A 57,671-nucleotide genomic window follows, 5' to 3' on the forward strand; every position below is an offset into this window, starting at 1 on the left:
TTGTACGATTCTATTAAGGCCATCGCACAAACCTATGCCAACGTGAACCGGTATGTGGCCCAAGGCTCTGCCAAGGGCAGCGCCTCCTCCGATATTTATCTGGGAGCGTTTAACGTTCCGCAGGGATCAGTGAAAGTAACGGCAGGCGGCCAGGTCCTCCGCGAGAACGTAGACTATATCATAGATTATAACCAGGGATCGGTAAGGGTTATCAACCAGGCGATCATTAATTCAGGCGTAGGCGTGAATGTGGAATTTGAAAACAACGCATCTTTCGGATTACAGCAGCGGAGTTTCATGGGACTGCGGTTAGACTATGCCTTAAATAAAAAACTTTCTTTGGGAGCTACCTATGAAAAGTTAAGCGAACGCCCCTTCTTTACAAAAGTAAACTACGGTGAGGATCCTATCAATAACAGTATGTACGGCATCGACTTTAACTACCGGTCAGAAGCGCCCGGACTTACCAGGTTATTGAATAAGCTGCCTTTTTATAATACTACAGCCATGAGTGCCATCAATGCTTATGGCGAAGCGGCAGTATTGAAACCCGGACATGCCGCACAAATAGGTACAGGACAGGAAGGCGCTGTTTATATCGATGATTTTGAAGGATCAACAAGTAATATCGATATCCGTTTCCCCACCACCTCATGGGTAATGGCATCCACTCCATCAGGCAATGGATTGTTTCCTGAAGCATCGCTGAACGATTCAGTTGATTACGGCAAAAACAGGGCTAAACTTGCCTGGTATAATATTGAACCTATTTTACAGGATCGTACCAACATCAATAACCCTTTACGGTCAAATCCTACTGCCCTGAGCGACCCGCGTGTGCGTGCGGTTTATACAAACGAATTGTTCCCGCAGCGTACTACCAATATCACCGACGTACAAACCACTACGTTCGACCTGGCTTACTATCCAACGGAAAAAGGCCCTTATAACTTTAGCGCTAATCCCGCCGATGTAAACTCGGAAGGTAAATTACTGAACCCGCGTAACCGCTGGGGTGGTATCATGCGTAGTGTTGATCAAACCGACTTTGAAACCAGTAACATTGGTTTCGTTGAGTTCTGGGTACAGGATCCGTTCATAACCAACCCTTCCAGTACCGGTGGTAAAATGTTCCTTAACCTCGGTGATATCAGCGAAGACGTATTGAAGGACGGACGCCGCTTTTATGAAAACGGCCTTAGCACACCATCCCAGTCTGCAGTAGTAGATAGCACTACCACCTGGGGTAAAACGCCTATCAACCCCATACAGGTAACACAGGCGTTTAGTAATGACCCTAACGACAGAACTTTCCAGGACGTAGGTTTCGATGGTCTTGACGATGAAGGCGAGCGGCGCAAACGTTCTAAGTATATTAATGATCTTGCTGTAAACTTTACCACTGCATCCACCATCTATCGCAATGCATTGATCGATCCCTCAAGCGACAACTATAAATGGTATCGCGATGAAACTTATGATGCCTCAGGAACAGGCATCCTTGGCAGGTATAAGCAATTCAACAATCCACAGGGCAACTCTCCCGTAGCGAATAATAATTCACAGTTTTCACCGGCGGCTACCCTGTATCCCGATAACGAAGATCTGAACAGGGATAATACACTGAATGAAAATGAAGACTATTATGAATACGAAATAGATGTCAAACCTGGAATGGACGTTGGCGTAACCAAGTATATCACCGACAAACGTGTTATCACTCCCAAATTGGCCGATGGTACTACACGCGCCGAAAACTGGTATCTGTTCCGCGTGCCTGTAAGTGATTATACCCGTAAAATTGGTAGCATACCCGACTTTAAATCCATCCGTTTCTTAAGGATGTACCTTACCGGCTTCGAAGACTCCGTAGTATTACGTTTCGCCAAACTGGACCTCGTGCGTAACCAGTGGCGTATTTTTGCTTACGATCTCGATACCACCGGTTCTTATCGCCCCGTGCCTAATAGCACTACTACGGTCTTTGATGTACTTGCTGTGAACCTCGAAGAAAACAGCAGCCGTCAGCCCGTGCCTTATCGTATTCCCCCGGGCATTGAGCGCGTGCAGATGCTCAGTAACAACGGTGTTAACCTGTTACAGAACGAGCAGTCCATGAGTTTAAAGGTGCGTAATCTGGTTAACGGCGATTCCCGTTCTGTATTTAAGACCATGAACCTCGATATGCGCCAGTACGGCCGTATGTCAATGTTCATCCATGCAGAATCGGTCATAGGACAAACCCCGGTGATCAATAAAGAACTGAATGCCGTTATCCGTATCGGGCAGGACTTCCTGAACAACTATTATGAAATAAGGGTCCCGCTGCAGATAACGCCACCATCGGTAGCTGCAACCGCCGAAGATGTATGGCCCACTGCCAATAACCTCGACTTTAGCCTGCAGGAACTCGTGAAACTCAAACTCCGCCGTAACAACAGCGGTGCTATGGTGAATGCAATCTACCGCGAACAGATAGGCGATAAAACCTTCTCTGTATTAGGGAATCCTAACCTTGCAGAGGTGAACGCATTCCTGGTGGGCGTTGAAAATGCCAATGATAATAATACAGCGCCATTGAGTGCCGAAGTATGGTTCGATGAACTGCGCTTATCACAGATAGATGAAAAAGGCGGCTGGGCTGCATTGGGAAGAATAGATGTTCAACTGGCCGATCTCGGTACCATGTCTGTTTCTGCAAATACTTATTCTACAGGCTGGGGAAGCATTGAACAGAAAACAAATGAACGTGCCCGCGAAAGCATGATGCAGTTTGATGCAGCTATACAGATCGATGCAGGTAAACTCTTGCCGCAAAAAGCAGGTATTACCATTCCGGTATATGCCAGCATTAACAGAACTGTGTTTACACCTGAATACGATCCTTATAACCTGGATGTAAAACTCAAGGATGTTCTAAATGCAGCCGATCCCAGTAAACGTGATTCCATAAAAAGTGTAGCACTCGACCAAACAATTATCAAAACGTTGAACTTTACAAACGTAAGATTTGGCGCCACAGGCAAGAAACCGAGATTATGGAGTATCAGCAATTTCGACTTTAGTTATTCCTATACTTTAACCGAGCATTCGAATCCGCTGATAACAAAGAACAATGTCGTTAAACACAGGGGCGGCTTCGGATATACCTATAACGACAACCCTCACTTTATCGAACCGTTTAAACGGCTGATAAAAACAAAAAGCCGCTGGCTGGCTTTACTTACCGATTTCAATTTCAATTTAACACCATCACTGCTCGGCTTCCGTGCCGACGTAAACAGGCAGTTCGGCATGTATATTCCCCGTATTGTAAATACTTACGATAACAAGGTAGAACGTGTCGACACTACTTATGATAAGTATTTTACCTTCGACAGGTATTATAATTTCCGTTGGGATCTGTCACGTTCTCTCAACCTCGATTTCAATGCGGTGAACAATGCCTATATCGATGAACCGTTTGGAAGGCTCGATACCAAAGCAAAACGGGATACCGTTCGGAAGAATTTCATGAAGGGAGGCCGTAATACCTTGTACCAGCAAAAAGGTATCGTGAGTTATGCTTTCCCTTTAAATAAGTTTCCGCTGACAGACTGGATCAACGCACGTTACAGTTATTCTACCAACTATAACTGGATAGGAGCAAGCCTGCTGGCGAGAAACCTGGGTAATATTATTGAGAACGGCCAGCAGAATAACCTGAACGCAGAGTTCGATCTAACCCGTTTATATAGTAAGTCCAAATGGATCAGTTCGCTCGATATGCCGCGTAGTGCGGCGCCGCCGCCTGCTCCTGCACAACAGCCCGGAGCACGTACAGCCATACCAGACCCTATGGCTAATCTGCCCTCACGTGAAGAAGCGATCAAAGGACTCAAAGGACATAAAAAAAGACTGGCATTACGGAAATGGCGTCGTCAGCGCAGGGAAGCCAGGCGCGCCCAGAAACTGCTGAATGCGAATAGTATGGTTGAACCGCCGGGAGCGATCGTAAAAACCGGCGGCAAACTGGTGACGATGGTGAAAACGGTTTCGGTGAACTACTCCGCAAACTTCAGTACGCGTGTGCCCGGTTATATGGATAGCACAAAGGCATTGGGACAAAACTGGAACAGCATGCAGCCCGGCCTGGACTTTGTATTTGGCAAACAGCCGGGAATAGATTGGCTCGAACGTAAAGCACGCCAGGGCTTGATCTCTCGCGATTCTACCTTTAACCTCATGTTCCGCCAGACCTTTGAACAGCAGATGGGCGTAACAGCAAGGGTAGAACCCTTCAGGGAATTCATCGTAGATCTGAATATCGATAAATCATTTACGAAAGAATATACCGAGTTGTTTAAAGACACTACAGGCACAGGAAATAACTTCGGACACCTGAGCCCCTATGCAGGTGGCGGTTTCAGTGTTTCCTATATTAGCTTCAAAACCTTATTCGGCAGCTATAACCCAACACAGATCTCCGAAACCTTTAAAGAGTTTCAATCAAACAGGCTTGTTATATCAGAACGCCTGGCACGCTCAAACCCTTACCAGAACGGGCAGAAGACTGCTGATGGTTACTATGTAGGGTATGGCCGCTATGCACAGGATGTTATTATTCCTGCGTTTATAGCAGCTTATACCGGTAAAGATCCCAACAGTGTTTCTTTGCTGAAACAGTCCAACTCCAATATCAAGTCCAACCCGTTCAGTGGCATTAAACCATTGCCTAACTGGCGTGTAACTTATACAGGGTTATCGCGTATGATAGGACTTACCGATATCTTCTCAAATATCTCCGTAAGTCATGGCTACACCGGCAAACTGAGTATGAACAGTTACACCAGTGCCTTACTGTACAGCGATCCTTTGCGATATGGTGCGCCCGGTTTTATAGACACGGTGTCCGGTAACTTTGTTCCGTACTTCCTGGTACCCAACCTTACCATCCAGGAAAGCTTTGCGCCGTTGATCGGTTTCGATGTTACTACCATCACACAGCTCAACCTGAAGTTTGAATTCCTGAAAAGCCGTCAGTTGAGTATGAGTCTTATCGACTACCAGCTGAGCGAAGTAAGAAGCACCCAATGGAACTTTGGATTCAGCTGGCGTAAACGTGGCCTCAACCTGCCATTTAAGCTGCCGGGTATGAAAGAGAAACGTCTTGAAAATGATCTGAATATCACCTTCGATCTGTCGATGCGCGATGATACGCAAAGTAACAGTACCCTCGACCAGAATGCTGCCTACAGCACCGGCGGTCAGAAGGTGATCAAGATACAACCGTCCATCGATTACATCCTGAACAACAGGATCAATGTAAAACTCTATTTCGATCAGCAACGGGTGATCCCTTATATCTCCACATCTGCACCAACTACGAACACGCGGGGCGGTCTGCAGATAAGGATCTCACTGGCGCCGTAAAACAATTGATAGTATAAACAAATAAGGGCCGCGATTCGCGGCCCTTATTTGTTTTATTGATATCCTGTTATTCTTTATGCAATGTCAATGAATTTGCCTGTGCGGTAGGGGTAACCACAAGATCATTGATACAAACATGCGGTGGGAGGGTGGCGCAGTAATAGGTAATAGCTGCAATATCCTGTGCAACAAGTTGCTGATAGCCGGTATACACATTATCTGCCTGTTCCTGGTTACCTTTAAAACGTACTACGGAGAATTCAGTATCTGCTGCTCCCGGATGAATAGCAGTGACCTTAATACGGTGAGGAAGCAGGTCTATACGCTGGGCTTTGCTAATGGCGTCTACAGCGTGTTTGGTGGCGCAGTAAACATTACCATTGGGATATACTTCCTTGCCGGCAATAGAACCGATATTAATGATATGACCCGCTTTGCGTTCTATCATATAAGGAACGATAGCCTTCGATACATATAGCAACCCCTTTACATTGGTATCGATCATAATGTCCCAGTCGTCGAGAGAGGCATTGTCGAAACTGTCCCTTCCCAGGGCAAGGCCGGCGTTATTTACCAATACATCTATCTGTTGCCATTCTTCGGGTAACGCCTGCAGTTGCTCAATAACATCTTCACGGTTCTGAACATCGAAACAAAGCGCCAGAACCTTAACATCATACGTTCGGGTTAAGGTTTCTGTAAGTTCCTGCAACCTTTCTTTCCTGCGGCCTGTGATGATGCAGTTCCATCCGTTAGAGGCAAATGTGGTAGCTATAGCTTTTCCAAATCCTGATGTAGCGCCGGTTACGAGTATTGTTTTCATTTCTGTGATGTTGCAAACTATCTGATGAGAACGATGGTTCCTTTCTTTTCTACCAGTTCGTCTTTATAATTTACTGCCTGTGTTACAAATACGTAGGTACCGCTGCCTTGTTTACTGCCTTCGTAGGTACCGTCCCATCCTCGTCCTATTTCACTGGTATTGAATAATAATTGTCCCCACCTGTTATAGATACGGAAGAAATCCAGTCTTTTCATGCCTACCAGTATAGGTCTGAGTATATCGTTTTTGCCATCGGCATTAGGTGTAAACGCCGTAGGAACAAAGATATCGGGTTGTGTGGAAAATACGACCACTTTAATGTCGTCGTCGCCATAACACCCTTCCGGCGTAAATGCACGTACGGTATATACCAGCGAATCGATGCCTTCACCCAAACTTACTACCGGGTTGGCAAGCGTCCTGTTATTGATACCTATGTCGGGGGTCCACCTGTAAGTAGTGCCGCCCGTAGCATTTAACTGAAGAGGTTGTCCCGATACTATGGCTGTATCATTACCGGCAAAAGCTTTTACCTGCGGAATCACGGTAACAAGGATAGAATCGCTAACCGGTTTTGGACAGCCCAATGTATCGGTAACAGAAATAACATAGGTAGTAGTGCGTTGCGGACCGGCCAGCGGATGAAGTGTATTGGTATACAACATCGATGCTGCCGGCGACCATGTATGTTTGGCTGCAACGGTGGCGGCATGCAGCTGTACTGTTTGTGCAAAACAGAGAGTAGTATCCTGTGAAGCAACAACGGTCGGATAAGGAACTACTTTTACCCTTATAGCACCATTGGCCGTGCAATTACCAAGACGGGCCAGTACATTATAGGTAATATCGTTTAACGGTGCAGCCGTCGGGTATTTGATATTGGCATTGTTTAAACCTGCTGCCGGCGACCATACAAAATTCAAACCATGGCTCTCCGGACGCAGGTTGATACTATCGGTCCGGCAGATGGTTGTATCAGGCCTTAATTGAACGGAAATGGCCTGCAGCACGTTCACCTTAACAGAATCTGAATTAATACAACCATTGTCATTCACATTCACCACATAAGTAGTAGTGTCTTTCGGGAACACATAAGGCGTTGCTGAGCTGGCATTGCGTATATAAGGACCCGGTGTCCAGGCAAAAGTAGCATTGGCGCTGCTGGTAGCTTTAAGATACAAGGTATCGATACTGCAGATCAGTGTATCCCGGAATGGTAAACTTATCAGTGGTTTATCCAGCACCGAATAAGTTTTGGTAACAGTATCGATACACCCCTTGCTATTGGTTGCTATCAGGCTTATGCTGATGTTGGATAACGGCGAACCATACTTGTACTGCGGATTCTTAAGTCTTGAAGTATCGGCAAGTGTTGCAGGATCACCAAAATTCCATCGCCAGCTGTCTACAACGCCATAGGAGGTTGTAGTAGCATCCCCGAACGTGTAAGGATTCTGGAAGCAGCTGCCGTTGATATTGAAATCGGCTGCAAAGCCGGGAAATACGCGAACTCTGGTGGTGGTGGAATCAGTACAACCTCCTGTTGCAGTCACCTTCAGCTTTACCGTAAATACTCCTGTGTCTTTATAAGTATAGGTTGGCGTGGGCGCATGAGAAGTATCCAGTGGATTACCTGTGCCAAAATCCCACAGATAGGAGGCTATATTGCTGTTGGTAGACTGATTAAAGAAGGTGTTGGTATAACTGTCGCAGGAAATGTACTCAGGGTCCAGTACCGCCGCCGCGAGACTACAGTTGGCAACGGTGATATGGATCTCTTTCCGGGTGGCGCCAATTTTTACGCCGTTCCTGTACTCTTCTACTTCTACTGCCACAACATAATCGCCCGTTTGAGAAGGGGCCTTGCCCGAAATAATACCGGTAGTAGGGTTAATACCTACGGCTGCCCCCAGCGGCGAAAGGCCCGAAAAGCCGCCATTATACGGAACGCTGCCATAAGGCGGACCTGATGGGGGATTGGGCTTTGCCTGGTTATTACCCTGGCCGCCGCCAATGATCCCTTCGGTAAAACGATATACCAGTGAGTCGCCGTCAATATCTGTGGCGCTGAAATCAAATGTAAAAGGGGAATTATAACAAATAACCGCCGTATCGCGCTGTGCGAAAACTGGGCTGTTGTTGTTGTAATAACCTTGTCCGTTCACAGTACCGGGAATGGTGTTCGTATAGCTAACCCCAACAGCGCTGGAATTGCTGACGTTTACAATGCCTGCTATACGGCAACAGCGTTGTACGGTGAGCGTATACCCGTTTGTATTATTGGGAAGGGTAACGGTGGTAGTAAATTTGTCGATACGGTAACAGATGGTTGGTACCGGGTTGATACAAGGACTGAAACTAAGCTTGGTATCAATGCTGGTAGCGGTTCTGGTTACGGTTAGTGTTTGAAGCAGGCTGTTATTATCAAGATTATAAATGCCGAGAAAAACCTCCTGGTCTATCTGTTGTTGGGTAGAGTTGCAATCGAGGTATTGATTGATTGTGATGCTATAGTTGGAGGTGTTACTGGCAGCTCCCGGACCCAGGTACTCATATGAGATCCAGCCTCCTTTAAGGTGGTTTGCCATTAAAGGAGTTGCTGCAAAGGATAATACGAGTACCAGGATTAATATTTTCATCACTCACGACGGTTCAAGGCTTCCAGAAAATGTAGCAAATGACTGTTCACTGCCGCTGTTGCTTCCCACATTCCCATATGCCCCACATTTTCCAGTATATGAATATACGAACAATTTGGCAGGCTCACCTGCTGCAGTACATCATTTAATGGAGCGGCAACATCATCGGTTCCTATGATAAACAAAACAGGTGTTTTGCTGCCTGAAAGAACTGCTGTTCTGTCTGGACGCTCCATCATTGCTTTATAATACTGCTGTAATGGTAAATCGGCAAATGCCGCGCTTTGTTCTATCAGCTCGTTTACCTGCTCCGGGTGGCTGCTTTTGAATGCAGCAGCGAAAAGATTGGGAATGGTAGTACGAAGGAAAGAAGGACCGCCATATTGCTCTATCATTTCAATGCCCCGCTGACGGTTTTGTTTCTTTTCAGGAGAGTCGGCGAAGGCCGAAGAATGAACCAGCCCAAAGCCGGTGAGTTTATCGGGAAACAATGCTGCAAAAGCCAGGGTAATATAACCTCCCATGCTGTGGCCGAACAGCACGGCTTTTTCAAGTTGTTCGTGTTGTAACAACGCATCGATAACACGGGCAAATTCTTCAATGCCGGGAGTACCCGGTAAAGCCTGTGAATTGCCGGAGCCGGGGAAATCTGGAGTAATGACAAGATAATCGGGTTCCAGGTAAGCTATCTGCCTGTTCCAGATGGTGCTGTCTTCACCAAAACCATGTAAAAAAATAACCGGGGTACCCTTTCCTGTTTTCCGATAAGAGATAAGGGTGTCATTATAGTTAAAGGAATATAACATACTTATTCATCCGCCGCCAGCTGAAAACACCGGTAGGCCATTAGTAATACAATGGGGACCAGTGCAATGTTCAGGTGCTGGGGCAAAAATAGCCAGCCCAGCAAAAGCGCTATCTGCAGGAAACCGGCAAAGCGGAAATACTTACGTACCCGTGGCGATCTTTTCCAGATGAAAAATGCGGCGATGAAATGGGTAGGAAGCGCCCACAACAGATTATAGTTGCTGCTGCATACTACATGATCGGTTCCAAACCACATGAATAACAACAGGAAACCAGCTACACCGGTAGTATATAGCAGCAGCGAATCAATCAGGCGGGTGATAAATCTGGCTGTTCTGTTTTTTAACTGCGACAGCAATAGTATAACGAAGCTGAATAGGCTGAAAACAAGTAAGGGGATCCATTTATTCTGCGGGCTTACCGGCGGCACGGCTTGTACAAGCGGCAGGGTTTCGCTTACGATAGGTTTATTGCCCGGAAGCACGGATGTATTTAATCCTTTTTCAAGATAATCCGGCAGGAACATACTTTGCTGAACAGTTACCGTATCATCGAGTTTGCTGCCCAGCAAAATATCTATTCCCAGTTTGCTCCAGGGCTGCCCTCCTTTGTCGAGATAGGTATGCAGCATATTACGGAAGCTGGTGCGTGGCGGCGTAAGTGAGGTGGTAATGGTTAAGCCGCTGTTCTGCTGCTCAACCATGTCGCGCACCCTGCTGGTACAGTTATCAAAAAGGAAATCGTACTTGTAATATTTGTTATCGTCCTGCAGGTTTACCTGCAGCGCTTTGTACATACGGTTTTTAGCTTCGCAACTGATGTCCAGCACCTGCTCCGAAACACTTCGCTGCTCGTATTGGTAAAATCGTATAAACTCAGAATAACGCTCTGCCGACAAAAAGTAATTGAGCTTACCGCGAACGAATTTGGCATAGAAATCAGGATCGCTGAAATCAAAAGTACCATAGTTGAAAACTACATCGCTGAAGGTCGCGCTGTCTATCACCCGCATGGCGGTATGGCCAAAGGTTGAATACAATTCTTCGCCCGGAGCGCAGGTAAGAACGCTGATCCTCAGGTGACAGCTGTCGCTGCTTTGTGAGCGCGACCAGAAGCTGGTGCAGAGTAACAGCAACAGCAGCCATAGGCGATTGTATCTTCTTCTTTGCATATTATAATACTTCTACCTGGTTACGCAGGAGGTCTTCAAATACATCTCTTTTACGAATAAGATGAGGCGCGCCATTCTTAACAAGCACTTCTGCCGGTTTAAAACGTGAGTTGAACTGGCTGCTCATTTCAAATCCATAGGCGCCGGCATTATAAAATACCAGCAGATCACCTTCTCTTACTTCGTTTAGTTTCCTGTTCCAGGCAAAAGTGTCGGTTTCGCAGATATTACCCACTACCGCATATTCTTTCAGCGGTCCGCTAGGATTACTGATATTTTCAATGCGGTGATAGGCATCGTAGAACATGGGACGGATCAAATGGTTAAAGCCGCTGTCTACACTAACAAAACTGGCAGCGGAAGTCTCTTTTATCACATTTACCTGGGTAACGAAATAACCACACTCGCTCACCATAAATTTACCCGGTTCAAACCATACCTGTAATGGTTTGCCTCCGGGATTAGGGTGATTATCGAACGCTGCCTTCACCTTTTCAGCCAGTAGATCAATGTCTGTTCCAACATCCCCTTCTTTGTAGGGTACTTTAAAACCACCGCCCAGATCTATGAACTCCAGTTCTTTAAAATGGGGAATGATGCTGAACAACACTTCTATACCCTTCACAAAAACATCTACATCTTTGATCTCACTGCCTGTATGTATATGAAGATCGCTTATGTGAAGATTATGCTGTTCCACTACCTGAAGAATTTGATCTATCTGGTCTATGGGAATGCCAAACTTGCTTTTTTCGTGGCCTGTAGAGATCTTGAGGTTGCCACCCGCCATAATATTAGGACGGAGACGAATACCTACAGGATAGCTATGACCGAATTTCTTACCAAACTTTTCAAGATTGGAAAGGCTGTCGATATTAATATTAACGCCCAGCGCTTTTGCTTCTTCAATTTCACTGAACGCAATACCGTTTGATGTATAGAGTACCCTTTCAGGTAAGAAACCTGCATACAGGGCCAGTTTTACTTCGTTGATGGAGCTGCAGTCAACATTGGCGCCCAGCTGTTTTACATGCTTAAGGATGTTGATGTTGGTCAATGCCTTACAGGCGTAAAAGAAAACAGTATTGCTGTTCCGGAAAGCGGAGCTTAGCTTACGGTACTGGTTTTCAATTGTTTCGGCGTGATATACATAAACCGGCGTGCCGTATTGCGTGGCAATGGCCGTAAGTTGTTCTTTGCTTAATGCTTCTGACATGTTCTGTTGTTATTGAGGCCGTTCTTCTTCATCCTGCAGATCATCGGGATCCTGGTCCTCCGGCGTATCATTGCCGGCATCAGCAGCAGGAGAGTGGTCCTCTTCTTGATTGGGGAGGGAATCGTCGTTATCGGTCGGGGTTTCTTCTTCCGGAAGCTCATCGCTGTCGGCTTCTTCTTCGCCGGCATTGGTGTGTCCCGCAGCTTCCTCGCCGTCTGTGGTTTCGTCGTTGGGGGCGCCTGCAGCGTCTTCAATGCCTGCATCGTCACCAGCGATACTTTCACTGTCTTCCTCGTGCGCTACGAGGTCGCCATTACTGTCTACCGCCAGCAAGGCATCTATTTCATCTTCCGAGGCGGGTAACTCGTCGGCGGCAAAAGCGGCTGTTTCTTCAGAGCCTTCTTCAGCGGCAATAAGATCGCTCATAATAGTAGGTGCAACCATTTGTTCGGCCAGTACCTCTTTTATTTTGGGAAGATCGGCGGCGGAGTTGATGCCGAAATAGTCCATAAACAGTTTGGAGGTGGAGTAGATCAATGGCTTGCCGGGTAACTCTTCGTTACGGCCGGTAATGATGATCAGCTCTTTTTCCAACAGTTTCTGAATGCTGTAATCGCTGTTCACACCGCGGATAGATTCTATTTCTCCCTTGGTGATGGGCTGTTTATAAGCAATAATGGCGAGGGTTTCGAGAGCGGCATTCGAAAGCCGCTTCAGAAACTTATCGCCATTTAGCTGTGCTACGGTCTTATGAAAATCTTTTTTCGTGAGAAACTGCCATCCGCCGCCACTTTCCCTTACTTCAAAAGGGTAAAATTCGGCCTGGTACTTTTCCCGGATACCTTCTATGGAGCTTTCAACCTGGTCAAGGGTAATACGTTGCTCCATGAAGCCAAAAGCATTATTTATCAGCTCTACTATCTCAAGGCTGGTCAAAGGCTTTTCACTGGCAAAGATCAACACTTCGATATGCGGAATGATTTCTGATAGTTCCATAGCCCCAATAATACTAATTTTTACACTGATGTCTAGCCTAAGGCTGCAGCACCACTTACGATTTCCGTTAATTCTGTGGTAATTGCGGCCTGACGGGCACGGTTGTAAGAAATTTTCAGTGACTTCAGCAGTTCATTCGCATTTTCGCTTGCTTTATCCATGGCGGTCATACGTGCACCATGTTCGCTGGCGTGGGCATCCAGAACTGCTTTGTAAAGCTGGATATTGAGGATTTTTGGCATGAGCTCGGCAATGAGCGTCTCCTTTTCCGGTTCAAAGATGAAATCCACCTTTTTAGCGCCTTCCTTAACGGGTTGTTTGGGAATAGGCAGGAAACGTTCTGTATTGAAGAGCTGCGTAGCAGCATTCTTGAATTCACTGTACACAATATCGATAGCGTCGAACTCATTATTCTGGAAGGCATTCATGGCTGCTTTGGCAGCTGCCTCTACGTTGCTGAAAGTAAGCTGCAGAAAAATGTCTTTAAAGGTGGCATCAGTTTTAAAACCGGCTCTGCTCATGGTTTCCCAGCCTTTTTTCCCAATGTTCCATATGGTTACATTGCCTTTGGCATACTGAGCGGCATATTTTTCCTGGATAGTGGCTTTCGCTGCTTTAACAACGTTGGTGTTGTAAGCGCCTGCCAGTCCGCGGTCGCTGGTAATAACAATCAACAGCACCTTTTCAACAGGCCTGTTCTCTGCCAGGTTCAGTTCCAGGGTTCCGTCTTCCACGCTGCTAACAATATTACTCAGCATTTCCTGCAGCTTCTGGGCATAAGGCCTCATTTGCAGAATGGCATCCTGTGCACGGCGCAATTTGGCGGCGCTCACCATTTTCATGGCTTTTGTGATTTGCTGAGAGCTTTGAACAGACTTAATGCGGTTACGAACCTCTTTTAACTGACCAGGCATAATGTATAATTATTATGTTGAGCCAGGTTCCGGGCTGCCGGAATCCAAGCCTTTAAATTGGACGCAAAAGTAGCAGAATTGAAGTAAATTTCTCTTCTTGACCGCGTTTATTTATTGCGGGAAAGAACACCCGTTAAATTTTTTGTTCCTTTAAAAAGCCAGACCTAAATGATTACCTTTGGTCCCCGCCGCCGTTTACAACCTGCCAATTTGGCTAAAACAGTGGGGTTGCATTGTTTTTGAGACACATGCATATCGAAAAAAAATCATCATGAAGCCGGAGTTAACGATCCCGGCATAAAACGACCATAATTCTATGCTAGGTTTTTTAAGCAAGTTACTGGGTGGTAATAAATCCGAAAAAGACATCAAGGTGATAGAGCCTGTGGTGGCACAGGTTAACCAATACTTTCAGCAGTATCAAAGCCTGTCAAATGATGAGCTTCGGGGTAAAACCGTGGAGTTCCGGCAGCGCATCCAGGAGCATGTTGCTTCAATAGATGCCGAAATTGCCGCAAAAAAACAGGAAGCTGACATATTGCCTGCCCAGGATGTTCAGGGTAAAGACGCCATTTATACAGAAGTAGATAAACTTAAAAAGGATAGGGATAAAAAACTCGAAGAAGCCCTGGAGCAGATCCTGCCCGAAGCCTTCGCTGTCATTAAAGAAACCGCCCGCCGTTTTAAAGAAAATACGGATGTCGTAGCTACTGCAACCCAGCTCGACCGCGATCTCAGCGTTAAAAAAGAATATGTTTCCATCAACGGCAACGAATCTGTCTTCAAAAATACCTGGAATGCCGCCGGAACTCAGGTGGTATGGAACATGGTTCATTATGATGTTCAGCTCATAGGTGGTGTCGTATTACACCAGGGTAAAATTGCCGAAATGGCTACCGGTGAAGGTAAAACACTGGTATCTACCTTACCAGCCTACCTCAACGCATTGGCCGGCGAAGGTATTCACATCGTAACCGTGAACGACTACCTTGCCCGTCGCGACAGTGAATGGAATGGCCCTATCTTCGAATGGCTGGGACTTACAGTTGATTGTATCGATAAACACCAGCCCAATACCGCTTCCCGCAGAAACGCCTACCTGGCGGATATCACTTACGGTACCAACAATGAATTCGGCTTCGACTATCTCCGCGATAACATGGTGCATACTCCCGAAGAAATGGTGCAGCGTAAACACCACTACGCCATGGTCGATGAGGTCGATAGCGTATTGATTGACGACGCCCGTACACCACTTATTATCTCCGGTCCTGTTGGGCATAGCGATAACACGCAGCAGTTCTTCGATCTTAAGCCAAGGATCGAGCGCGTGGTAGAAGTACAACGCCGTGCCGTTAACCAGTTCCTGAACGAAGCCAGGAAAAAACTGGCCGAAGGTGATGATGATCCCAAAAGCGGTGGCCTCGCATTGTTCCGCGCTTTCCGCGGTTTACCAAAGAACAGCGCTACCATTAAATATCTCAGCGAACCGGGTATCCGCGTGAAACTGCAGAAAGCAGAAAACTACTACCTGGCCGATCAGCAGCGTGAAATGCCTAAGGCGGATGCAGAATTGTATTTCTATATCGATGAGAAGAACAATTCAGTGGAACTTACCGACAAAGGTATCCAGCTGATCACAGGTGCAGGTGAAGATCCTAACTTCTTCATCATCCCGGATATCGCCGTAGCACTTGCCGAAACAGAAAACGGTAACTTCTCCGCTGAAGAAAAATTACAACGTAAAGAAACTTTACTGAACGAATACTCTGTTAAGGTAGATCGTATTCACACTGTACAGCAATTACTGAAAGCCTATACGCTTTTCGATAAGGATGTGGAGTATGTGGTACTCGACGGACAGGTGAAAATTGTAGATGAGCAAACAGGCCGTATCATGGAAGGCCGCCGTTACAGCGACGGTTTACACCAGGCTATTGAAGCAAAGGAAAATGTGAAGATCGAAGCTGCTACACAAACCTACGCTACCGTTACCCTGCAGAACTACTTCAGAATGTATCATAAGCTCGCTGGTATGACCGGTACCGCCGAAACAGAAGCAGCTGAGTTATGGGACATCTACAAACTCGACGTGGTAAGAGTACCAACCAACATTCCTGCCGTACGTATCGATGAGCAGGACCTGGTATTCAAAACCAAACGTGAGAAATATAAAGCGGTTATCGAAAAGATCATGGAGCTGCGCGATGCCGGCCGCCCTATCCTGGTAGGTACCACTTCCGTTGAAGTGAGTGAATTACTGAGCAGGATGTTAAGACAAAACCAGATCCCTCACAACGTATTGAACGCCAAGCAGCATGCCCGTGAAGCACAGGTTGTTGCCGAAGCAGGTTTACCGGGTAATATCACCATCGCCACCAACATGGCCGGTCGTGGTACCGATATCAAACTCGGACCCGGTGTAAAAGAAGCAGGTGGTCTGGCTATCCTGGGTACCGAACGCCACGAAAGCCGTCGCGTCGACAGGCAGTTACGTGGTCGTGCCGGTCGTCAGGGCGATCCGGGTTCTTCCCAGTTCTTTGTTTCCCTGGAAGATGATCTGATGCGTATGTTCGGCAGCGAACGTATCGCCAAGGTGATGGACTTTGCCGGTTATAAAGAAGGTGAAGTGATCCAGCACAGCATGATCACCAAGAGCATTGAACGTGCCCAGAAAAAAGTGGAAGAAAACAACTTCGGTATCCGTAAGCGTTTGCTGGAGTATGACGACGTAATGAACAAACAGCGTACTGTTATTTATACCAAGCGTAACCACGCGTTGTTTGGTGAAAGGCTGGCGCTGGACCTTGATAATGCTTTCTATGACGTGGCAGAGGGATTGGCAAACACGTTCAAGGAAAGCGGCGACTTCGATGGTCTGAAACTGGAACTGATCGTTAACTATGGCCTGGATACAACCCTTACTGCCGAAGACTTTGGCAGGTTGTCTGTTGCAGATCTGGCTAACCGTTTATATGATGAAGCTTCGGCAAACTATCAGCGTAAACGCAGTGATCTGGCAGAGCAGGCGCTGCCGGTGTTCCAGAATATCCGTCAGACACAGGGAAGCCATGTAGAGAATGTGGTAGTGCCTTTTACCGATGGAAGGCGCATGATCCAGACCCTGGCTCACCTGGATAAAACCTTACAGAACAATGGTCTCGAGCTGGCGAATTCACTGGAACGTACCGTTACCTTAGGCTTTATCGACGATGCCTGGAAAGAGCACCTGCGTGCGATGGACGATCTGAAACAGAGCGTTCAAACGGCACACTACGAACAAAAAGATCCGCTGGTTATTTATAAGCAGAACGCCTACATGCTGTTCCGCCAAATGGATAGCAGTGTTAACAAGGATATTGTAAACTTCCTGAGCCATGCCGGTATTCCGGTAGAGCAAAACCAGGATGGTGGCGTTCCTCCCCGGCAAATAAGGGAAGGACGTGAGCAGCGGACCGACATGAGCCGTATGCGTGCCAATAAGGAAGAGATAGATGCAGCAGGAAGTGATTATGCCGCTAATGAAAATGACTACTTCGATCCTTCAGAAGCCCCCAGACAGGAACCGGTTAAAGTAGGTCCTAAAATTGGCCGTAACGATCCTTGCCCTTGTGGTAGCGGTAAAAAATACAAACAATGTCATGGACGTGACCTTTAGTTAAATAAAGGTCTCATCAATATACGCTCCGGGTAAGTTTCGTTAAGAAGCTTACCCGGTTTTGTTTTGTTGACTATTACATTTATCCAAACAGGTTATTGGTAAAGTCGAACTTGATACGCGTCTGGAAGTTAGCGATGGTTTTAAAGATCTCTTTCAGCGTTAACTCGTCAATTTTTGTGAGGCTGTTCAGCAACACATAGTTGTCAGGCTCTTTTTTCTCCTTTAGTATTTGAGTGGCCTGTTTTTCAAGACGCATACCCATCAGGAAATAGTAGCCCTGCATGAGCTGAATAAAATCATCTTCCGTGAAAACGCCTTTGCTCTTTAATGCCTTGAGCCTGTCACCTGTATTCACTTCAAAGATGCGGTGTTTGAGCGCATACACCCTTACCAGGTCTACTATAGGTGTCATTGCCTTTTTTATATCGAACACCTCGTGTTTACCGCGTTTGAAAGTGCGGATATTCTTAAAGAAGGTAAGTGGCGGCTGATATTGTAATGCATTTTTAGCCATATGGAAAAACAACTTTTCCAATGGTTGCTGCAATTCTTTATCAAGAAACTCCCGTAGTTCATCCATGATAGTAGGATCGCCATAGATATAACGGCAGTCGAAGAAAGTTGAGAATTTGATCACCGTTTCAGGAACCGGCTCCATCATCCAGCTGTCGTAATTTCTTTTCCAATGTGAAAGTGAATGCGTCCAGTTGGGATTCTGTGCCATAAAACCTCCCGTGCAGTAGCTAAAGCCAATTGCATTGAGGCGGTCCGATACCATCTGGGCGAAGTTCAGGAAATACTCCCTTACCTCTTCGCGATGGTCATTGGCTTTGTCTTCGTAGATGATAGCATTATCCTGGTCTGTTTTCAGCGTTTGTTCTTTACGACCTTCGCTGCCCAGTACCATAAATACAAACTTGGCAGGTGGCTCTCCTACTATTGCTATTACATTCTGGATAACCTTTAACGCAATGGTATCGGAGATGGACGTAATGATCTGGTTAACGATAGCCGCAGATACATCGCTGTTCAGCAGTTGCGCTACCACGGCAGGCATTTGTTCCCATTTCCTTTTCAGTTCTTCTTCTGAATGGGTTTGCCGTACCGATTGTATAAACACCAGTGGCGACTCGGCCTGTTCGCCAAGCAATTTATTTCGGCTGATGGAGCCGGTATATTTGCCATCCTTTTCAATGAGCAGGTACCTTGTTTTGGTACGGAACATCATTAATATGGCTTCATAAACATGTGTATTGGAAGGAATGGATACAATGGGGTTGTCCATGATATCCTTGACAGGTATGCTTGTATCGCCCCTGGCGGCCACCACTTTGTCGCGCAGGGTGATATCAGTAACATAACCTATGATCTTCTTTTGGGCGTTGGTAACAAAAATACAGCTGATCTTGTGGCTTGCCATTGCTATGGCTGCTTCGTAAGCCGGTGTGTTTTCATCGCAGCTGGTTATTTCACGCTGCTCGATACCCTCTATGGTCTTTGTATATAATTCATTCATGCGAGATAAGCGATTAAGGCAGATACTCCTCCACCTATTAATATGGCAACCAATCCCCAGCCTGCGCGGGAAGCAGCGGCAGTGGCTTTTGCCAGTATCGCCTGCTGTTGTACAATTTTTTGTTCCGTGAAATCGCCGCGTTTAACGAGTTCAAAGAAACAAGCTGCAGTAGCATTTACATCCGCCAATGCATTATGTTGGTTTTCAAGCGCTTTATTAAAAAGAATCGTATAGAGCTCACCCAATCTCAGGTGTTTTACTTCCGGACTCCTGGAAAGATAAGTGGTGGCCTGCATAGTACAGAACTTGGGTAATACACTCAGAATATTGGCAATACCTGAACGGTAAAATTCGGCACTGGCAACATGAAAGTCCAGTTCCATAAAATGACCGATTACCATAGGATTGTATTTCGCCAGGTCGGCTGCCAGTTTGTTCATTACCGTAACACGGGGCAAACCGTTTTCCATTCTGAATGTATCGCTGATCCCATGTACCTGGAATGCAGATTCTGTTGTCGTGAAATCGTTATTATTGATAAAATGGTTTTCTTCCTTTATTTTTTGTCCGCTTTTCGAATAAATGATCCAGGCTACCTGAACTGCATGGGGCCAGTTGCCCTCTGTTGAATAAGGTTTGTCCCATTTCCGGGGCAGGCCAGACGCCTCTGTATCTATGAAAAGCAAATAATCGTTCACGGCAACATTTTACTCAACAAACCTACGTATTTTTCACCGTAACTGGTTAAATAGTAACGTAGATCTATACCTTATGCATATGAAAATATACCTGTTCCTGCCCATATTCCTGTTTTTCTGCTTCAGCGCCGAAGCACAACGTACCGATACCTCCCTGCAGGCCCGCAATGCAAAGCAGGATAGCCTGCTTATGTGGCAATCGCAGCAACTGCAGCAAATGGAAGCGCTGCGGGCAGCGGATTCCATCCGGCGGATGTCCCTCGAGCAGCAGCTCAACAGCCTGAAGGCTACCGATAATTACAAAAAGGACGAACTGGTAAAAGAGCTCACGGAGCTGCGCAAAAGAGACGCGCTGCAAAAAGAAACCCAGCGGCAAAAGATCGACTCACTGCGCCGGTTTGTGAAGGGAGTGCCAGTCATTTTCTTCCAGGATACCCTGCTTACCATTTATGACAGACATGGCAGCTTCTCGCCACGTGAAAGAGCGGTAGCACTGCTTGAGCGTCTGGAGAAATTAAGTCGTGATCATTTCTTTCATCCCGATTCGCTGAAGATCATTCCATCCGGGGCAACCGCCGACCTGGCCTATAATGAAATGATCCTGCTGGGTATCTCCGATAATGATGCGTTGTGGATGCAGATGCCGGCAACAGAACTTGCTGCTTTATATAAAGAACGGATCGCTACTGCACTTTTGAAATATAAGGAAGCTACCAGCTGGAAAACCATACTCAAAGAAACATTGCTTGCAGCATTGGTGATTGCCGTGTTGCTGCTCATCGTTAGTGTCACCGGCCGCGTGTTAAAACGGATAAAGCGCAGGATCATCGCAGAAAAAGGAAAGCGTATCAATGGCATCCGTATCCGCAATTATGCGCTTTTTGATGTGGAAAGAGAAGCTGCTTTTCTGGCCCTTGCAGCAAATGTAATACGATGGATCATCCTGTTGATCGTAGGTTATTTTGCGTTGCTGGTATTGTTTGGCATTTTTCCATGGACCGAACATTTTGCCGATAACCTGTTACGTTATTTCCTGACCCCCTTGAAACATATTGTCATCAGCATACGCGATTACCTGCCCAACCTGGTAACCATTGTGGTGATCTGCATTGTATTCAGACTGCTGCTGAAAGGTGTTCGTTTTCTCAAAACAGAAATAGAAAGCGGGGCATTACATATCAGCGGGTTTTATCCTGACTGGGCAAACCCTACTTACCAGATCATAAGAGTGCTTGTATTGGCGTTTATGACGATTGTAATTTTTCCTTATCTGCCGGGTTCCGACTCTGCTGTTTTTAAAGGTGTATCCGTTTTTGTGGGGGTCATTTTCACCTTTGGATCAGCAGGCGCCTTGGGAAATGTGGTATCAGGCGTTGTGCTTACTTATATGCGTTCGTTTAAAATCGGCGACAGAGTTCAGATAGGGGATATTACAGGCGATGTTATAGAAAAATCATTGCTGGTAACAAGATTGAGGACTATTAAAAACGAAATCATCTCCATCCCCAATTCAACAGTGATGAGCAGCCATACCATTAACTATAGCAGTGATGCGGTTGGTAAAGGGCTTATAATACATGCAACTGTTACCATAGGATATGATGTGCCGTGGCAGCAGGTGCATAAGTTACTGATAAGGGCGGCAGAGGAAACTCCGCTGATAGAGAAAACACCTCCGCCTTTTGTGTTGCAGACAGGACTTGATGATTTTTATATCCGGTACGAGATCAATGGTTATACAAAGCATCCTAATAACCAGGCACAGATCTATTCAGATCTCTATAAACGGGTACTCGATGTATTTAAAGAGGCAGATATAGAAGTGATGTCGCCACAATACTATGTCGTGCGAAACGGAAACGAAACTGATAACAGTAAATAATGTTATAGCATAACAATTCCATAGTTATGTAAAGAGAAAACTAATAGTTGTAAATAGTTGTGTAGCGTTTAATGTGACTGAGGGCTTTAACGGAAAATTGGGAAGTGAAGATTAGGATATATTCTAAAATATTTCCAAATTGTTTCATATAACCATTAACCTTTACACCCTCTCGAACCTTTAAAATGAATAAATTATCAGCAACGCTTGTGTGCCTGGTATTTGTGTGTGTGTCCTTTGGCCAGTCTGCGACAATGAAGGGCCAGCTTTTAGATAGCTTCAACCAACAAAGAATGCCCAATGCAGCCGTAGCATTGTTGCATGCAAAAGATTCGGTCATGTATGCTTTTGAGCGTACAGATGCCGGCGGTAATTTTAATTTTAAACAGGTGAATCCCGGTAAGTACGTATTACTGATTACTGCTCCCAACTATGCGGATTATGCCGATACGTTTATGCTGGCGGAAAATGCAAACCTGGATCTGAAAACAATACCGCTGTTGTTGAAAGCAAGATTGCTTGAAGATGTCGTAGTACGGCAAACAGTTGCTGCCATTAAGATCAAAGGCGATACTACAGAATTTAAAGCAGACAGTTTCCAGGTAAGAGCAAATGCAAGTGTGGAAGAGCTGCTGAAAAAACTGCCGGGTATTAAGGTGGACAAAGACGGAAAGATCTCGGTGTTTGGCGAAACAGTAGAACGTGTATTGGTCGATGGAGAAGAATTCTTTGGAAATGATCCAACACTTGTAACACAGAACCTGCGTGCCGATATGGTTGATAAGGTACAGGTATATGATAAAAAATCGGACCAGGCAACTTTTACAGGTATAGAAGATGGGGAACGATCGAAGACCATCAACCTTAAACTCAAAGAAGATAAAAAAAGAGGGTACTTCGGAAAGCTGAATATAGGCAGGGGCACCGATGGCTTTTACGATATGCAGGCTATGTTTAACCTGTTCCGTAATAAAGAACGTTTGTCTGTATTTGGCATTTCTTCCACCACCGGAACTATGGGACTTAACTGGCAGGATGAAGGTAAGTTCGGGCAGGCAGAGGAGCTCAACTATAATGAGGAAGAGGGCTATTTCACTGGTTCCGACAACTGGGATGGTTTATGGGCAGGTTATTATGATAACCGTGGGTTACCTGATACCAAAACCGCCGGAGTACACTACGATACCAAATGGGATGGCGACAAACAGAAGCTGAACGGCAATTATAAAATGCAGGATCTTACTATTGTAGGGCAAAGCACACAAAACACGCAGTATTTGCTGCCAGACAGTTCTTACTATAATAACTCTGTTCAGTCATTTAGTAACCAGGCGCTGAGGCATAATGTTAACGGTGCTTACGACTGGCAGGTAGATTCCAGTTCTTCTTTCAAAGTAACGGCCCTGGGAACATGGGAACATAAAGAAACAACGGAAGATAATAGCAGCAACTCACTGGCAATGGATAAGTCGCTGGTAAACCAAAACAACCGCAGAACTACCAATGAAGGAGATGCCCGCGTGTTTAACAGCGATATGATATGGCGTAAAAAGTATCGCAAAACAGGCCGGTCGCTTTCTGCAGCGTTCAGCCAGAAATACAGGAGTAACGAAGGCGAGGGATATCTCAGATCCAATACGTCGTTTTATAATATATCGGGAACACTGGATTCAACACAGTTCATCGATCAGTTGAAAGTCAACAGGTCGGAGCGACTAACACTGGATGGCAATGTGACCTATTCAGAACCGCTGTCGGCAACCAGTTTCCTTATTGCAAATTATGGGGTTGTAGTTGATAACAATGATGCATTACGGAGTTCTTACAATAAAATAAATGATAAATATGAGCTTCTGGATAGCACTTATAGTAGCAATTATCGCTTTAATATTTTTACTCATAAGGGGGGGCTTTCTTATAAATACGTAAAGAATAAAATTCGTGTAAGCATAGGGGGAAACATAGGTGTTACTTCCTTCCGGCAAAACGATCTTTATCGGAATAATATCCGTACCAGGGATTTCATCAACTGGTTCCCGAAGGCCAGTTTAAATTACACTATCGGCAAAACCGGCGCCTTTGTAGCGCGTTATGAAGGCAGAACCCAGCAGCCTAATATTAATGATATTCAGCCTTTGCAGGCGAATGATAATCCTTTGTTTATTACAATGGGCAATCCCGATCTAAAGCCTTCTTTTAATAATCGCATTGAACTCAATTACAGAAGTTACCAGGCTTTAAAACAACGATTCCTTTATACCGGTATGTACCTTTCAAGTACCAATAATGCCATCAGCTGGAAAAATACAATTGATGAAGCAGGTAAAACATTTAGGCAGGCCGTGAACCTTAACGGAAACTGGAATACCAGCTTCCGGGCAATGTACGGTTTCAAGCTTAAGAAACTGAACCTGGATCTGCGTCCTGGTTTTAACGTTTCTTATGGCCGCACCGTTAATTATGTGAATGGATTACTCGGTAAGAACAACAATACTGCCGGCAATATAGACCTGAGTATTGGCAGGAGCAGTGAAAAGGTTGAATTCTATGTTTATGGATCGCTGTCCTATACGCATAGCAAATCTTCACTTCAGTTACAGCAGCGTACCAACTACTGGACATCCTATATCGAGCCGGGAATATCATGGAAGCTGCCCTGGCGCCTGGTGCTGGCAACCGATATGAACATAAGTCTGAGGCAAAAGCTGACACCCGATGAGCCTGATAATAATGTAGTATTATGGAAGGCGTCGATAGAAAAAAAGTTCATGAAGAGTGAAGCGCTCAGCCTGAAAGTGTCGGTGAATGACATCCTTAACCAGAACAACGGTTTCAACAGAAGTGCTAACAATAACATGATATCACAATCTACCTATACCACTATCCGCCGTTATGGCCAGTTATCTGTCATCTGGAACTTTAATAAAATGGGAGGCGTCACTAAATAAACTATTATGAGATCTTTTATTTTTTTGATAATACTGGTTAGTCTGTCCGCGTTTCAAACGGGCAAGACACAAAACGCCATTTATCTTTCTGAAGGCAGCATTGAATTTGAAAAAAAGGTGCATACACATGCGCGTTTGGAAAAGGATGATATGTTTGACGAAGCGATAAAAAAGACGGTCCCTAAATTCAGAACAACCTATCATAATCTTTTCTTCCGTGGTCAAACTACCCTTTACAAGCCCGGGCGTGCTGTGCCGGTACAGGGGCCTGCCGGTTTTGGCGGCGCTGCGGCGGAAGACAATATTGTTTACAGCTTACTCGATAAACAATTGTATACCGGGCAGAAAGAGATCTTTGATCAGCGGTACCTGGTGGCCGACAGTACCAGGAAGATCAAGTGGAAGATCACCACTGAAACCCGTATGATCGCAGGCTTTGAATGCCGCAGGGCCAATGCTTTGTTTCTCGATTCCGTTTACATTGTAGCTTATTATACCGATGCGATACTTACCCGTGGCGGCCCTGAGTCTGTCAGTGGTTTGCCGGGCATGATATTGGGGCTGGCCATACCCAGTGAACATATCACCTGGTTTGCCACCAAAGTAACTGCTGAACCGGTAAGTGATAAACTGCTGGTGCCTCCTTCAAAAGGGAAGCAGGTAACTTACCGGCAGTTACTCGATGACCTGAAAACAGGTTTGAAAGATTGGGGCGATTGGGCAAAACGAGCTATTATGGCAGCGATGCTGTAGATTTGTGCCCTAATATCTAACAGATGATACAGGTTCATTCTTACATCGACCATACTATATTAAAACCCACCACTTTAGTTGCTGATATTGAAAAGGTTTGCGAAGAAGCAAAAACCTATTCCTTTGCTGCAGTATGTGTGCCGCCTCCTTTTGTAAAACTGGCGAAACAGTTACTCGAAGGAAGCAGCATTAAAGTGGCTACCGTAATAGGATTCCCTTTTGGCTATTCCGCTATTGAAGCCAAAATCGCTGAAATATTACTGGCTATTGTAGATGGCGCCGATGAACTGGATGTTGTTATCAACCTCATTGCACTGAAGAATAACGACTGGCAGTACCTGGCCAATGAAATCAACCACATCATGCCTGTGATAAGAGGCAAGAATAAAGTGGTGAAATTTATTGTGGAATCGGGTATCCTCACCAACGATGAGATCATCAAATGCTGTGATATTTATGGCGCGGCAGGTATCGATTTCATGAAAACCTCTACCGGTTATGCCGAAACCGGCGCTACTGTTGAAGCGGTAGCGTTAATGCGTAAACATTTACCCGAAGCGATACAAATAAAGGCCTCCGGCGGTATCCGCACCTACGAGTTTGCGGTACAGCTCATAGAAGCCGGCGCTACCCGCCTGGGATGCAGTGCCAGTGTGGCTATCAGCAAACAGGAAGCCGCATCCGGCGCTGCCGGCTACTAAGTAAATTTTACTTTGTAAATTGCAGTATCATGAAACACTTGAGTTTTTTGCTGGTTTTCGTTTTCAGTTTCCTGTCTCATTACGGGCAGGACAGCATTGTGGTGCATAAAGATGCCCGCCTGGATATCTTAAGCGCCAAACAGGCTGCTGTCAATAAACTTACTTCCAAACTCACGAATGGAGGGATGTACCGTGGTTATCGCTTACAGATCATGAATACCCGGAGCCGCGAACAGGCATTCCAGGCAAAGGCCGACGTGTTTTCGCGTTTTCCTGAATACAAAGCCTATCTTACTTTCCAGTCTCCCTACTTTAAGGTGAGGGTAGGCGATTTTATGGATAAATCCGATGCGGAAGCTGCGCGGAAAACGCTCTCCAGGTATTATCCCCAGGGAGTATATGTAGTAGAAGATGCAGTAGAATACACACCTCCTGCTGAAGATGCGGATTTGTCAGAATGATAAACAGATGAAGAAATGTTAGAACAGAAGATAAAAGCATTAGCCCAGGCATATGCCGGTGAATTTGTTGCCGTACGACAACATTTGCACGCGCATCCTGAGCTGAGCTACCAGGAATTTGAAACATCAGCGTTTGTAAAAGAAAAACTCAGTTCCTGGGGTATCCCTTTCGAAGTAAAAGCAACCACCGGCATCGTAGGTATTATCGAAGGGCGCAACCCGGCTTCCCGTATCATCGCTTTACGGGCCGATATGGATGCCCTGCCCATTGAAGAAGAGAACGATGTACCCTACCGCTCGCAGCACAAAGGCGTTATGCATGCCTGCGGGCACGATGTGCATACTACCTGCCTGCTGGGCGCCGCAAAAATATTATGCGGAACAAAGAACGAGTGGGAGGGAACCGTTAAGTTATTGTTCCAGCCGGGCGAAGAACGTAACCCCGGCGGCGCCAGTTATATGATCAGGGAAGGCGCGCTTGAAAACCCCCGTCCCCAGGGTATCATCGGACTGCATGTGCACCCCGGCCTGGAAGCGGGAAAACTGAGCTTCCGCAAAGGCAGGGTAATGGCAAGCGCCGATGAATTATATGTGACCATAAAAAGCAAGGGCGGGCATGCTGCCGCACCTCATTTAACTATAGATACCATACTGGTGGCGTCGCAGCTGATCGTTAACCTGCAACAGGTCATCAGCAGGAACAACAACCCTTTATCTCCATCGGTGTTGTCTATCTGCTCCTTCCAGGGCGGATTCACCACCAATGTCATCCCCAGCGAAGTAAAACTCATGGGTACCTTCCGGGCTATGGACGAGGTATGGCGCTTCCAGGCGCACGAACTCATCCGCAAACAGGTAGAAGGCCTGGCGCTGGCCACGGGAGCCGAAATAGACCTGCATATAGATGTAGGTTATCCTACGGTTGACAACGACCCTGTTTTAACTGGCGAAGCCTGGACAAAAGCAGAGGAATACCTTGGCGCGGCCAATGTTTCGGAAACCGAAATGCGTATGGGTGCGGAAGATTTTGGCTATTACACCCAGGTGATCCCCGGTTGTTTTTACCGTCTTGGTGTTCGCAACGAAGTGCGTGGTATTGTTCACAACGTGCATACCCCCCGTTTCGACGTCGATGAATCGGCTATTGAAACCGGTATGGGCATGATGGCCTGGCTGGGAGCCACCGTTCAGGGCGCTGTTTAATACCAGAAACGCCGTTTAGTATTTATTTAGCAGGAACCGGCCTTTTTTTGACCAACATGCCCTGTAGCACAGGCAAGTGGGTGGAAAATCGTACTAACAACTGATAATATTGTATTTTGCGGTCCTGATTGCCGGCAGAGCTTATAGTATCCCCGTTATGATACTATCCCCTCCAGGAATAGGGGAGCCGGCTAAAAAAACGAATAATGGACAAACAGAAAGAACTGCGGAGACAGCAGGCATTGGAGTACCATGCCAATGGCCGTCCCGGTAAGATCGAAGTCATCCCTACCAAAGAAGCGAAAACACAGCGCGATCTGGCACTCGCTTACAGTCCGGGAGTAGCAGAACCCTGTAAAGAAATTTTCAACAACAAAGAAGACGTTTACAAATACACCTCCAAGGGCAACCTGGTAGGCGTTATCAGTAACGGTACGGCCGTACTGGGCCTGGGCGATATAGGCCCTGAAGCCGGTAAGCCCGTGATGGAAGGAAAAGGTGTATTGTTCAAGATCTTCGCCGACATAGATGTATTCGACATCGAGATCAATGAAAAAGACCCGGTGAAATTTGTAGAGATCGTGAAATCGCTGGAACCCACTTTCGGCGGTATCAACCTCGAAGATATCAAGGCCCCGGAATGCTTTTACATCGAGAAAGCACTACGCGAGCAACTGAATATTCCTGTGATGCACGACGACCAGCATGGCACCGCTATCATCAGCGGCGCAGCGCTGTTGAATGCACTGGAAATACAGAAGAAAAAAATAGAAAAGGCAAAATTCGTGATCAACGGCGCCGGCGCGGCCGCCATGGCCTGCGTGCAGATCTATATATCGTTAGGCGCCCGTTACGAGAACTTTACCATGTTTGATAAAGACGGTGTTTTACATGCCGAACGCAACGACCTCGACGAGATCAAACAGAAGTTCGCCATCAAAAGACCGGATATCACACTCGACAAAGCCATGAAGGATGCCGATGTATTTGTAGGTTTAAGCGTAGGCAACGTGGTAACGCCCGAGATGATCAAAAGCATGGCTAAGAACCCGATCGTTTTTGCGATGGCCAACCCCGAGCCGGAGATCACCTACGAAGCCGCCACCGCCGCACGTAAGGATATCATCATGGCAACAGGCCGCAGCGATTATCCCAACATGGTGAACAACGTACTGGGTTTCCCCTTTATCTTCCGTGGTGCACTTGACGTAAGAGCCAAAGAAATCAATGAAGCCATGAAGCTGGCTGCCGTAAAAGCACTGGCCGACCTGGCAAAGACGCCGGTACCCGATATCGTGAACCTGGCCTATAACCAGAAATCGATGTCTTTCGGTCCGGAATATATTATACCCAAACCGCTCGATCCGCGTTTGCTGGCAACCGTATCGCCTGCCGTAGCGCAGGCAGCCATCAGCAGCGGCGTGGCGCAGAAAGTAATTGAAGACTGGGATGCCTACACTGTAGAGCTCAATAAACGCCTTGGTCTCGATAACCAGATCATGCGCATACTGGGCACCAAAGCAAGGCGCGATCCCAAACGTATTGTATTTGCGGAAGCAGATAACCAGAAGATCTTAAAAGCGGCAAGTATCGTCTACGACGAAGGTATCGGTTTCCCCATCCTGCTGGGTGAAGAAGCCAGGATCCGCGCTATCGCCGAAGAAAATAATCTAGATATCAGCGACCTGCCGATCATCGATACCAGGAGCGATGCCAGCGAAGCAAAACGCAATGAATACGGCGAAATATTCTTTAAAAAGCGCCAGCGCAAAGGCTTCAACATTTATGAGAGCAAGAAGATCATGAAAGACCGTAACCATTACGGTTGTATGATGGTGGAAATGGGAGATGCCGAAGCCATGATCTCGGGCCTGACAAGGAACTATGCCGAAGCCATCCGTCCTGCGCTCCAGATCATTGGTACCGATGAAGGTGTGAAAAAGATTGCCGGTATGTACCTGCTGCTCACCAAAAAAGGACCTTTATTCCTGGCCGATACCACGGTAAACTTCAATCCTACCGCCGAAGAACTGGCCGATATTGCGCTGCTGGTAGCCAAGGAAGTACGCACCTTCAATTTCACCCCCAGGATCGCGATGCTCAGCTACAGCAATTTTGGCAGCAATAACAGTCCCGAAGCACACCTGATGGCCGAAGCTACCCGTATCCTGCGCCAGCGTAATCCTTCGCTGGTAGTGGATGGCGAAATGCAGGCGTCCCTGGCCTTCGATAAAAAGGTGCTGAAAGACAACTATCCGTTCAGCGAACTGGTCGATGAAGATGTGAACACACTTATCTTCCCCAACCTGTCTGCCGGCAATATTGCCTATAATTTGTTGAAAGAAGTTGGGGGCGCCGACGCTATTGGCCCGATTTTGTTAGGGTTAAAAAAGCCGGTTCACGTCCTTCAATTGGGGAGTTCTGTGCGCAGTATTATCAATATGGCTAATATTGCCGTTGTAGATGCCCAGCTGAAATGTAAAGCCGATACCGGGGAGCAGATCCAGCGTTCGCCCTGGTGGAAAAGTTTAAAGAACAGGAAGAAATAACTTAATAGCGTAGTTCATGCACGTTTTAACACATATAGGCACGTATCTGAAGTTGATGAGGGGCATGTTTTCCCTTCCCGAAAACAAAAAAATGTACTGGCAGGAATTCATGCACCAGTGCAGCGAAATCGGTTTTGGCGCGTTACCTATTGTGTTGATCATCTCCTTTTTCCTGGGTGCGGTAACCACGGTTCAAACAGCTTACCAGCTGGTAAGTCCGCTGATCCCGAAAACTACCATTTCCATGATCGTACGCGATACCATCATGCTGGAATTATCTCCAACCGTAGTTTGTATTGTATTAGCCGGTGTAATAGGCAGTAAAATAGCCAGTGAGCTGGGTAATATGCGCGTGAGCGAACAAATAGACGCGCTGGAGATCATGGGTATCAATTCAAAGAGTTACCTGGTAGCCCCTAAAATAGTAGGCTCCCTGGTAGTGATCCCTGCGCTTATCGTGATCTCTATGTTCCTCGCCTTATGGGGTGGTCGTGTAGCAGGATCCCTTTCTGGTATCTTGTCCAATGATAGCTTCGATATAGGCCTCCGTCAGAACTTTAAACCCTTTAACGTATGGTTCGCCCTGATCAAAGCCTACACCTTCGGCTTCCTCATCAGTAGCGTATCAGCTTATTTTGGTTATTACGTAAAAGGTGGCGCACTCGAAATTGGTCGCGCAAGTACCACGGCAGTGATCGTAAGCTGTATCCTTATTCTTCTTGCAGATTACATACTGGCAGCATTGCTGCTGTAGCAGCTGGTTGATAAACCTGAATGACTTCAAAACAGAACCCTTGTTACAACTGCATGTTGCAGCCATAACAAGGGTTCTGTTTTTTTATATTGCCTGAAAGAAATAGATTCTAATAACCAGGATTGTTCGGGAGCAGTTTCTTGTTGATGTCTATGTCCGACTGCGGTACTGGCCACAACCATCCCTTGCTGGCATCAAATGCCCGCGTTTCTATTTTTATCTGCTTGAACGTCCAGGTCGAGGGGCTGGAAGGGTTCGACAATAAAGATTTATCATAGCCATAAACATCATGTACCAGGCTTACATCCTGCCACCGCAACATGTCGGCATAGCGGGTTCCTTCGTTATAGAATTCCACCCTCCTTTCATGACGCACGATCGCACGCAACTGGCTTTGATTAAGTCCTGTGCCTTCTACCGATTCAACAGAGGGCATATTTACCCTTGCTCTTACCTTATCGATGAGTGTATAGATCTCTTGTGCAGTGCTGCCTGATTCTATGAGCGCTTCAGCACGCATCAGGTAAATGTCGGCATAACGCATCAGGATGGTATTTAAAGAGTTGTTGTTCACATCTGCAATACCAATACTGGCATATTTCCGGGGCCTTGCACCGCAGGGTACCTGGTCGTCCCTGGGTATAAAAATGGCGGAGCCGAACTGCGAACCGGGTAATACTACCGAGGCTGCCAGGCGGGAATCACGGTTTTTATAAGGATCCTGGTCATTGTAACCCGAACTGCTGTTGGTGATCGGCAGGCCGTTGGTCATGTAATAAGAGTTGATAAGATCCGCTGTAACGTTTGCGGTTGGCCAGTTACTCAACGATAATGCGGCAGTAGGCCATGGTTGAGACTGTGTTGTTGGGATATATTGTATATCGAAGATCACTTCAATATTATTTTCATGTGACTCACTGAATAACCCGGCATAATCGGAATACAGATCGTATACGCCAAGGTCTATCACATCCTTGGCCGCCTGCGCAGCATCAGCCCATTTTTGATTATACAGCAGTATTCTTGCTTTGTAGGCAAGTGCGGCTCCCTTCGTAGCGCGTCCTACATCGGATCCGGAATAGGAGGCGGGTAGTACCGCCGCTGCATCTGTAAAATCAGATAACACCTGCGTTAGTACCGTAGCTTTCGCGGTTCGTGATACATAAGCATCTGACAAAGGCAGGACCTTTGTTATCAGGGGTACATCGCCAAAATAAGTGATAAGGTCCGCATAGGCATAACCCCTCAGGAACCTGGCTTCTGCCGACATAGCTGTTTTTACGCTTTCACTTACCGATGCAGCGCTGATATCCTGTAAAAATTCATTAGCCCTGGATATAATCGCAAAGTCCTGCGACCATTTGGCGCCCGGCGCCCAGCTCGATGAGTTGGTAAGCCATTCCCCAACTTCTTTCGAACCCTGCCATGAATCCTGGCAGTAGCCATTGTCCGACATATAATCGTACTGGTAGAAATGAGTGGGAGTAGCATTTGGCTGAATAGCGTTATAAATACCTATCAGCGCCATTTTACATTGCGTTTCGTTCTGGAAGAACGTGGAAGGAGATAATCTGTCTTCGGGCGTTTTATCCAGCAGGTCTTTCTTACAACCGGATAAATACAATACAGATGATACGATGAGAATTTTATGTAGATTTTTCATGATCTGCTCTTTTAAAAGTTAACATTTACACCCACCGTAGTTACGCGTACCTGTGGAAATGCCTGCGCTCTTACCTGGTCTACTGTTTGCTCAGGATCAAACCCTTTGAATTTGGTGATAGTAAAGGCATTTTGCATGTTACCATAGATCCTAAGCGACTTGATGCCTGCTTTTGATAATACCTTGGGGCTAATGGAATAACCTAGCTCAATATTCTTCATCCGCAGGTAGGAAGCATTATCCATATAGAAGGAAGAATGAATATTATTGCGTACACCATCTAATGACAAGCTGGGCAGTGTCTGAGACGGATTCTCCGGTGTCCATCTGTTAAGCCACCACGAGCCCATATTTGCAAAGCCGCTGAACGGCGTTGCAATTTCATAATAGGTATATCCCTGTATACCCTGAACGCCTTGTAAAAAACAGCCCAGGTCAAATCCTTTCCATTCAACGCTAAAATTGAAACCATAAGTAAGATCAGGAAACTGGCTGCCTATTATCCGCCTGTCATTGGTCATATCAACCATACCGTCTCCGCTGAAATCCTTGTACTTGATATCACCGGGCCGGGCAGTATAATTGGTTACCTGTACTACACCAGGCTTGATCGTATAATTACGGCTTGCATAAGGTATGGACGGGTCGCTGTTGTTCTGCCATGTAAAGTCCGAGATCTGGTAAATGCCATCCATTTGATAACCATAAAATGAATTGATGGCTGCGCCCACTTTAATGGCTTTCGGAGAAGTAAGCTGCTCGGCTACATTCATTTTAGTGATCCTGTTGATAATATGAGAAGCATTGAACCCTACTCTTAGTTTAATGCCATTGGCAAATTGTGTTCTGTAGTTGATACTTCCTTCTATACCCTTGTTCTGCACCTCTCCGGCGTTGGCATAAGGAGCCGATTGCGCCATAGTAAGCGGTATCTGCTGTACCAGCAGCAGGTTCTTGGTTTTCTTATTGAAATAATCGAACGTGATATCTATATTATTTTTTAGAGAGATGTCTGTACCAAGGTTGAATTGTTGTGCGGTTTCCCAGGTAAGATCCTTATTGGTCATAGAGGTAATGGCTACCCCGGAATAAAGTGTGCCGCCCAACGAATAGTTTTGACCTGAACTGAGGATATCACTGCCGTTGTAGTAATTGCTGATATTCTGGTTCCCTAAACGCCCCCAGGAACCACGCAGCTTAAACATATTGAGCCAGGATAGGTTTTGCATGAATCTTTCCTTTGACATAACCCAGCCGCCGGAAAAAGAAGGAAAGGTACCCCATTGATGCCCCTTGGCAAAACGGGAGGAACCATCTCTTCTGAGGTTGGCTTCCAGCAGGTACTTACCCGCAAAAGCATAATTGATGCGCCCAAAAAAAGAACGTAGTCCCAAATCATAGGCGCCGGAATTATTCGTTTGAGTAGCCGCATCGCCCAGGTTTAATACTCTTTGTGTATTGTTCACAAAGTTCGCCCTGTATCCGCTTTGCCAGTCGTAAGTAAACTCCTCTTCCGAATAACCCGCAAGCAGGGTAATGTCGTGCTTGCCAAACGATTTGTTATACTTCAATAAAGAAGTTAACATCGTTTGTACATCGGTTTCATTGGTAACGTTAAGGTTCGATGCCAATGGAAAGGAATTGCCATCCTGTTTATATAGGGTCAAATTGGCATGGAAAGCATTGACATTGGAGGAAATTACATTGTAGCCATATGTCACCTGGGCGCTTAATCCTGGCAGGATCTTGTATTCGCCTTCTATTTGGCCACTGAAATTGTAACGTTTGTTAATAGACGTACTGCCTTCCTGGATTTCACCATAAAAATTTCTTTCTCCGTTTACGGCTACCCATTGGCCTTGCGCATTTTTAAGTGGATGGATGGGGGCAAGGGTAGCGTACCATTCAGCATTCCACAAGTCGGTTGGCTCATTCTTTACGCCCAGGTTGCCCGCCAGTTTGGCTGAAATACGCAGCTTTTTATCTTTTAGGAAATAAGCATCGATATTGGAACGAAAGTCTGTCTTTTTATAATTGGTTCCTACCAGAACACCATCCTGGTTCAGATGACCAAGCATAAGCGCAAAATTAACATTGTCGCTGCCCCCTGAAAGGTTCAGCCGGTGGTTTTGCATATTGGCGTCGCCGTAATAAACTTTGAAATAGTCTATATCAGGAAACATGGGATCGTTATGCGCGGCATATTTCGCGATAGTAGCATCAGAATAAGTAGCGCTGTTTCCGGAATTGATCGCCGCTTCGTTATAAAGCGTAGTGTATTGTACCGAGTTAAGAACCTTTGGTAAACGGGTAGGAGATTGCTTGCCGAAGTACGAGGTGTAGTTGACACGTAAATTGCCCGAACTGCCTTTCTTCGTGGTAATAAGAATAACCCCGTTGGCAGCCCGGCTTCCATAAATAGAAGAAGACGCTGCATCTTTTAGTACGGATATCGATTGAATATCGTTGGGGTTTACATCCGATATTCTGCCGGGGAACCCATCAATTAATACAAGCGGGGAATTGTCTCCAAACGTGCCTACACCGCGGATGTCTATAACAGCGCCATCATCACCGGGTTTACCCGAACTCTGCAAGGCATACACACCGGAAACCGTTCCTTGTAACGCCTGGCCACTGTTGGTAAGGGGACGGCTTTCCATGTCACCCCTACAGCACCGGTTAAGTTGGCTTTCTTTTGCGTACCATAACCTACCACTACTACATCTGCCAGGCTACTCTTGAGCTCCGTTAATACTACAGTAAGCACATTGTCGCCCGTAACTTTTACCTCTTCCGTCTGGTAGCCTACAAAGCTGATTTCAAGCACATCTCCAGGCTTGGCGTTGATCCGGAAATTACCTTTTTCATCGCTGGTCGTTCCAATGCCCGTGCCCTTTACTATTACCGCAGCTTTGATAACAGGTTGCCCGCTTTTATCTACTATCTTACCGGTTACTACTGTTTGTGCCGCCAGGAACTGCGTTTCTTCTGCCAGCTTTTTTTGAGGTGGAATAACTGTTACAGTGTTTTTAGACCACTCAAATGTGGCGCCCGATTGTTTGCTTACCTCTGTCAGTAGTTGCTTTAGCTCAATTTTCTTCGCAGATATCTCTATCTGCTCGTTCACATTTAATTCCTTCGTGTCATAGGCAAACCTTACATTGGCTTGCGTTTCTATAGTCGTAAATAAAGTACTTAAAGTAAAGATGTTCTTTGAAAGCTTTATCACCGTTGTACTGATGTCCTGCATTGGAGCGCCGGGACCGGCTTGGGCGTTGTTGTGAAGGCAAAGTGTTGTTGCCAGGAAAAGTAAATATAATACCTTCCCTCTGAGCAAACAGAGTGTACTCATGACCGTATTGATTAAGCGTGATGAAAAAAGATTAGTGAATCGTTATTATATTTCCATTAATGGTATAGGAAAGTTGTTTCGACAAGCAAATACTTTTTATGATTTCTTCAGGAGATGTGTTGCTAAACGCTCCGTTGAAGCTGAATTCAGTTTTGGAACTTTGATTGATGAGCCTGATATTATAAATTTTATCAAATCTGTCGGCTATGTCAGCAAAGCTTGCATCGCTGAATACAACAGCCCCTTGCCTCCATCCCGTTTCTTCATCAACATCATATGTCTTTTTTTCAAGCAGGCGGCTGGATGTATTAAAGACTACCAACTCTGAAGGATGAAGTTCCAGCCCGGGAGCCGAGGATTCCAGGACTGTATCGCCGGAGGCTTTTGTTACTTTAATCTTGCCCGTAACTACCGCTACCTTCGCCAGCTTTTGACCAGGGTAACTTTGTACATTGAAAGAGGTGCCTAATACGGTGATATGCAGATTCCCGGAATTAACATGAAATGGAAGCCTTGCATTTTCTTTTATACGAAAGAACGCCTCACCCGATAATTTTACATCCCTGCTGGCGCCTGTGAACACAGCAGGGTAGGTTAACCTGCTGTCCGAATTCAGTTCTACTTCTGAACCGTCAGGCAGAAGTATTTTAGCACGCTCTCCCTTGGGGACATATTTTTCTATCATAACCTCCTTGTTGGAGGCAGTGCTAACAATATCCCAGCCTTTGCCGTGAAAAACAAACATATAGAACATGCCTGCTGCCACAGCAGCAAAGCCGGCAGCTATACGCCATACGCGGACCTTCTTACCTGTGTGCTGTACAATATTTTGATGGGAGACGCCTTCTGTAATTGGCACGAGGAATTCGTCGTCAAGGGAAAGTTGTTCCAGGGAATGTTCAAAACGCTGTTGTTCTTTCTGGAATTCCGCCTCGGAAAGCCGTATGGATAAGGCATCGATGTAGTTGTTGGCGGAAATGATGACATCAAGCTTCTCAGGATGCCGTTGTATCCATAATGTCCAGAATAAAATATCCTTCCCGTCTTCCTTATAATAATAACGCAGATAGGACTCATCTGTAACAAAATCTTCAACCCTATATGACAAGTAATCCTTCATTCTGTTCCCTGATTACATATAAGACGTTGGAAGCAGGATTTTTTACCGTAAAATTTTGGGAATTTTTTTAAAATGGGTGTTTTATGGAAAAATAACGCCTCAATCTTTCAATAGCTTCATAAACGCGGTTGTAGATGGTTCGCGCTTCACAGTTCGACAATGCAGCTATTTCGTCGTAGTTCCTGTTCTCAAAAAAACGCAGCCGGATCACTTCTTTCTGCTTGGGCGTTAACTGTGCAAATGCTTCTTTCAGGATCTTTCCCGTGGCTTCATGTTCCTGGAACGCTATCATTGCCTCCTCATAAGAACATTCTTGGCTTTCCGCTTCAGACGTATGCCTTTTGTTCTCCAGGCTTTCCTTCCTTAAGGCATCCATTATTTTCCTCCGGACGCAGGTATTGAGATAACCTCCTACAGACGATACCTGTGGTAGCTTTTCCCGGTTTACCCAAATGCTGAGAAACGTTTCATGAATGCAATCTTTTACAAGTTCGCGATAAGGATAAACTGCAAAATTGTTGGAAAACAAATATTGATAGAAATTATTATACAATTCCTTCATAGCATCTGCATCGCCTGCAAGCATGCAGTTCCAAAGTGTATGGATACTGGATTGACGCAATTCTTAATTATGGCAAGGCTTTATGAAATAATAAAATGAAATTAGGATTTATTTCGTTCACACCAAATTTTTTACCGGTAAACCAAAGGGGGCTGTTTGCTTCCTTGTACGCTGAAAGAACGCGCTATGGATGCTCCATTTGTTGCTGTTTCGGTGAGTAGCTGTAAAAGCTGCATATTCACCAGCGACTCACAATTGGCAGTAACACGATAAGTGCCTGTTTTATCCAGATGAGTGCGCCTACGATAAAGACAAACAGGTGCATTCATCGCACTCGCGGATACCAGTATGGTTTCGGCTGAACCACAATCCGGACCGAACTTGAAACCAAGACTGGCGGCATATCGGCAGATATATAAAGCCTGAGCCGGGAGGATCAAAATACAGTGGCGGGAGCAGTTGGTCCCTGTTTTCCAGGCTATCCGCTGCGCCGGTCCCAATTGAAAGAAAAACGGAGGCTTTTGCCTTTGCTTTTGGAAAAAGGCTATTTTTGAGCCAACTATAATACACCCTTTTCAACCTAAAAACGCTTTGTATGACCTATCTATTTCCACCTGGTAACACTTGCCCCGTTGAGTTCTCTGATATCGCTACCGGTTAACGTTCTTTCCGGCAGTTGTTTTATTTATTTACCAGTTGACCAATTTGTATCATACGCAATATGAGAAAGATGAATATTTATCTTAAGCTTTTTGCAGCTAGCTTTTTTTTTATACATACCGCTTTTAGTCAAACGAAATACAGTCTTCCCCAAATTACGCCACACTCACCCAATGCAGCCAGCCTCGGGAAATACGGCGATATCCCCGTGTCGCTTCAAAATGGCATGGTAAATATGACCATACCACTTTTTAGTATTAAAGCCGGCACTGTAGAGCTTCCTTTGGCCCTGAGCTATCATAACAACGGGTTAAAAGTGGATGAAATTCCTTCCTGGGTAGGGTTGGGCTGGGACCTTCAATGTGGCGGCCTCATTAACTACCAACAACGTGGTAATGATGATTTCACAGCAAACGGAATCTTTGCAGCATCTTCCAAAGATGATTTGCAGAAGTACTTGTCAAATCAGATGGGAACTGTTGAACAGAATCACTATTTCGAAAACCTGATCAACGGAAGCCGCGATGGCGAGTATGATTTTTATACATACAATTTCCTGGGGCGCTCAGGATCTTTCTATTTTGATAAAGACCAGAACATTGTAACCATACCTAAAAGCAATTTGAAAATAACTACGTTAGGATCGGGTAACGGTTTCAATATTACAGATGAAAAGGGGAATATCTATCATTTTACGATTCCGGAATACAGCTATATGGGATCAGTTGAAAATAGCGATCTGGAATTAAGACATGATTTTTCCGGTAATAGTTCTTACCTTCTTGGCGGTATACAAACACCGGAAGGGCGAACCATTTCTTTCGGATACCAGAATTACAATTATAACTATACCAGAACAGGTTATACTTTTGCACAGGTTGAAGTGCAGCCTTTTTCAGAGTGCCCCGGTAGTGGCTTATCGGGAGGTGGCACCGCATACCAACAGGGAAGCCAGTTATTAACCACTATCACGTTCCCGGAAGGAAGTATTGTTTTTGAGCATGCTTCAGCGCCACGGGAAGACATCAGGAGAATTAGTCCCAGCTCATTGGTGCCTGCTTTAAGCAAGGTGAAGTTATATAACAGCAGCAACGAACTGGTAAAGGAATTTTCATTCACCTATTCTTATTTTGATACCAATAAGCGATTAAGGCTCGATGCCGTAACACAAACCGGCGCACAAACGCAGCGATGGAACTTCGATTATTACGATGATATAGATAAAGGCTTTCCCGTCTTTTTTACCAATACGAAAGATCATTGGGGGTATTACAATAAGAAGGAACCAGCTGCTACGAATTTGCCTCAGGCCGATTATAATCCGCTGATTACCCAGCATTGGGCTGTTGAGAACAATAACCTTCTTTCCAACAGAACAAGTAATTACCTGTATTCCAGGCTAGGTTTGCTCAAGCAGGTGAAATATCCTACCGGAGGCACCAGCACCTTTAATTATGAGCCCAACCAATTTAAAATTCATGATTATTCAGAATTAGCCGCACTCTCTCCTTTTTTGAAATATGATCCGAATGAATTTGGCTCCTATGCCACCTTTATTTCAGCAGACACCTATACGGAACCGGAAGTAAGCGGCAGTTTTACGTTCTCATCCGCAACAACAGTAAGGATTTCTGCCAATAAATTGTTTTACCCCGAAAGTATGATTGAATCTGCCGTTTCGTTAGGAACTTCTCCTGGCGCAAACGACATATTACCTGAATTCACCTATAGATTTGGTGCCGGCTCGTTAACCAATTATATCGTTACATTGCCTGCTGGTACTTATTATTATAGTCTAAGCCGCAATCTCTTATGGTATGACTTGGGTGAGCCGGAAACAGGATCTGCCTGGCTCACTATCGACAAGATAAGTTATCCACCCATTATTCCTTACCAGGTAGGAGGTTGCCGTATCAGCAATGTTGTGCATAACGATGGCGCCGGAAATAGTATTACTAAAAGATATGAATATGCTGATATGCTGGACAGTGTGATGTTCAGGAATAAACCTGATTATCTTATCCGGCATTGGATGAAAGCCAATAAGACTTCAAACGAGAACGGCAGCGGCTGGATAACATTCTTTTGTTCCGATTGTGGGCTTTATTCCTATATCCACGAGGAGAGTGTAAGGCCAATGCCCGGCAATAGTATAGACTATAAATACGCACGGGAACTGGATAACGATGGAAGCCTTGGTAAAACAGAATACGAGTTTACCGTTACTGAAAACCTGCTGGAACAAACAGGCGTTCCATTTGCACAACCTATCATGGCAACCTGGCGTGCGGGCTTACCTAAAGAAAAGAAGATATTTAGTAAAACAGGGGGTACTTATAACCTGGTAAAGCAGGAAACAAATGTTTATAATTCCTCTCATCCCTATTTATCAAGAACAGAAGGCATTAAAGTCAATTACGATGTGCAGTGTTTAGGAACTAATATGTTAAACATTACAGATCCTTATTTCAATGGCAGTACTTTCGCCCGCGTAGTATCTAATTATCAGACTGAAAACTTTTACAGGTCTTCGGCAAATGTAACGGAATACCTTAGCAACGGTGCTTTAAGTAAATCAGCAACCAGCCTATACCAGTCAGCTTTTCATACATTGCCAACACTGGAAACCTCGCAGAGCAGTAACGGTACTTTTAATAAAGTGAAAACTGCTTATTCTTTTGATTACGGCACAAGCGCCTATGCAGATGAAGCAGCGTTAGGTATTAAATATTTGAAGGATAACAATGTATTGCTCCCGGTAGAACAGCTGACCATAAAAACAATAAACGGAGTTGATTATGTGACTGCAGGTATTATCTATATATATAGAACAGATAAGCCCGTTATCAATAAAGTGTATTCACTTAAAATAAACAGTCCTGTTACGCTTACGGCTTTTACTACAAGCAGCATTAATGGTAGCGGTAGCTTCATCTCAGACAGTCGCTACGAAGAAAAGGCATTATTCACTTCCTATGACCAGTACAACAATATCCAGGAAATGAAGTATGCAAATAATATCACGACTACTTATCTCTGGAACTATAATAATGTATATCCTGTTGCCGAAGTAACAAACGCGAATACCGCATCGATAGCAGCTACAAGTTTTGAGGGTGATAACGCCGGAAACTGGATTTTCCCTGCAGCAGGTATCATTGGCAATGTAGCAATCACAGGGAAAAAAGCTTTTAACTTAAATGGAAATACAATTCAAAGAACTTCCCTGAACAGTACAGAAACCTACACCCTCACTTATTGGCTTAAGAACGGATCCGGTTCTGTTAGCCCCGAGGCTACTGCCATGCAAACTGTTGGCGACTGGACTTTATACGCAACTGAAGTGACTGGCGTAACATCGTTATCGATCACAGGTACTGGCATTATCGATGAACTCAGACTCTATCCCAAAGCCGCCAACATGTCAACATCTACATATGAGCCACTTATTGGCGTTACCAGTCAATGCGACGCGGCCAACAGGATCACTTACTATAAATATGATGAAGTAGGAAGGCTGCAGCTCATCAGGGACCAGGATGGTAATATTCTTAAGAAGATCTGTTACAACTACGCCGGGTTGCCGGTTGCTTGCGAGTAATACTCTGGAAGACTTAAAGTTTAAAAGCGGAGAACTAATTTTTGATTTTTTAAAGGACCTAATATGCCTACACCAACTAAACCCATTTATTGCTTATACAGGTTTCTGACTGTATGGTCACTGCTTTGTATTGGTATGATGTTCCCAGCCTTCTCTCAAACCAACAAACCGGCTTCCAATACAATTCCCGCAGCCGCTGCCATAGCAGCCAAACCTGTACCCTATGCTTCCGGTATCCCTGTTAACTACGTCCGCAGCTGGCAGCCATTGGTGCCAATGACAACAGAACAGGCTGTACTGGCAGGCAACAATAATACTGTTCAGCAAATTACCCAATATGCCGATGGGCTTGGACGTCCATTGCAAACCGTTGCCAGGGGCATCAGCCCCACAGGCCTCGATCTGGTTTCGCCTGTTGTATATGATGCCTTTGGCCGGGAAATATATAAATACCTGCCCTATGCTGCCGAAAGCAATGGTGCATTTAAAACCAGTCCTTTTGCGCAGCAAGAGGCTTTTATGCAGGTACAATACCCTGGAGAACAGGTGTATTATGCCAAAACAGATTATGAAGCCTCTCCTTTGAACCGGGTACTAAAGACCTATGCTGCTGGTAACAGTTGGGCCGGCAGTGGCCGTGGCATCGCCGCCAGTTATGAAACTGCAGGCGCCAACGAAGTGGCGATATGGAGTATAGGATTTGAAGAAGCGGTACCCACCTTCCAGGGTTATTATGGAAGCGGCGAGCTCTACCGCACCATCACCACCGATGAACAAGGCAAGCGGGTAGTGGAATATAAAGACAAAGAAGGCCAGGTGGTATTGAAAAAAGTGGAGATAGCTACGAATGCACCTGCTGTAACAGGCCATGAGGGCTGGTTAAGCACTTATTATGTATATGATGATTTTAACCAGTTGCGTTTCGTAATGCCGCCGCTCGCAGTAGAGGCTTTCCGTGCTGCTGGCTGGAACCTTGCCGGTAACACCAGCGCCATCAACGAACTCTGTTTCCAATATAGCTACGATGGCCGCCGCCGTATGATAGAAAAGAAAGTGCCCGGAGCCGACTGGGTATATATGGTATATGATATCCGCGACCGGCTGGTATTTACACAGGATGGCAATATGCGCTCAAAGCCGCAACCGCAATGGCTGGCCACCATCTATGATAACCTGAACCGCCCTGTTCAAACGGGTATGCTTAGCTACGGCGGCTCCCGCGCTGCGCTTCAGGATTATGCAACCGGCCTGGGTAATAACGCTACGGGTGTAACGCCCAATATTTACAGCAGCCAGACTGCCGGCACACCATCTGTTTTATATGTGACCACCCACGATGGCCGCCCCGTTTATAAAGCTACCAGGGAAATAAACTTTGAAGGAAACCTGGAAGGGGCAGGAGAATTTGAAACCGATATCATTGCTGGGGGTGGTACCGCTTTCACCAGCAGGCAGGAGCTAAACATGAACCCTGTTGATCCGCTGCCCTCCGGCGCCACAGGTTATGTTCCCTTAACCTTTACCTATTATGACGATTATAGCTGGACAGCCAAAAGATACAATGCTTCCAATGACAACAAGTTAGGCATCGGCAATAACGCCTGGGGCGAGCCCCTTCCCGGCAGCACCAACGAACAGGTAAGAGGAATGGTCACAGGCTCCCGTGTGCGCGTACTGGAAAATCCCAATAATCTAAGCCAGGGCGCCTGGCTGGAAAGCGTTTCCTTTTACGACAGCAAAGGCCGGGTAGTACAGTTGCAGGCTGATAACTATAAAGGCGGCCTGGACATCACTAGCAGCCGTTATGATTTTACAGGCAAGGTCATCAGCAGCTATGCTGTTCATACTAACCCGGCTGGCTTTACCTCTGATAGAATTTATACCGAAATGGATTACGACCATGGCGGCAGATTGACCGAAGTACGTAAAACGCTCAACGACAATATAGAAACCCGCCGCGTTGTGGCGCATCATGAATATGATGCCCTGGGGCAATTGAAGCTAAAGCAACTGGGGCAACAAGCTGCGGAAGACAACCGTTCTGCTGTTTCCGGTTACCTGGAAACACAGGACTATACCTATAATATCCGTGGGTGGCTGAAGGGGCTCAACTGGAAAGATTATAACCAGCCCGGGGGAGCGTCCTCCGCGATAGCCGGCCGCTGGTTTGGCATGGACTTAAATTATGACTGGGGCTACGATCACAACCAGTATAATGGCAATATTGCCGGTATGCGTTGGCAAAGCAAGGGCGACGGCGCCGAACGCAGTTATGGCTATACCTATGATGCTGCCAACCGCCTGCTGATGGCCGATTTTAAACAGTTTACCAATAGCGGCTGGAACAATGATGCGGGCCTGAACTTTACCGCCAAAATGGGAAGCGATGGTACCGATAACGGAACTGCTTACGATGCCAACGGTAATATCAAACAAATGCAGCAATGGGGAGCGCTTCCCGGTGGCGGCAGTGACCAGATCGACAACCTGCGATACCAGTATTTTAATTACAGTAATAAACTCAGGAGCGTTAGCGACAGTATCGCTACAGATCATAAACTGGGTGATTTTGTTGACAGGAACACGGATAACGACGACTATGGCTATGATGTCAATGGTAACCTTATCAAAGACAAAAACAAACGCATCAGCAAAGACGAAGACCCTGCCGGAGCCATTGTTTACAACCACCTGAATTTACCGTGGCAGATAACAGTGAAGGACGAGTCCGGGGCCATAAAAGGAACCATTACCTATATCTACGATGCTGCCGGCAACAAGCTGGAGAAACGGGTAGAGGAGTTGCCTTTGGCAAGCAACAATCAAATAGCGAAACATACCTATACCACCTATCTGTCGGGTCATGTGTATGAGAATAACATACTACAATTTTTCAGTCATGAAGAAGGCCGTATCCGCCTGCAACGAAATACTGCCGGCACCGCTACTGGCGTTTATTATTACGACTATTTTGTAAAAGATCATTTGGGTAATACCCGTATGGTGCTCACCGATGAACATCAAACCGATGCGTACCCGGTAGCCAGCCTGGAAGCAGCGACACTCAACAACGAAAAACTTTACTACGAAATTCCTGATGGCGGCCGCGTATTGTCGGGCACTTTTCCTGCGTCTCCCTTTGCATCCGATCCCAATAATGCTTATGTACAGGTATTGAATGGCAACGGTCAGAAAACAGGTACTGCCATCGTTTTAAAGGTAATGTCCGGCGACAAGGTAAATATCCAGGCCGATAGCTGGTATGGGGAACCGGCGTCTTCCAACAGCCAATCTGCTTTGGGCTGGCCGGATCTGATAGCCTCCTTAGCCGGCGGCATAGCTGGTACCGGTGCCGGCAGCCATAACGCCGCCCTGTTACAGCAGAACCAAAATCTTAAGGATGGCTTGGGCAGCTTCTTAACCAATGTCGTCAATGCCGATTACGTCGTCAACGGCGGTAATAAACCGAAAGCCTACCTGAACTATGTTTTGTTCGATGACCAGTTCAATGTCGTAATCACCAATGACGGAAACAACTCCGGAATCGATAGGGTAGGTGACGCCGGCCAACTAAAATCTCATATTGTTGCAGGGCACCCCATAACCCGTAACGGATATTTGTATATTTATGTATCGAATGAGACGCCTGGTCTCAATGTGATCTTTGACAACCTAAAGGTGACTCATACCCGCGGAGCGTTGACGGAGGAGACACATTATTACCCGTTTGGGTTGACAATGGCGGGGATAAGTTCTAAGGCTGCAGGTTCCACAGATAACAGGTTTAAGTACAATGATAAAGAATTAGAAAATAAAGAATTTAGCGATGGTAGTGGGTTAGAATTTTATGATTACGATGCGCGTTTGTATGATCCACAAATAGGAAGATGGTATCATGCCGATCCTTTATGTGAGTTGTCGAGAAGGTGGTCGCCATATAACTATGCTTTTAATAATCCAATCCGGTTCATCGATCCTGATGGAATGTTAACATATGATTGGAATAAAAATCAATACGTAAATGAAGATGGCAATGTAGTTAGCACTGAGGATGCGATCTCAGAAATCAAAGGGATGGGGGTAGTAGTAGTAGTAGATCAGGTAGAAGAGGAAGGGCCAGGAGATGAGAAAAAGGCAGAAAAAATCCCTAATGATTTTTTCTCTCAGGTTGCAGATGGGTTAACCTATACAAGTCTCGTATGGTCCGTTGCGGAACTGGCTTCAGACAAAGAACAATTAAAAAAAATAGCGCTTAATCTAGGAATTACTGATGCTCAGGCTGTGGAGCGGTTAAAGGGCTTTACTGAGGAATTAAAGAGCTTGGGGAAAAATGCATATTTCCTAGGGGTGATTTTGTCTGCTGGCACTGCAATTGAAAAGGTGAGAAACGGGGAAGCCCCAGCCAAAGCTTTTGGTAAAGCTGGAATTGATATTGCTGCTGGTACGGCATCCTTTTTAATAGGTGGGCCGGTGGGGGCAGCAATAGCAGTTGCTTATCTAATACTTGATAAAACGGGTGCCGTTGACTACACGGTAGATAAAACTATTAGTTTCTTTGATAGAATAAAAAGTTCAACAAAGGAAATTGTGAATTATATTTCAAGGGTTGAGTCGTCTCTTTCCATGGGACGTTTTTAAAAAGAATAGTATGTTAAATAGATGTATATATACATTGTATTTGTTAGCAAGATATAGAAAGCTTGGAGATCATTACCTGATTGCAGGAGGTATACCCTTTCTGTGGTTGCATTTGGTGGTGTTGGCAGGTATTAAATTACTATGTATGGCAATAGGAGTGCCATTTGTTGATTTTTTTTTTGATCATAGAATTGGATTTATGGTTTGTTTGATTCTTTCTTTTTTTCTTTCAAAGATGTATGCAAAGCATGTAGTTGTAGTTGAAAAAAAAGAAATGAAAATTAGGCGTATTTCGTTGTCTTTTATTTGGTATTCAATGATATGTATTATGGCTTTTTTCTTAGTGATAATGACTTGTTTGTAAAAGATCGAATTGAAGTCGTAATAAGTTCTATTCCGGTGTGCTTTTAGGTGTAGGGAAAACTGGATCGATCGGATCTCAGTTAGTTTTTTATTAGGTATTCAGTTAATGAAATAATGTTGATTCTTATTGAGCTCATGTGTTTGCTGGGGCTTCTTTGTTTTGTTGTATTTAATTAGTTTTTTTATGTATGAAAAAGCAGCTTTACTTCTTTTCATTAGTGCTGGTTATAAATGCGCTAATTATGTTGCTTTTTGTTCTTGCAGGTTCGCATGGACGAATTTATTTACATAACCGGGAAACAATAAAGTTTTTGTCGGTCAAAATATTCTTATTTGTTTCTGGAAAAAGAAAGGAAGTGGAAATTCGACTAAATGTTAGTGAAAAAAGTATTGAGTATTGTCAATACTTTTGGTTTTAAAGCTGGTGGCCCTTTTTTGAATTAATGAGAGCTGATGGAAATAGGGAATAAGCATGGCAAAATTATCTGGACTCTTTGCCTCCTGCTTATGCCGCCTTTTTAGCTAGTCAGTCAAATTAGCTAAATGGACTTTAATATGACAATCCAATTTTGTTAGAAAAATGACAACAAAAGTAAAACAACTACTATTAGCATTCTCGTATATAACAGCACTTTATATAGCCATATTCATATTTCGTCCGTTTTACGTTGATTACATTCTTCGTACTTTTTCGAACATAAAATACATGGACGATTTGGCAATGAATGGAAATCATATATGGATCTACCTGATGCTATTAGTTTACAGTATTATCTCTTTTCTCTGGACTAAAAGAACGCTTTCTGCAAGCGGAAAAAAAGGGTTCAGGCTCTGGCTTCTAAATTGGATGATAGATGTTATAATCCCTTCCCTGACGGTGCTTGTTATGGTGTGGCGTCATAATCACGCATCGCTGGTAACGGTTCAGAAATTGAGTTCGATAGAGGATCCTTTTGTGATTTGGTTTCTGTTAGCTTTTAAGCATGTGTCTTTTGGAATAGCTTGGGGAGACCTTTCATTTGGACGAAGAAGAAGTAAATGATGTCTTAGTGATCAACAATAGGCTGGCCAGGAAGCTGAATCTGCTATTTACTAGACACTCAACAACGAAAAACCTTACTACGAAATTCCTGATGGCGGCCGCGTATTGTCGGGCACTTTTCCTGCGTCTCCCTTTGCATCCGATCCCAATAATGCTTATGTACAGGTATTGAATGGCAACGGTCAGAAAACAGGCAGTGCCATTGTTTTAAAAGTAATGTCCGGCGACAAGGTAAATATCCAGGCCGATAGCTGGTATGGGGAACCGGCGTCTTCCAACAGCCAATCTGCTTTGGGCTGGCCGGATCTGATAGCCTCCTTAGCCGGCGGCATAGCTGGTACCGGTGCCGGCAGCCATAATGGGGCCCTGTTACAGCAGAACCAAAATCTCAAGGATGGCTTGGGCAGCTTCTTAACCAATGTCGTCAATGCCGATTACGTCGTCAACGGCGGTAATAAACCGAAAGTCTACCTGAACTATGTTTTGTTCGATGACCAGTTCAATGTCGTAATCACCAATGACGGAAACAACTCCAGAATCGATAGGGTAGGTGACGCCGGCCAACTAAAATCCCATATTGTTGCAGGGCACCCCATAACCCGTAACGGATATTTGTATATTTATGTATCGAATGAGACGCCTGGTCTCAATGTGATCTTTGACAACCTAAAGGTGACTCATACCCGCGGAGCGTTGACGGAGGAAACGCATTATTATCCGTTTGGGTTGACAATGGCGGGGATAAGTTCGAAGGCGGCGGGAAAATTACAAAACAGATATAGATTTAATGGTGGAAATGAATTACAAAATAATGAATTCAGTAACGGAAGTGGGTTAGATTGGTACGATGCAATGTTTAGGCAGTATGACCCGCAGATTGGCCGGTTCCATCAGCTTGATCCACTTGCTGAATTTGATATAAGTAAATCTGCTTATGTATTCGTAAGTAATAATCCTATTTCATTTTCAGATCCTTTTGGATTAGCTGATTCTACGAAAGCGCCAGGTTTTCCTAATAGTACAACAGGTGCCAACGTATTGCCTGCTATTGTGCTTGCGCCGGTGGTCACCAAGGTACCTGCTTCTGACCAGGGATATGTCATTGATGCTATGCTTGGTGGACAGATCACACCTCTTTGGCCGAACGGAAACTCTCAAAACAATACAACCGAAGCAGGAGTTCCCAGTCTCGTCCCAGTTAGCCCCGGTTTATATCCTGTTGGTCCTCCAGGAAGAGTGATACCTTTGCATCCACCTATAGTTGAAGAAGCAGGTGCAGGAGTTTTAGCTCCTATTTTGGTACGAGGGGTATCGGTGATAGTTGCTACGGTTTGGCCAATAAAATTGGGGGCAGGCGCGTCTAGTGTACCATTGCCCTACTTTACCAAAGATCCTTACCCTGGACATGGAAATAACCGAGGTAATAGTAATGAACATATTATCTATCGATTTACCTTTAATGCAACTGATGGTAAAACTCCTGTACTGAAGTACGGAATATCTGATGTGTATTCAAACGGATTGGATAGGCCTGAAAACCAAAAGGCTGCACTGATGAGTGCATACGGTTCTTCAGTGAATTATGTCATAATGGCTAGAGGGGTAAATAGGTTAAATGCCTTGTTTTTAGAACAGTTGTTAGTAAGTAAGCACGTTCAGCAATGGGGATACATGCCTCGGGAGCAGGTTCGCCCCGGCGCATTTAATGGTTTTTAATTATGAAAACAAATATAGTAAGGTTAGGATCTGTAGTGCTAAATGGTGTGGGTGGCCCGGAGGCCGGAGCTATGGATATGATCTATACATATCTATTGCAAGAATATGAGCAGGATTTCTATTCTTATATTAGTATTAATCAGATTGGAGATGACTTGCAAGAATTTGTCCGAAAAGATGGGAAGAGGGTGCATATAAATATAAGATACCCAGTAGTGAAAAGTTTTGAGGATAGGACTCCGGACGAACTTAATTTGTACAGATTAGAGGTGATGCACGAAGCGCTTATGAGAATAGCTCAGACTGATAACAAACTATCGCCGGAAAAACTGGTCCTGATAAAGGAAAAGATAATAAAACAACATTTTCTTTTTGACTTTGTTTACAAAAGCTTAGTCAATAAATCACTTAATACATTAATGGGGGCTGTAGTAGTGAGGCCGTTGTTAGATAGGTTTGATTTTTTTATTACTGTAACTGAAGACGGGACGGAATTATGTAAAGTAAAATTTTACAGTGGGCATAGAACTGACTATTATATGGCAGACTTATTTTCCATTTGTAAATGGAATGGCTTAAGCGAATTTATTGTATCCGGGAAAAAAAAGGAGATGGAAGTTCGTGTAAGGTTTCGGGAGGGAATGATTGAATTTAAAAACACGTCTGGTTTTAAATCTGGTCCTCCATTTTGGGAAATGATGAGAATAGATGCCGACAAAGAAACTGCGTGGAAAAATTTTGTTTATTCCTTACCTCCTGCATTTGCAGCGATCATTACCAATGGACCTAATTAGGTAAATCAGTCTTCTAGCTGAGTGGCGTCCTCACAGTATGCCCTTTAGACCAAAGCCTCTATGATTGGGCTATAAAGGGAGGATTATTTATGCCCGCTCGGGAGCCAGAAAAAGAATTCTATTCGGAGTATAAGAAAAGCAATGCTGGCAATTTCTTCACCGATAAACAAGTGGCGAAATATTGGATCAACAGCAGGAACAAGGAAAAGGCATAAACGTATTTGCTTTTTACCCCGACATTCAATCCATCGATACTGTTTATGATGCCGGAGGTACCTATTGACCTTATATGCTGATAGCGAAAAAAGATGGCGTACAATTTAAGCTTGAACCGTTACGGATGTTATATGCTTCCATAAAAATGTCTCTTACAATAAAATTCCGGTTTTATTCCAGATTTTTGACATAAGCCATTTTAAACAGGTTCGCAAATGCGGGACGGCTTAGAGGTTTACGATGAAAGCAAATCAATATATAAAAACTGTTGAGGCATACTATATTTTTCTTGTTACTGAGTTTGGATTTGATGTCTCCGGGGAAAAAATAAGAGGCAATGCTTTTTACGATGTTCAATATAAAGATGGGAAACGCATTGTGTCTATTTCCTATGAAAACATAGAAGATTATTTTTTGATAACTATTTTTTTATTGCAAAATGGAGAAATGCCAGATTATGATGATAAAACGAAAACCTTGCATTTAAACAAGCTGAATGCACAAATTCTATCAGTTGTTGATAAAAGTGAAATTAGCCTGAATAATGAGTGTTTTTTTAACTTCAGTCCTCAAGATATGCTGGAAAAGAAACTATTGAAGGGCGCTAGGGAATTGCGTTTATGTTTGAGGCACTTTGAAAAGTTGCAAATGTCATTGTAGGCCCTCCCGAAGTTTGGCTGCCGTAGTTATGTAGAAAAAAGCAAAGATGAAACTGTTTGGAAAATAAATGCTCCCTTATCTCAATATGAGAATGGAAACATTATTTTCTCCGGAAGCTTGCTGAAATGCTTTCGAAAATGACTTGTGAAGATCCCAATAATGCTTATGTACAGGTATTGAATGGCAATGGTCAGAAAACAGGCAGTGCCATCGTGTTAAAGGTAATGTCCGGCGACAAGGTAAATATCCAAGCCGATAGCTGGTATTGGGAACCGGCGTCTTCCAACAGCCAAATGGGTTTGGGCTGGCCGGATCTTATAGCTTCCCTTGCCGGCGGCATAGCTGGTACCATTGTCGGCAGCCATAGTGCTGCCTTGGTGCCGGTGCCGGCAGCCATAGTGCTGCCCTGTTACAGCAGAACCAAAATCTTAAGGATGGCTTGGGCAGATTCTTAACCAATGTCGTCAATGCCGATTACGTCGTCAACGGCGGTAATAAACCGAAAGCCTACCTGAACTATGTTTGTTCGATGACCAGTTCAATGTCGTAATCACTAATGAGGGAAGCAACTCCGGAATCGATAGGGTAGGTGATACCGGCCAACTAAAATCTCATATTGTTGCGGGGCGCCCCGTAAACCGTAACGGATATTTGTATATTTATGTATCCAACGAGACCCCGGGGGCTCAACGTGATCTTTGACAACCTTAAGGTGACTCATATTTGCGGAGCGTTGACGGAAGAGACGCATTATTATCCGTTCAGGTTGGAGATGAAAGGGATAAGTAGTAAGGCAGTAGGGAGTCTGAAAGTTAAAAGTCTCTTTAATGATAAAGAGTTCAACAGCGATTTTGCTTTTTGCATCCCCTTTTTTTCTTTTCATGCTTTTGCATTATTTAATGTGAGGTGCCTGTGATCGCTTTAAGGATTCTGAGTAGTAGCTAATAGTTAGATGCTCGGTATTCAGAATAGCTAGTAATACTACTTCAATAGGTTCGGGTGATGAAAGTGATGCGAAGAGGAGCGGGGTAAAAATGGAAGTACATCCTCAAATGTAACGGGTGGAGGCGGCTACTGGTTCTGATGTCCATTCAATGGAAGTTAATCCGGTCGAACGGATTGTCAATATTATAGTCCCTAAAGCAGCGAAAGAAATAAAAAGGTTTTTAAAGATGGAAAATTATAGCAATATTGTTGGTAAAAACAAACACTACCTTAAGGTGATTCTTTTGCTAATATTTTTTTCTTGCACTAATAGGCTAAAAGAACAACAAAGGAAGGTTAGGTATAAAAGAGTCAAGGAAAGTGTTGTAAATGTTAGTAAAGAGACTTGTGCTATTAGAAAAATTGAAAGCTTTGCCCGTTTTGTGTTTTCTCAGAACTCTGATTCTTTAATTAAAAATGAATGTTTTCTGAAAGATTTCGTTGTTAAAAAACTTGTTGAAGAAGATGAAGGAGTAGAGTGGGATTCTTACGACTTATATTTTGAAGGAAAACTTGTGGTGAAACTTGAGAATAGCTGGGATGATAAAAAGCACATATCGCGGATTACATTCGTGAATGATTATTTTACTACCGAAAAAGGGATATCTGTAAATAGCACTTTCAAACAAATTAAGAAATTGATCAATGACACGAGGCTTAATGAATCGCCGGATGGCTTCCTCATCTTTTATGATTCTTTAATGCCAGATTTAGCTTATACTTTCGAAGTAGATTCTAATTCTCCTCTTTTTGAGGGCGTTACTGATATGAAAAAAATACCTGATACACTTCGTATTAGTTCCATTGTTGTATTTAAATAACTATTTTTTTGGATTTTTATTAGTGTTTCACTTTAAGTAGGTATTTTGTCTACGGAAGCTTTGCAGTCAGATAACCTGTAGGGGATTGGTGAAGTGGTTGTGTCTGGAAAGCTTGCAAATGGATTAGAAAGAAGAGACTTAAAAGTCGTAATATTTTTATGCCTGAGCCTTCCCTTGTAAGTTAGCGATAAAAGGAAGCATATGTATTTAGATCGTATTCAATACTCTCTCATTTATTTGCTTTATAAGAGTAAGTCCTATAAAAGCGGTAAAGGGTATATTTATAGGGCAAATCAAATACCGGGAATGTTTATTGGATTTTCGTTCTTAGTGATTTGTAATCCACTATTCGTTAATAGTGTAAGTGATGGGCAATTAGCATTGTTATAGGTTGTCGCATCTTTTATTTCTTTTTTGTTATTTGAAAAAAATACTTCTAGAAGGAAAATGTTCAAGTGGCGTTTAGTTTATCGAAATAGAAAGCGATATTTAGTCCCCTTTTTTTTAATTTGCTTTTTTATTATGCTGGCATCTGCTTTTCAGATGATTTGAATGTGAAATCCGTTAGGATTGGTAATGGCGGGATAAGTTCAAACGGCGGAGAAATTGCATAACAGGTTAGGTTGAATAATAAGGAGGTAGAAAATGAGAACGGTCATAGTTGTAATATCCGTGCTAACATTTTATATTGGAGGTGCATGAGAGCTTTGGAATCTGTAAAATTAAAGTTATGAATAAAAGGCCTCCCTATTTACTCGGGTTGCTTTGTGTATTGCCTTTGATTGGGGCTTTCGTTGGAATATTTATGGTGTTTTATGGAATATTCAAATACAAAGATAGAACGTTCATTGTTATTGGTTCAATTGGTATCGTAATAACAGTAATCGTATACTCTTTTCTGTTTTATAACTTGCGTTATGGTAAGGCTACAGCAAAAGCTTTTGCTGGAATTGCCCAAACGCAAATAAATAGTTTAGTTAAACATATTGAATTTTATAAAATTCAATACGGAGCATATCCGGATAATCTGGAACAAGTTGTAAGGCAGGATGAAACTGTAATGATAAAAGATCCTCTTCTTTTACGGAAGGCGAATTCTAATTCAAATTTCTATTATAAAAAGAGTAAGGAAAGGTATCTACTGTTCTCAGTTGGGGAAGATGGAATAGCCAATACAAACGATGATATTTATCCTTTGTTTGAAAAGAGTGATACGAATCTTTTTAAGTTCATTAGGAAGCGCGAGGGTTTATGATTACTTTAATGATTTACTTTTATGAATAGGGTGGCGTTAGTGATATGGGAAAACCATGAGCGTAGATAGCTTTCAGCATGTAAGGAGAAGCTTTGTAAAGAACTAGGATAAAGTTCCTCTGATGGCGACTTTATTGGTTTATAAAAAGATGGGTTATTGTAAAAAATGCTTTTTTATTGCTTAAATTATATTGAAAGGAAAAAAGAAAGAATCAAAAAAAACATAAATTCAATTCTATGATCGAAAAAAATCAACAAACTGGCTGAGCAGGTTCAGAATATCTTAATATGGCAAAGTATCAAAACACAGGTTAATATTACTTTTTAACTTATTGAGTGAAGCCGGTATCAAAAAAATAATTGGCATCATTGACGGGGTCAACATATATAACTGCTTTCTTTTGCTGTAACATGTTATACCGAATAAGATCTGGCTGCATAGTTATTGGGGGAGTCCGATAGGTTATTATACTACCATCTTCGTTCTGATGCTTATATAACAACACAGACACCTCTCTTTTTACTGAATTAATACTTTGATTTGAGCGATACAAAGCATCTATCATCTGGATCGTTGTCGGGAAAGATTCATTTTCAACTTCCTCATAATAGGTATTTGTCTTCAATTCACATTTATCGAAATCTACTTCCATTTTCCGGCCATAAGACACCAATGGATGTACAAAATGCCCTGCAGATATGCGTTTTCTTTTAACTAAATTGTGAATAAAAGAAGCAAGCATAAGTAATACACATACGAATATGAAGACATAAAATTCAAGCATTTATATTGCAAATTATTTTGTGCTGATAATTTTCCCTGTTGAGTCAAAATATAAGGTTACACCTATTTTTTCGCCGTTATTGAAATTTTCAACTATCGAAACCTTTCCATTAGGAAAGAAGATCTTGTGTTCTCCTTGTTTTGCACCTTTGTGAAATTTCCGATAAATGAAATATTTCCATTTTCATCGTATTGCGTCCATTCACCTTCTCTTTTCCCATTTTTATAATAGGAGACAGCCTGAATAGCACCATTATTCCAGTAAAATTTCATCTGTTTATGTGAGGAATCAATACGATCTTCGTATACAACATACATATTAGAAGCTGAATCCCGATCATTGGTAATTCTCTTAAATACCGGAATCACAGGATCATTGGATGCATTCGCACAGCCCATTCCTAGTAGTGTTAAGTATACTACGACAATGTTTCTAATATTCATAAAACTAACGAACTGGCATTATTGAAAAATGGGTAATCACATCCGGACTCTTCTTAGGAAAAGTCGCAAAATAATCAAAGTTATCCGGATTATCGGGATATTCGCCTCCCGCCCCAGCAAGTGTTCCGCCATAACCTGCTAGCAATAGGCTTTTTATCCTTATCACCTCCACAGGCCCAGCCAATAATGAGGCATCTTCAAAATGTAATTGGTTTCGATTATTATCTCTATCCGCTTCCCCGATATCAGGAACTTTCCTATCTGTCTCTACTGGCGGTACATTCGATTGATATAAAGCTTCATCAATTTAATAAGCCTATCTTCTAGTAATTTATTTTTTTTCAAAAAAACCAATACTAGACCTGCTATCAGGATCTATATAAATTAAGGATTACTATATGCATAATTAAAAGTAGACCATCTCACAACGTTGCTTTGTTGCAGCAGAACAACAATCTGCAAGCCGGTATCGGTAGTTTCCTGACCAATGTGGTAAACACCGATTACGCTGCTAATAACAATAAGCCCAAGGCTTACCTTAATTATGTGTTGTTCGACGAACAGTTGAATGCAGTAATTACGAATGATGGCAAAAACTCCGGAGTGGATATGGTTGGTCCCGCTGGCGAGTTAAAATCTCACCAGGTTATAGAACGGCCAATGACACATAATGGATATTTGTATATTTATGTCTCAAACGAGACCCCGGGTCTAGACGTGATCGTTGACAACCTGAAGGTGACTCATATCCGCAGAGCGTTGACTGAGGAAACGCATTCTTATCCGTTCGGCTTAACAATGGCGGGAATAAGTAGTAAGGCAGCAGGGAAGTTGCAGAATAGGCTGAAGTATAATGGGAAGGAACTACAGGGCGAGGAGTTTAGTGATTACAGTGGAATACAGTGGTATGACTACGGGGCTAGAATGTATGATCCGCAAATAGGAAGATGGCATGTACCAGATCCCTTAAATGAAAGTGAGTATTGGAATGACTTTGACAAGGAATATAAAAAAGAACTTGCGCAAGAAGGGTACGAACCCGAAGAAAGCGATGTCGCTGAAGGAAGGAAAAATGCGGGTGCTTTGAATTTATTTAATCCCCGAAATGTCATAAGTGCCGAGAACTCTGTTATTCATTATAACGAAAGTCCTTACGCTTATGTAGGTAACAATCCAATTATTTTTATAGACCCCTATGGATTGGACACATCTAAAGCCAAAGCTCAACCATTACCAGAAGTTACTGTTACAGGGTTTATAAAAAATAATTGGCAGCACTTTGTAGGTCCTATCTTATTCTTGTTAGGCCAACCAATCAAATTTTTAAAACCATCGGGCTATGCAGGTTCAGACCCAGGCTCATCAATCGCATCCTGGGCATTATCTAAAACAATAACTTACCGCAGTCCATTGTTAAAACAAACTACACGTAAAATAGTAACTAAATTTGCAGGTAAAGCAATTGCCAAAAAGACTGGAACAGCCGTTGTAGGTAGGTTTCTTGGCAGAGGGGTTCCTATTGTAGGCTTGGCATTGTTTTACTATGACTTTGCAATAAATGTAGCACTTCCAATGGCAGAAGGAAATGCAGCCTATACAGAATCAAATAACAGATCGGGGAATTGGATAGCCAATTTGCCACATTAAAAAATGAATTTAAAATGGGGGATAATATATTTAATGAGCTAGTAAAATTCACAATAAAGCAGTCATGTGTAGATGATGAACCTATAAAGAGGACGACAAAGTTATATGAGGATTTAGGAATTTATGGGGATGATGCCGTTGAATTTATAATAGCCTTTGGAAAAGCGTTCGATGTGGATGTATCAGAATTTAAAGCCGCAGATTATTTTAAAGGTGATGGAATAGATATTCTTGGCTTGAATA

At 44.3% G+C, this 57,671-nt stretch carries 38 protein-coding genes (2 of these 38 only partly in view); 22 read left to right on the forward strand and 16 right to left on the reverse strand.

Annotated features, from left to right (window positions below; genetic code table 11):
• Positions 1 to 5,412: the 3' portion of a T9SS outer membrane translocon Sov/SprA gene (gene sov, locus ESB13_RS20920; RefSeq protein ID WP_129005648.1), read on the forward strand. 1,800 nt of this gene lie to the left of the window's left edge; 5,412 of the gene's 7,212 nt are visible here — the last part of the coding sequence; its start codon lies beyond the left edge, outside the window; its stop codon occupies positions 5,410 to 5,412.
• Between the two features lie 67 nt (positions 5,413 to 5,479).
• On the opposite strand, the gene ESB13_RS20925 is transcribed toward sov, so the two are convergent.
• The 7 genes from ESB13_RS20925 to atpG are packed head-to-tail and all read right to left on the reverse strand — an operon-like array spanning position 5,480 to position 13,978.
• On the reverse strand, positions 5,480 to 6,235 hold the full coding sequence (locus ESB13_RS20925; protein ID WP_129005649.1) for an SDR family NAD(P)-dependent oxidoreductase: 756 nt from the start codon (positions 6,233 to 6,235) through the stop codon (positions 5,480 to 5,482).
• A 17-nt stretch (positions 6,236 to 6,252) separates the two neighbouring features.
• Positions 6,253 to 8,874: a PKD domain-containing protein gene (locus tag ESB13_RS20930; RefSeq protein WP_129005650.1), complete on the reverse strand. Its 2,622-nt coding sequence runs from the start codon at positions 8,872 to 8,874 to the stop codon at positions 6,253 to 6,255.
• Complete coding sequence (locus ESB13_RS20935) at positions 8,874 to 9,680, reverse strand: alpha/beta fold hydrolase (protein ID WP_129005651.1); 807 nt, start codon at positions 9,678 to 9,680, stop codon at positions 8,874 to 8,876. The genes ESB13_RS20930 and ESB13_RS20935 overlap by 1 nt, the downstream gene beginning before the upstream one ends.
• A gap of 2 nt (positions 9,681 to 9,682) precedes the next feature.
• Positions 9,683 to 10,852: an Lnb N-terminal periplasmic domain-containing protein gene (locus tag ESB13_RS20940; RefSeq protein ID WP_129005652.1), complete on the reverse strand. Its 1,170-nt coding sequence runs from the start codon at positions 10,850 to 10,852 to the stop codon at positions 9,683 to 9,685.
• Position 10,853: 1 nt separating this feature from the next.
• Positions 10,854 to 12,068, reverse strand: coding sequence for a diaminopimelate decarboxylase (gene lysA, locus ESB13_RS20945; RefSeq protein ID WP_129005653.1), 1,215 nt, complete (start codon positions 12,066 to 12,068; stop codon positions 10,854 to 10,856).
• A gap of 9 nt (positions 12,069 to 12,077) precedes the next feature.
• On the reverse strand, positions 12,078 to 13,064 hold the full coding sequence (scpB, locus tag ESB13_RS20950; RefSeq protein ID WP_129005654.1) for an SMC-Scp complex subunit ScpB: 987 nt from the start codon (positions 13,062 to 13,064) through the stop codon (positions 12,078 to 12,080).
• 32 nt (positions 13,065 to 13,096) lie between these two features.
• Complete coding sequence (gene atpG / locus ESB13_RS20955) at positions 13,097 to 13,978, reverse strand: ATP synthase F1 subunit gamma (protein WP_129005655.1); 882 nt, start codon at positions 13,976 to 13,978, stop codon at positions 13,097 to 13,099.
• Between the two features lie 316 nt (positions 13,979 to 14,294).
• On the opposite strand from atpG, the gene secA reads away from it, so the two are divergent.
• On the forward strand, positions 14,295 to 17,636 hold the full coding sequence (gene secA, locus ESB13_RS20960; protein WP_129005656.1) for a preprotein translocase subunit SecA: 3,342 nt from the start codon (positions 14,295 to 14,297) through the stop codon (positions 17,634 to 17,636).
• Between the two features lie 82 nt (positions 17,637 to 17,718).
• Here secA and ESB13_RS20965 read toward each other — a convergent pair whose 3' ends face one another.
• A complete protein-coding gene (locus ESB13_RS20965) occupies positions 17,719 to 19,155 on the reverse strand; it encodes a DUF294 nucleotidyltransferase-like domain-containing protein (RefSeq protein WP_129005657.1) in 1,437 nt (478 codons plus the stop codon).
• The gene (locus ESB13_RS20970) at positions 19,152 to 19,853 is read right to left on the reverse strand and encodes a 3'-5' exonuclease (protein WP_129005658.1); all 702 of its coding nucleotides are present in this window, start codon (positions 19,851 to 19,853) and stop codon (positions 19,152 to 19,154) included. Before ESB13_RS20970 ends, ESB13_RS20965 begins: the two co-directional genes overlap by 4 nt.
• A 79-nt stretch (positions 19,854 to 19,932) precedes the next feature.
• Between ESB13_RS20970 and ESB13_RS20975 the strand changes: the two genes are divergently transcribed.
• The 8 genes from ESB13_RS20975 to ESB13_RS21010 all read left to right on the forward strand — a co-directional run bounded on the left by ESB13_RS20975 (position 19,933) and on the right by ESB13_RS21010 (position 31,104).
• Positions 19,933 to 21,735, forward strand: coding sequence for a mechanosensitive ion channel family protein (locus ESB13_RS20975; protein WP_164974299.1), 1,803 nt, complete (start codon positions 19,933 to 19,935; stop codon positions 21,733 to 21,735).
• A gap of 185 nt (positions 21,736 to 21,920) precedes the next feature.
• On the forward strand, positions 21,921 to 24,683 hold the full coding sequence (locus ESB13_RS20980) for a TonB-dependent receptor (RefSeq protein WP_129005660.1): 2,763 nt from the start codon (positions 21,921 to 21,923) through the stop codon (positions 24,681 to 24,683).
• A 6-nt stretch (positions 24,684 to 24,689) separates the two neighbouring features.
• Positions 24,690 to 25,436 (forward strand): GLPGLI family protein, encoded by a 747-nt coding sequence (locus ESB13_RS20985; RefSeq protein ID WP_129005661.1) that lies wholly within the window; start codon positions 24,690 to 24,692, stop codon positions 25,434 to 25,436.
• 23 nt (positions 25,437 to 25,459) lie between these two features.
• On the forward strand, positions 25,460 to 26,137 hold the full coding sequence (deoC, locus tag ESB13_RS20990) for a deoxyribose-phosphate aldolase (protein WP_246022642.1): 678 nt from the start codon (positions 25,460 to 25,462) through the stop codon (positions 26,135 to 26,137).
• 29 nt (positions 26,138 to 26,166) lie between these two features.
• Positions 26,167 to 26,598, forward strand: coding sequence for an SPOR domain-containing protein (locus ESB13_RS20995; RefSeq protein ID WP_164974300.1), 432 nt, complete (start codon positions 26,167 to 26,169; stop codon positions 26,596 to 26,598).
• Between the two features lie 15 nt (positions 26,599 to 26,613).
• Positions 26,614 to 27,801 carry a M20 metallopeptidase family protein gene (locus tag ESB13_RS21000; protein WP_129005663.1) on the forward strand — a complete coding sequence of 396 codons (1,188 nt, stop codon included), beginning with the start codon at positions 26,614 to 26,616 and terminating at the stop codon, positions 27,799 to 27,801.
• Between the two features lie 206 nt (positions 27,802 to 28,007).
• Positions 28,008 to 30,350 (forward strand): NADP-dependent malic enzyme, encoded by a 2,343-nt coding sequence (locus ESB13_RS21005; protein ID WP_129005664.1) that lies wholly within the window; start codon positions 28,008 to 28,010, stop codon positions 30,348 to 30,350.
• A gap of 16 nt (positions 30,351 to 30,366) precedes the next feature.
• Positions 30,367 to 31,104, forward strand: a complete 738-nt coding sequence (locus ESB13_RS21010) for an MlaE family ABC transporter permease (protein ID WP_129005665.1) — start codon at positions 30,367 to 30,369, stop codon at positions 31,102 to 31,104.
• A gap of 109 nt (positions 31,105 to 31,213) precedes the next feature.
• Here the strand turns inward: ESB13_RS21010 and ESB13_RS21015 are convergent, their stop codons facing one another.
• From ESB13_RS21015 to ESB13_RS21035, 5 genes are all read right to left on the reverse strand, one after another.
• Complete coding sequence (locus ESB13_RS21015) at positions 31,214 to 32,767, reverse strand: RagB/SusD family nutrient uptake outer membrane protein (protein ID WP_129005666.1); 1,554 nt, start codon at positions 32,765 to 32,767, stop codon at positions 31,214 to 31,216.
• An 11-nt stretch (positions 32,768 to 32,778) separates the two neighbouring features.
• On the reverse strand, positions 32,779 to 35,430 hold the full coding sequence (locus tag ESB13_RS21020) for a SusC/RagA family TonB-linked outer membrane protein (protein WP_129005667.1): 2,652 nt from the start codon (positions 35,428 to 35,430) through the stop codon (positions 32,779 to 32,781).
• Positions 35,322 to 36,122: a carboxypeptidase-like regulatory domain-containing protein gene (locus ESB13_RS21025; RefSeq protein WP_129005668.1), complete on the reverse strand. Its 801-nt coding sequence runs from the start codon at positions 36,120 to 36,122 to the stop codon at positions 35,322 to 35,324. Before ESB13_RS21025 ends, ESB13_RS21020 begins: the two co-directional genes overlap by 109 nt.
• Positions 36,123 to 36,153: 31 nt before the next feature.
• Positions 36,154 to 37,242, reverse strand: a complete 1,089-nt coding sequence (locus tag ESB13_RS21030) for a FecR family protein (protein ID WP_129005669.1) — start codon at positions 37,240 to 37,242, stop codon at positions 36,154 to 36,156.
• A 67-nt stretch (positions 37,243 to 37,309) separates the two neighbouring features.
• On the reverse strand, positions 37,310 to 37,864 hold the full coding sequence (locus ESB13_RS21035; RefSeq protein WP_281275062.1) for an RNA polymerase sigma factor: 555 nt from the start codon (positions 37,862 to 37,864) through the stop codon (positions 37,310 to 37,312).
• Positions 37,865 to 38,525: 661 nt separating this feature from the next.
• Here ESB13_RS21035 and ESB13_RS21040 point away from each other — a divergent pair.
• From ESB13_RS21040 to ESB13_RS21080, 10 genes are all read left to right on the forward strand, one after another.
• The gene (locus tag ESB13_RS21040) at positions 38,526 to 42,065 is read left to right on the forward strand and encodes a hypothetical protein (protein ID WP_129005671.1); all 3,540 of its coding nucleotides are present in this window, start codon (positions 38,526 to 38,528) and stop codon (positions 42,063 to 42,065) included.
• A 63-nt stretch (positions 42,066 to 42,128) separates the two neighbouring features.
• On the forward strand, positions 42,129 to 46,703 hold the full coding sequence (locus ESB13_RS21045) for a DUF6443 domain-containing protein (RefSeq protein ID WP_220399732.1): 4,575 nt from the start codon (positions 42,129 to 42,131) through the stop codon (positions 46,701 to 46,703).
• Positions 46,704 to 46,713: 10 nt separating this feature from the next.
• A complete protein-coding gene (locus ESB13_RS21050) occupies positions 46,714 to 47,067 on the forward strand; it encodes a hypothetical protein (RefSeq protein WP_129005672.1) in 354 nt (117 codons plus the stop codon).
• Between the two features lie 1,209 nt (positions 47,068 to 48,276).
• A complete protein-coding gene (locus ESB13_RS21055) occupies positions 48,277 to 49,824 on the forward strand; it encodes an RHS repeat-associated core domain-containing protein (RefSeq protein ID WP_129005673.1) in 1,548 nt (515 codons plus the stop codon).
• A 2-nt stretch (positions 49,825 to 49,826) separates the two neighbouring features.
• Positions 49,827 to 50,618, forward strand: coding sequence for a hypothetical protein (locus tag ESB13_RS21060; protein ID WP_129005674.1), 792 nt, complete (start codon positions 49,827 to 49,829; stop codon positions 50,616 to 50,618).
• 17 nt (positions 50,619 to 50,635) lie between these two features.
• Entirely contained in the window at positions 50,636 to 50,833 is a 198-nt protein-coding gene (locus ESB13_RS24350; protein WP_456236429.1) for a DUF7710 domain-containing protein, read from the forward strand.
• Positions 50,834 to 51,074: 241 nt separating this feature from the next.
• Entirely contained in the window at positions 51,075 to 51,494 is a 420-nt protein-coding gene (locus ESB13_RS21065; protein ID WP_129005675.1) for a hypothetical protein, read from the forward strand.
• 137 nt (positions 51,495 to 51,631) lie between these two features.
• A complete protein-coding gene (locus ESB13_RS21070; RefSeq protein ID WP_164974301.1) occupies positions 51,632 to 51,949 on the forward strand; it encodes a hypothetical protein in 318 nt (105 codons plus the stop codon).
• Between the two features lie 606 nt (positions 51,950 to 52,555).
• On the forward strand, positions 52,556 to 53,299 hold the full coding sequence (locus ESB13_RS21075; RefSeq protein WP_129005677.1) for a hypothetical protein: 744 nt from the start codon (positions 52,556 to 52,558) through the stop codon (positions 53,297 to 53,299).
• Positions 53,300 to 54,029: 730 nt separating this feature from the next.
• Positions 54,030 to 54,554, forward strand: coding sequence for a type II secretion system protein GspG (locus tag ESB13_RS21080; protein ID WP_129005678.1), 525 nt, complete (start codon positions 54,030 to 54,032; stop codon positions 54,552 to 54,554).
• Positions 54,555 to 54,882: 328 nt separating this feature from the next.
• Here ESB13_RS21080 and ESB13_RS21085 read toward each other — a convergent pair whose 3' ends face one another.
• Positions 54,883 to 55,338, reverse strand: a complete 456-nt coding sequence (locus ESB13_RS21085) for a hypothetical protein (RefSeq protein WP_129005679.1) — start codon at positions 55,336 to 55,338, stop codon at positions 54,883 to 54,885.
• A gap of 92 nt (positions 55,339 to 55,430) precedes the next feature.
• Entirely contained in the window at positions 55,431 to 55,781 is a 351-nt protein-coding gene (locus ESB13_RS21090) for a toxin-antitoxin system YwqK family antitoxin (protein WP_129005680.1), read from the reverse strand.
• Between the two features lie 438 nt (positions 55,782 to 56,219).
• On the opposite strand from ESB13_RS21090, the gene ESB13_RS21095 reads away from it, so the two are divergent.
• Together ESB13_RS21095 and ESB13_RS21100 are read left to right on the forward strand one after the other, a co-directional pair.
• On the forward strand, positions 56,220 to 57,428 hold the full coding sequence (locus tag ESB13_RS21095) for an RHS repeat domain-containing protein (RefSeq protein ID WP_220399733.1): 1,209 nt from the start codon (positions 56,220 to 56,222) through the stop codon (positions 57,426 to 57,428).
• Positions 57,429 to 57,442: 14 nt separating this feature from the next.
• A protein-coding gene (locus tag ESB13_RS21100) for a DUF1493 family protein (RefSeq protein ID WP_164974302.1) crosses the window boundary here: on the forward strand, positions 57,443 to 57,671 show its 5' portion. 83 nt of this gene lie beyond the right edge of the window; 229 of the gene's 312 nt are visible here — the first part of the coding sequence; its start codon is at positions 57,443 to 57,445; the stop codon falls past the right edge of the window.

Origin of the sequence: Filimonas effusa, assembly GCF_004118675.1 — a bacterium.
Lineage (GTDB): Bacteria > Bacteroidota > Bacteroidia > Chitinophagales > Chitinophagaceae > Filimonas > Filimonas effusa.

Excerpts from the sequence above, each read along its gene's own strand:
- ESB13_RS20965 (WP_129005657.1), bottom strand. The coding sequence starts at position 19,155 with ATGAATGAATTATATACAAAGACCATAGAGGGTATCGAGCAGCGTGAA.
- ESB13_RS21030 (WP_129005669.1), bottom strand. The coding sequence starts at position 37,242 with ATGAAGGATTACTTGTCATATAGGGTTGAAGATTTTGTTACAGATGAG.
- ESB13_RS20975 (WP_164974299.1), top strand. The coding sequence starts at position 19,933 with ATGAAAATATACCTGTTCCTGCCCATATTCCTGTTTTTCTGCTTCAGC.
- secA (WP_129005656.1), top strand. The coding sequence starts at position 14,295 with ATGCTAGGTTTTTTAAGCAAGTTACTGGGTGGTAATAAATCCGAAAAA.
- ESB13_RS20985 (WP_129005661.1), top strand. The coding sequence starts at position 24,690 with ATGAGATCTTTTATTTTTTTGATAATACTGGTTAGTCTGTCCGCGTTT.
- ESB13_RS21085 (WP_129005679.1), bottom strand. The coding sequence starts at position 55,338 with ATGCTTGAATTTTATGTCTTCATATTCGTATGTGTATTACTTATGCTT.
- ESB13_RS20940 (WP_129005652.1), bottom strand. The coding sequence starts at position 10,852 with ATGCAAAGAAGAAGATACAATCGCCTATGGCTGCTGTTGCTGTTACTC.
- ESB13_RS21005 (WP_129005664.1), top strand. The coding sequence starts at position 28,008 with ATGGACAAACAGAAAGAACTGCGGAGACAGCAGGCATTGGAGTACCAT.
- ESB13_RS21020 (WP_129005667.1), bottom strand. The coding sequence starts at position 35,430 with ATGGAAAGCCGTCCCCTTACCAACAGTGGCCAGGCGTTACAAGGAACG.
- ESB13_RS20980 (WP_129005660.1), top strand. The coding sequence starts at position 21,921 with ATGAATAAATTATCAGCAACGCTTGTGTGCCTGGTATTTGTGTGTGTG.
- ESB13_RS21090 (WP_129005680.1), bottom strand. The coding sequence starts at position 55,781 with ATGAATATTAGAAACATTGTCGTAGTATACTTAACACTACTAGGAATG.
- ESB13_RS20995 (WP_164974300.1), top strand. The coding sequence starts at position 26,167 with ATGAAACACTTGAGTTTTTTGCTGGTTTTCGTTTTCAGTTTCCTGTCT.
- ESB13_RS21000 (WP_129005663.1), top strand. The coding sequence starts at position 26,614 with ATGTTAGAACAGAAGATAAAAGCATTAGCCCAGGCATATGCCGGTGAA.
- deoC (WP_246022642.1), top strand. The coding sequence starts at position 25,460 with ATGATACAGGTTCATTCTTACATCGACCATACTATATTAAAACCCACC.
- ESB13_RS20935 (WP_129005651.1), bottom strand. The coding sequence starts at position 9,680 with ATGTTATATTCCTTTAACTATAATGACACCCTTATCTCTTATCGGAAA.
- ESB13_RS21060 (WP_129005674.1), top strand. The coding sequence starts at position 49,827 with ATGAAAACAAATATAGTAAGGTTAGGATCTGTAGTGCTAAATGGTGTG.
- ESB13_RS21050 (WP_129005672.1), top strand. The coding sequence starts at position 46,714 with ATGTTAAATAGATGTATATATACATTGTATTTGTTAGCAAGATATAGA.
- ESB13_RS21045 (WP_220399732.1), top strand. The coding sequence starts at position 42,129 with ATGCCTACACCAACTAAACCCATTTATTGCTTATACAGGTTTCTGACT.
- scpB (WP_129005654.1), bottom strand. The coding sequence starts at position 13,064 with ATGGAACTATCAGAAATCATTCCGCATATCGAAGTGTTGATCTTTGCC.
- ESB13_RS21025 (WP_129005668.1), bottom strand. The coding sequence starts at position 36,122 with ATGAGTACACTCTGTTTGCTCAGAGGGAAGGTATTATATTTACTTTTC.
- ESB13_RS20930 (WP_129005650.1), bottom strand. The coding sequence starts at position 8,874 with ATGAAAATATTAATCCTGGTACTCGTATTATCCTTTGCAGCAACTCCT.
- ESB13_RS21065 (WP_129005675.1), top strand. The coding sequence starts at position 51,075 with ATGAAAGCAAATCAATATATAAAAACTGTTGAGGCATACTATATTTTT.
- lysA (WP_129005653.1), bottom strand. The coding sequence starts at position 12,068 with ATGTCAGAAGCATTAAGCAAAGAACAACTTACGGCCATTGCCACGCAA.
- ESB13_RS21040 (WP_129005671.1), top strand. The coding sequence starts at position 38,526 with ATGAGAAAGATGAATATTTATCTTAAGCTTTTTGCAGCTAGCTTTTTT.
- ESB13_RS21015 (WP_129005666.1), bottom strand. The coding sequence starts at position 32,767 with ATGAAAAATCTACATAAAATTCTCATCGTATCATCTGTATTGTATTTA.
- ESB13_RS20925 (WP_129005649.1), bottom strand. The coding sequence starts at position 6,235 with ATGAAAACAATACTCGTAACCGGCGCTACATCAGGATTTGGAAAAGCT.
- ESB13_RS21080 (WP_129005678.1), top strand. The coding sequence starts at position 54,030 with ATGAATAAAAGGCCTCCCTATTTACTCGGGTTGCTTTGTGTATTGCCT.
- ESB13_RS21070 (WP_164974301.1), top strand. The coding sequence starts at position 51,632 with ATGACTTGTGAAGATCCCAATAATGCTTATGTACAGGTATTGAATGGC.
- atpG (WP_129005655.1), bottom strand. The coding sequence starts at position 13,978 with ATGCCTGGTCAGTTAAAAGAGGTTCGTAACCGCATTAAGTCTGTTCAA.
- ESB13_RS21010 (WP_129005665.1), top strand. The coding sequence starts at position 30,367 with ATGCACGTTTTAACACATATAGGCACGTATCTGAAGTTGATGAGGGGC.